We start from the raw sequence: 57,671 nt of genomic DNA on the forward strand, positions 1-57,671 counted from the left end.
CAGCTCAGCGGTCGCCGCCGACCAGACCTGGAACCGGCTGATCAGCGCGATCAGCGCGGCCGGCGGACCCACCTACACCTACCGGCAGATCAATCCGGTGGACGACCAGGACGGCGGGGAGCCGGGCGGCAACATCCGGGTGGGCTTCCTGTTCCGCGCCGACATCGGACTCACCTTCGCCTCCGGTACGCCGGGCGGCTCCACCACCGCCGTGAGCGTGTCCGACAGCGGCAACCCGGCGGACCGGGTCAACCTCAGTTACAACCCCGGCCGTATCGACCCGGCCAACTCCGCCTTCAACTCCAGTCGAAAGCCGCTGGTCGGCAAGTTCTACTTCAACTCCAAGCCGATCTTCGTCATCGCCAACCACTGGAACTCCAAGGGCGGCGACGACCCGCTGTTCGGGCGCTACCAGCCGCTGACGCTGTCCAGTGAGGCACAGCGGAACCAACAGGCCACGGTGGTGCGGAGCTTCGTCGAATCGGTCCTCGCCGTCGATGCCCAGGCAAGGGTCGTGGTGGCCGGCGACCTGAACGACTTCCCGTACTCCCCGCCCGTGCAGACGCTGGTCGGCGCCGGTCTGACGGACCTGCCCGTCACACTGCCGGAGGCCGAGCGCTACACCTACGTGTATGAGGGCAACGCGCAGGTGCTCGACCACATCCTGCTGTCCTCCTCGCTGGCCGGTGCCTCGCACAGCTATGACATCGCGCATGTGAACGCCGAGTTCGCCGCCCAGCAGAGCGATCACGACCCGCAGGTCGCCCGGATCACTCTTCCCTGAACGCAGCGCGGGGAGGGCCGTGGAGCACGACCACGGTCCTCCCCTCGGCGATCGGGGACATTCGGACCATGACGAGCGACGAGCCGCCGGACGTAACCCCGGTGCGAGCAGGGGCGGGTGGCGCCGTGCGGCGCTCACCCGCCGAGGTGCGTTCAGCGCAACCGTCAGTCCTCACACTGGCTACTGCTTGCTGTGATAACGCTCGGCGAGCCTGGCCAGCGCGACTGCGCCGAGGAGCAGTCCGAAGTCGCGCAGCGCAATGTCGTAGTGGCCCGGGATGGTCAGCAGGTTGACGATGATGCCGGCGAGCCATCCGGCCACCAGCCAGCTTCCGAAGCGCGGGGCGAGGGCGACGGCGACGCCTGCCACGATCTCGATGACACCCACCGCGTACATGGAGGCCTGGGCGCTGCCCGGAACGAGGCCGTTGATCCAGGGCGCGAGGTAGCTCGGCCAGTCCACGAGCAGGTTGGTGAACTTGTCCAGGCCGAACAGAACCACCGCCCGCTTCGCGAACCAGGTCAGGCGATACGCCGGGACCAACGCGTTGTCGCGCTGCGGCAGAAACGGAAGCAGTGCGGCCGATCAGGCGGGCGGCGAGTGCGGGTTTCGTGGTGAGGCGCCGCCGCGTCGTCGTGCAGTTGCTCGACGACAAAGCCGCGGAAGTCGTCGCATACCGCGTCGGCGTTCCACTGCGGATGGGGCGGATGGGACGGATGCCCATCGGCACAACTCAGCCGAGAGCTCTTCGAGCTGACTCCGCCTGGGAGGCGCCGGGCGGGCGGGGAGGATCCGACTCGCGGACAGTCGCCGCCTCAAGGCCCTCGCCATCTTCACGGTTGCCGCCGATGAGCGACCACGGCGTACTGGGTACCCTTGCGACGTGACGATGCGCAAGACCGTCGATGTGAGTGTTGACGCGATGATTGAGGACCTCAGGACACTCGTCGAGATCGAGTCTCCATCGCGCGATGTCGACGCCTTGACGGCATCGGCCAAAGCTGTCGCCGCTGTCATCGAGAGCCGCCTTGGCGGGCACGCCGTCCTCGTTGAGAGCGAAGCCGGGCCGCACGTCCATTGGTCAGCCGGTGGCGATCCCAAAGTACTGATCCTCGGTCACCATGACACGGTGTTTCCGCTCGGCACCCTTGAACGCCGCCCGTTCATGGTCGAACACGGGCGTGCAACCGGCCCCGGGGTCTTCGACATGCTTGGCGGCTTGGTACAGGCCGTTCATGGCCTGGCGACGCTCGATGACCGCTCAGGCGTCGAGATTCTGATGACCGCCGACGAAGAGGTCGGCTCCCGCTCCTCTCGAGCTCTCATCGAAGAACGAGCCATTGTCTGCGGCGCTGTACTCGTGCTCGAGGGCGCCGCTGACGGCGGAGCCCTGAAGACCGGCCGCAAAGGCTGCGGCACGTTCCAGGTCTCTGTCGCGGGCCGGGCGTCGCACGCAGGCCTTGAGCCCGCAGCCGGGGTCAACGCCCTGATCGAAGCATCACACCAGGTACTGGACATAGCAGCGCTTGGTCGACCCGACATTGGCACGACCGTTACCCCGACCGTCGCGTCCGCAGGAACCCTGGACAACGTCGTTCCCGCAGAGGCGACCGTCATCGTCGACGTCCGGGTCGAGTCGGCCGGCGAGAAAGAACGAATCGAATCTGCCTTCGCAGCACTGGCTCCGCATCTCGATGAGGCGGAGATCGCGGTTCAGGGCGCTGTCAGCCGACCCCCGATGCCTGAGTCGGCATCGGCCGAGCTCTTCGCGGTGGCAAAGCAGCTGCTTCCTGACCTCGAAGGCAAGAGAGTCGGCGGCGGCAGCGACGGCAACTTCACGGCCGCACTGGGGGTGCCGACACTCGATGGCCTTGGAGCAGTCGGGGGCGGTGCCCACGCCGACCACGAGTACCTGGTGATCGAAGCCATGGCCGAGCGGGCGAACCTTGTTGCTGGACTGGTGAACGCGATTCAGAACACATCGGCGAACGAGGGCATGCACGACGTGTGAGCGATCGCGCGAGGTCGCGATCTGCGATCACCGGGATTCGCGTTCGGTGATCGGGCGCGCTGCCGGCGGTGCGGTCAGCGGCCCGACAAGCCACCGCGTCTTGGCGGGGCGGCGCCCACTCCCGTGCTGGTTCGGTGCCGACTGAGCGCCCACGTCAACGGGCCAACGGGCGCCGGGTACCACCATGCTCAGGACACCAGGGCCGCGCGGTCCCGGGCGGCGCGTACCGCGGCGGAAAGGCTGGCGATGTCGTAGGCGCCGTAGTGGCGGCGTCCGTTGACGAAGAAGGTCGGGGTCCCCGATACGCCACTGAGGTCGGCGGACTCGACGTCCTCGGCGACGTGGGCCGCGCCGACGTGCGCCCGCAGGTCCCGGTGGAAGCGGTCGGTGTCCAGGCCGATGTCCTCGGCGTAGCGGAGCAGGTCGGCGGCATCCAGGGCCCCCTGGTGCTCGAGCAGGAGATCGTGCATCTCCCAGTAGCGGCCCTGTTCGCCCGCGGCCTCGGCCGCCTCTGCTGCGAGTTGGGCGTGTGGGTGGACGTCATTGAGGGGAAGGTGCCGCCACACGTAACGGACGTCGCCGAAGTCGGCGAGCAGCTCGCGGACGACGGGCTCAGCCTGTCCGCAGTACGGGCATTCGAAATCGCCGTACTCGACAACTGTCACCGGGGCGTCGACGGGACCGCGCACATGGTCGCGGTCGAGGTCGACGGGTACCGCCAGGTCGACGATGCTCTCGGCCTTGCCGAGCAGGCCGCGGATCCGAAGGTTCTGGGGAAGAATCCCGATCACCCAGGTGACGGCCCAGGTCACGGCGAAGGAAGCGACCACCGCACTCAGAATGCCAATCTTCGCGTCGGCGAGCTGGTCGCCGTCGAACGCGAGGGTCGCGATCAGCAGGGAAACCGTGAAACCAACGCCGGCGATGGTGCCTCCGGCCGCGATGGCACCCCAGCCGACCGGCGGGCGAAGCCGTCCGCGGCTCAGCCAAGTGGTGAGCAACGAGGCGCCGAGAATGCCGACGGGTTTGCCCAGCAGATAGCCGAACAGGATGCCCAGTGTGATCGGCGAGGTGAAGGCCCGTGCCAGCTCGCTGCCGCTGATCACGATGCCGGCGTTGGCCAGTGCGAACAGTGGCACGATCACATAGCTCGTCACGGGGTGATACATCCGCTGCAGTCTCTCGTTGGGGGAAAGCGCCGAGGCGAGTCCGAGCCGCACGGAGCGCTCGAGTTCTGGAGTCGGCTGCTCACGGAACAGCTGGAACAGGCTGCTCGCACGCTCCAGATCGCTGCGTGTCGCCGGGTACGCGTAGGTCAGCAGCCCCATGGCCAGACCGATGACGATTGGATCGACACTGGATTCCAGCAGCGCCACCCACGCCGCTACCGCGAGCACCGCGTACACCGCGCCGCGGCGCACACCAGCGGCTCGCACGAGCAAGATCACAACAAAGATCCCGCCGGCCGTCACCAGCGCCGCCACAGAGATGTCGCTGCTGTAGGCAACGGCGATGACTCCCAAGGCCACGAAATCGTCGACGACGGTGACTGTGAGGATGAAGGTACGCAGACCCCCGGGTAGGCGGTCCCCGAGCAGGGCGAGCATGCCCAGGGCGAACGCCGTGTCCGTGGACATCGCGACGCCCCAACCGTGTGCCGAGCTCTGTCCGGCGTTGAAGGCGAGATAGATCGCGACAGGGACGAGCATTCCGCTGATGCCGACGAGCAGCGGAAGCGCCACCCGTCTCCGTTCGCGCAGTTCACCCATGTCGAACTCGCGGCGCGCCTCAAGCCCGATCACCAGGAAGAACAGAGTCATGAGCCCGCTGTTCACCCAGTCGCGCAGTTCGAGCGACATGCCATAGGAGCCCAGACGGACCGACAGGTGCATCCGCCAGAACGACTCGTACGACCAGGGTCCGGCATTGGCCCAGATGACTGCTGCCAGCGCCGCAGCCAGCAGCACCGCGGCGCTGCCGGTCTCGGTGCGCAGAAAGTCACGCAGCGGGGTTCGCATGTCAGCGCCGCATGCAGTCTGTCCGGAAAGATTTGGAGTCGCCGGCTGCCCAGTCACCTCTCCATACTCTCGCCGCCGTGAGCAACAGGCCGGTGACGGCGCCGCCTCGCCCCGGGTCAAGTGCGTGCATCGGCGCGCTGACGGGAGGGAGGCGTGCTGACGCCCACGGGGCACGGCCGAGCCCGGGGTCTGTGACGTGGACCGGAGTGGTGGGACGATAGCTGCTCAGACCGTATCGGCGGTCGGTACACGTTCTGGGGGCACTTATGAACATCTGGCTCCCGTTCCGGCTCTTCGCCGCAACGGCCGTGACCGGCCTGATGCTCACCGCCTGTGGGGGTTCCGGCGGGCCCCCGACCGCGTCGGGATCGCCGTCCGCCGCACCAGGAACGTCCTCGCCGTCGCAGTTGCCCGCGACGCCCGTCCCCTCGGCCTCGGCGGCGGCGACCCCGCCGGGCACGCAAGCGCCGACGATGCCCACGCCCGGCGGCAGCGCGCCAGTGCTCGGCTCCGGGCGTTTCCAGCCGTTGTGGCCGTTCGCCACGCTCGCCGAAGCCCAGGCGTGGGAGCGTGACTATCGCTCAGGCGGACACGCGCCCTGGCACCTGGACCCGGACCAGACAGCGCTGTCCTTCACTCAGGGCTACCTGGGCTTCCGGGACATCGGCCGGATCTCCTCCCACACCGTCAGCGGTCCGCACGCCCGCATCGGCGTCGCCCTGAAGGGGCCCGAGGGCGGCACCGCGGCGATTGTCCACCTCGTGCGGTACGGCACCGGGCCGGATGCCCCGTGGGAGGTCGTGGGCACCGACGACACGACGTTCTCCCTGACGAAGCCGGGATACGGGTCGCTGGCGCGTTCCCCCATGGTGGCCGGCGGGCGGATCACCGGCGTGGACGAGGGCATCCGCTTGCAGGTGCGTCAGCCGTCGTCCGGGGCGTTGTTGGGCGCCTCGTGCTGCGGCTCGGCCGGTGGCAACAACCAGCCCTGGAAACAGTCGGTGTCCTTCTCCGGAGCCCGCGACCCGGTACTCACGCTCGTCGCATCCACCGGCGGGCACATCGCCGAGGTCGAACGCTTCACCGTCACGGCGGTGCGCACCCGCTGACCGGCTCACTTGATCACGAAGTGCTGGAGCAGGCACCGCGACAGGCGAGATGGCGCCACGGTATTGGTCAGCGAAGCTGTTCGTTGGGTGAGCGGAGACGCTGAGGGCCTATGAGGGAACGGCGAAGCGGTTTGTGCACCGGCCGATCAGCGTTGGTGACCGTCGTGCCGCTGGTCGGCGGTTGCAGGACGTCCCAGTCCACTGTGTTTGCCGGGGCCGGGGCCGGGGCCGGGGGTGTGGGCACCCGTACCTGGTCCGGGCTGTAAAAGGTCTGCTTCCAGCTCATTGAGTAGTACAGGTAGTTCCGCTCGGTGGTGTCGGTGCCGCGCTGGGCCTGAAAGGCGCGCCAGTACTTGTGGCCCTCGCCGGGGGCGTCGCCGTCCGGGTAGAACATGATGCCCATAACCCCGTACAGCCCGTCCCCACCCTCGGTCGTGTAGATGACGTCGGCGCCCTCCCGGTAGTCGATGACGCCGGCCCAGAACGGCGCGTGCAGGCCGAGCGCCCTGGGCAGTTCCAGGTGGCTTTCGATGAGCTCATGGCCTCCGATCTTCCCGTCGTGGGCGAAGGGCGCCTCGACTGCCAGGTACGGCACGGTAAGCATCTCGCCCTGGCTTTCGGCGCGGAGGAAGTCTGCGGCTTCCAGCAGGGTCAGCATTTCGGGGGACCGCGTCTGGAGAGACTGCGGGGTCTGCAACTCCTTGGGGGCGTACGCGTCGCAGCCAGTCATGGAGAAACACCTCCCAGTTCCGGTGAATCGCACTGTGTCCCCCTGCGCCTACCCTCTGCCGCGATCGACCGCGGAGGACACGCCACCTCCATCTCCCCGCCCAGCGGGCCGTCCACCGAGGGGTCGGGACCGACATGGGTCGCGTACACGCCGATGACCGTCAGGCCGAGGGCCGGATCGTGGCCGGTCAGCCGTCCTGTTGGCGGCGTACGGGAGGGGTGGCATGCCCTGGCCGAGGAGGCCTCAGGCGGCCCGGCAGGTGGTGATACGACATGCGTCATACGCTCAAGGATTGGGGAAGCTGCCAGATACAACCATCCGGCAGATGTCCAAAACGCCCCCGCTGACTGGCTGGCGCAGCCCCGCCGCCCGGCCGGATTCGGTGTCGGGCACCCGTAGGGCGTCCGTCGGCGTGGTACGAATCGGACAGTGGTCCGATGGCGAGTGGAGCACGCGTGATCCGGGTATTGGTGGTCGACGACGAGGCCCTGATCCGTATGGGCTTTCAGCACATCCTCGACACGGCGGACGACATCGAGGTCGTGGCGACGGTTCCGGGCGGCCAGGCGGTCCGGACGGCGCGGGAGGCGCGTCCCGACGTCGTGCTGCTGGACATCCGGATGCCGGACGTGGACGGGCTCACCGTCCTGGCCGGCCTCCGTCGGCTGCCGCACCCTCCGGTGGTGGCCATGCTCACGACGTTCGACATGGACGAGTACGTGGCAACGGCACTCCGCTCGGGCGCCGCCGGCTTCCTGCTCAAGGACACCGACCCCGAGGAACTGCCGTTCCTGGTGCGGACCCTGGCCGACGGCGGCACCGTACTGTCGTCCAAGGTCACCCGGACAGTCGTGGACGGCTACCTCGAGGCCGGCGCGCAGGAACCCGCCCTCCGCATCCTCGACCGGCTGACCGACCGCGAACGCGCCGTACTCGTCCTCATCGCCGAGGGACTGTCCAACTCTGACATCGCCAGCCGGATGCACCTGAGCACGGGCACGGTCAAGGACCATGTGAGCGCCATACTCACCAAGCTGGAGGTGGGCAATCGCGTCCAGGCCGCCCTGCTCGCCGAACGGGCCGGCGTTCTCAAGCCGCCGCGGAACCAGGAGGGGGAATGACCCCCCGTCGCCTGCCGCCCCCGCTGCTGGACGCCGCCCTCGTCGTAGTCGCGCTGCTCGACGTCTGGGTCAATCTCGACACTCACGAGCCGCTACGCCTGGTCTTCGCCCTGGCCGCTGCCTTCTCTCTGTTTCTGCGCCGTCGCCTGCCGCTGCTCACCTTCCTGCTCACTCTCCCCGCCGTGCTGCTCTCGGACGCGATATTCGCCGCGCTGGCGGCGCTGTTCACTCTCGCCTCGCTCACCCGCCGCCGCACGCTGCTGGCCGTCTGCGCCTTGGTGTTCACGATCAGTGACATGACCTCGTGGCCGTCACCGAACTTCGACCTGACGCACACCTCGACCTTGATCACTCTGGGCTACACCGCGGCGACGGCGGCCGCTCCCGTCTTCCTCGGCCAGCTCGTCCAGGCCCGGCGTGATCTGTCGCTGCGGCTCGCCCAGATCTCCGAGGCGCGTGACCACGAGCGGCTGCTGACCGCCCAGACCGTGCTGGCCGTAGAGCGCGCACAGCTCGCCCGGGAGATGCATGACGTGGTTTCTCACCAGGTCAGCCTGATCGCGGTGCGGGCCGGAGCGCTGCAGGTCGACGCCCGGGACGCCGAAGTGAAGGAAGCCGCGGCCACGATCCGGCGGCTGAGCGTACAGACGCTGGACGAACTACGGCACATGGTCAGCGTCCTGCGCGCCTCTGGGGGCCGCCCCACGGAGCTGACCCCGCAGCCGTCCCTGGCCGACCTGCACCGGCTGGTCGAGAGCAGCGGCATCGAGGCCGAGCTGCAGACGGACCTGACCGACGGGCTTCCGCCGACCGTACAGCGTGCCATCTACCGCACTGTCCAGGAGGGGCTGACCAACGTACGCAAGCACGCGCCCGGAGCCACGGCGACGGTTCGCATCCGCCAGGAGGGCGGAGCCGTCCGTGTCACGGTTACCAATACCGCACCGAACCGGCCCGCTCTCCCTCTGCCCAGTGCGCATTACGGCCTGATCGGCCTGCGTCAGCGCGCCGCGCTCCTGGGTGGCACGGTCACATCCGGCCCGATGGCCGACGGCGGCTACGAACTTCGACTGGAGCTGCCGGCCATGGGCACGCCGTGACCTGGTGGCACGAGCCTGAGCAATGACGCAATGCCCGGGACCGGAGGTATTGGAAGGGCCTAGAGGCAAGGCCCCCACCGGCGACCGGTTACGCCCCCGTCGGCGGCCTGCGCGCGGCGTACGTTCCCGCGCCCGCCGCCAGCAGCATCACGCAGCCGGTGAAAATCAGCCCGGCTTGGCGCAGCCCGAGCCATGTGGCCAAGGCGCCGACACCGACCACCGGCACCGAGATCCCGGCGTAGGCGACGACGAAGAACGCCGAAATGGTGCCGCCACGACGCTGTGCCGGGGCAGCGCCGCTGACCAGGGTGAGTGCCGCGCGAAAGGCCAGTCCCTGGCCGATGCCGCCGCACAGGGCTCCCAGGACGAGCAGTGGCATGGATTCGGCGATCAGTGATGACGCCACGAACAGCAGGCCGACGACGAGGATGCCGCACCCCACGGGGAGCGCGAGGCACGCGCCGATCCGTTGTGTCAGCGACTGCCCGACCGTCGAAGCGAGGAAGACGGAGAACACGACCGCGCCCGAAACAGCAAGGTTGCGCACACCCAGCGCCTGCGAAGCAAAGGTCGGCGCGACCGCCGTGAAAAGCCCGAGAAGCGCAAAGCCGGCGAACGCGGCCAGCGACGCGGGGGTGAACACCCCCTTCACCTCCGGGGGCACCGTGACTCCCTGCGGCGTCAGAGGCGGCCATCGCTTCGGCTCCGCCACGGTCTCCGGCAGGAACCAGGTGATTACACCTGCCACAGCCACCAGCCCCAGATGGACCCAGAAGGGCAGCATCAGCGGCCACGGCGCGTACTGCGCGAGCAGCCCGGAAAGCAGTGGCCCGCAGCCCAGACCACCCATGTTCGCCGCAGTGGCGGCGAACCCGGCCCGCGCCTTCTGCCCAGGACCGGCCAGCTCGATGACGGCCGCTGTCGCCGCGCCGCTCAGCAGGCCGGCCGCGAAGCCGGACAGCAGCCGCCCCGCGAAGAGCAGGGGCAGACCGCTCTGCAGGAGAAAGCATCCCGCACTGGCGGCGGACAAGGCCATGGCGCACAGGAGCACAGGTCTGCGGCCGACCTCGTCGGAGTAGTTGCCCGCCACCAGCAGCACGGTGATGACCGCGACGGCATACACGGCGAAGACGACGGTCTCCATCAGCTCGGAGAACCCGATCTGTTCCTGGTAGAGCCCGTACAACGGTGTGGGCAGGGTGGTTCCGGCCATCCCGATGGCGAACACAACGGCCGCGGCCAGATAGCCCGGCCGCCGGCCACTGGCTGTGTTCACTGCGCGCTTGTGAACGATCACGCAGGTCACCCTACGAGCGCCCTCTCACCGAAGCAGCGCCCGGCACGAGGTGGCGCGCTGCCCCGCACGAACGTGAGCGGGCGCGGGCCTCACCCGGCGCGGAACATCCTGGGAACGAGTCGTCAGTCCCAGAGTTTGTACGTCACTTCCCGCTGCGTCTGCGCCGGCCTGCTGTCGGTGTAGATGAGTCGCAGCCGGGTGAAATGCCGCAGCTCAGGATGCTTCTGCCAGGTCTCTGGGCGATCGAGCCGCACGGTGACACGGTAGGAGTGGAACTTGCCTGCGGCGCAGTAGGGCTGACAGTCATTCACTACGTCGAGCCCCCTGCCCACAGCGGACGTCGGTCCCCAACTGGACCATCGGAGTGCGGTGAGGCGATTGTTGCCGTCCCCGCAGGCGAGCAAGAAGTCGCCGGGGCGTGTTTGTGACTTCGAGAAACAGTCGACGGCCACGACGTGAGCGGGCGAGGGTGCCTCCACGGAAGCGGATGCCGGTACTGCTGTTGCCGCTGCGAGCGCTGTGGCAGCGCAGAGCACGACCGCTGTTTTGAACTTGTATCTCTGCATGTCGGCTCCCCAGCTGCCTCTTTTCGAGCCCACGTGGCCCTGCGTGTACACCCGACGCGCGACGCGCTCTGCGGTCTTCGCGTCAGGAACAGTCGTCGGTGGTGGTGGCGCTCTTCTTCCAGGGACTGGACTGTTCCTGAACCGACGCTACGGCCGAGCCCCGGGATGCACCACCCGAATGGGTGATAACCATGCAAATCAGGAAATGTCAACTTGCTCTGGGCGGATCACACCGCGTCTGCCGCACCCAATGCCGGAGGGCAACGGATCACGTCAGCCGGATCGCAGCCGGCCGCCGCTACTCCAGGCCGGAAGCACTGAAGACCAGATCTGTGTCTGTGTGCCCCCGACCCCGAAGACTGGCGCAGACCGGAACCCGGGAGCGGCAGTGGGCGCTGTGGAACCCCGGTGTCGCGCCCGCAGGGCATGCGAATCACGACTGCGCGGGAGGCGCGAAGGGATTCCCGGCAGGCGCCCCACCATCCGCCTCTGCCCACGCCGGCGGGACAGGAGTCCAGTCCGGTCCCCGGTGATCCAGCCACCACTGGCCGATTGTGTGGAACTTTTCCTCGAACCTCCGATCCCGGCTGAGGAACCCGGTTATGGGTGCCGGCAGTTCGGTTCGGCGGCCGTTCGCCTCGTTGAGGACGATCGTCCTGCTCCCCATGAACGACTCGATCCGGATGGCCTGGACGTCGGACCACGGGATGACCCTGCGGCGCAATCTGTGCACGACGGCCGCCGAGGTCGTGAGGGTGATACCCAAGCGCGACGAGCAGACCAGGCCCACAAAAGGCGCGGCAACCCACAGGAGCAGGCCTGCGAAGAAGACCGGGTCGGACGGCCCCCCTTCCGCCCAGAGCAAGATCTGGACGGCCGTGAAGATGACTGCGCCGGGCAAAACGGGCAGCACTCGTTGGAGAAGTGTCAACCGGTAACGGATGTGCTCCCGCGACAAGTCGGCCTGCGATTGGTTCGCCATTCCATACCCCCACGGCACGATGCAGCCGTGGCTGCGCTTGATCGCCGATGCAGCTTGCCTGGCCGGAACCCTGCTGTCCAGATCCCCGACAGGAGCTCGGCGGACCGCGACAACCTCCGCTGGTCGTTCGGCTCTCCGGGCACGCCCCGCGCGGACCCGGCGGGCCCGCTGCCACCTGTCCATGACTCCGGTTACAACCTGGTCGGCCGCCCGTCGTCGCCGTCCCAGGGGTGCGCGACGTGTGGCCCGAGTCAGATGGAGCGCGGTGGTGACACGGTCCCGGCGGCGGCCGGTCGGAATTCGTCGCGGACGAGGTTGACGACCTGGTCGGCGATCGTGTCGAGGATGTCCGCCGCGGCGGTCTCGTCGCCGAGGACGAGGAAGTTCAGGGTCAGTCCGTCGGTCATGGCGGCCAGGTACCGGGCCAGCACGGACACGGGTATGCGGAGTTCGAACTTCATGCTGTGACAGAGCTGTTCGATGAGTTCGGTGTAGGTGTCGGAGTACAGCTCGTACTGCCGTCGTGCCAAATGCTCGAATCCCGGCTGGCGCAGGGCGTACTGCGTGAGTTCGTAAGTGAGCATGTGCTCCCCGGGGTTGGCGGACACATGGTCCCAGTAGGCCTGGAATCCCGCCCGGATGGTCTCCCGAAGGGTGGTCCTCGGCCGGATCGCCTCCTTCACCACCGTGACGTAGTGATCGGTGATCGCCGCGATGACGGACTCGAGCAGCTCCTGCTTGGAGTCGAAGCAGTAGTGGAAGACGCTCAGTGAGACGCCCGCCTCGGCGGCGATGGACCGCGTCGTCGTCCTGGAGACACCGTCTCGGGTCATCGCGCGGATCGCTGCCTCGATCAGCTGTCGGCGCCGCTCGGCCGACGGCATTCGTGCCATGTCGTTTCCTTCGGTCTTGTGCCGTGCCAAGGAAGGCGGCCGGGGCCGGCCGGATCAGGAGAGTTGATCCGGCCGGCCCCGGCCCTTGGCCACTCCAGCGGTGGCGTCAGCTGCTGTAGACGCCGACTTCGTGGAGGGAATAGCCCCAGCCGGTGCCGCGCTGCGTCCCGTGGACGCGTACGTAGCGGGCTGATGTTCCGGTGAACTGCGCCGTGTCCAGGCCGCCGTCGCCGGCGGTCGTGGACCACACGGACTGCCAGTTCGTGCCGTCGGTGGAGACCTCGATGCGGTATGCCTTCCCGTAGGCGCGCTCCCAGTTGAGGGTGACGCGCTTGATCAGGCTCGGGGCCCCGAGGTCGATCCGGAGCCACTGGTCGTCGCTCCAGTCGCTCGCCCAGCGAGTGTCCGCGTTGCCGTCCACGGCCCTGTCGGGTGCGTAGCTCGTGAACAGACTCCACTCCGACGAACTGGCCGAGGTGGACGAGCCTGCGGCAAGGTTCACCCCGGCCTTGTGGCTCTCGGAAGCCTTCCAGGTGTCGAGGTAGGACTCGGCGCCGCGGAAGAGGTCGTCCACAACGCCCTTGCCGCCGACGATCCGTATGTCCTCCAGCCAGTCAGGGACCAGGCCGTAGTGCGCGGCGCCGTCGGTGTTGATGTCCCAAGTGCGCTCGCCGGTGGTCTGCTTGTCGATGACTGCGCTGCCGTCGGCGCTGCGGAAGGGGTAGCGCACCGGGTTCGGGGTGTCCGCGCCGCGGGGGCCCGGCCAGCCGCCCACGCCGTTCATGTCGGTGCCGTAGCCGTAGCCGACGTTGTACTTCTCGCGCAGCGCGTCCGTGCGCTTCGCCTCCTCGCTGAACCCCTCGGCGCCGTGCATGTACTGGGCGATGAAGCCGCCCAGACGGTAGACCCGCTCGGTCCAGTTGAGGTCCATCCAGCTGTGCGAGGAGATCACACCGGGGTACGACTCGGACTCGAAGATGTCGAACGCCCGGCCCGCGGCCTTGACGCCCATATGGTCGATCTCCAGCATCATCTTGCGTTTCATCATGCCGCGCACGGCGTACTCGCCGAGTTCGGTGAGCCCGCGGGTGTTGCACTGCGCGTCGTTGGCGTACGACGGGACCTCAACGCCCGGCGGGAGTCTCTTCTCCGCCTGGGGCGCCGACGCGAGGCCGATGGGGTTGTCGTGCTGCGGGCCTGTGCACTTCTCGGTCTTCCAGAAGGTGCCGGTCGACAGGAACTGGCCGACGTTGATCGCCGTGCCGAGGGTGCCCGAGTCGAATCGGACCCCGCACAGTGCGTTGTCGAACTTGTGGCACAGGAACATGCTGCGTACGCCCAGCTTGTGCAGCTCGTCGAGGCCGCGGTCGATGTCGGCCTTGCTGCACTGGGCGATGTCGAGGATCTGCTTGCAGCCGAACGGCTCGGAGGTCTCGACCCCCAGAACGACGGCCAGCTTGCCCTGCTGGATGACCTCGCGGGCCTGCGCGGAGTCGGTGACGATCCTGAACCAGCCCTTGCCGGGGCCGCCGTACATCTTGTCGATGAAGGCCTGCATGTCGTACGTCTTCTGCGCCTGCAGGCGGATGGAGGTCATCTCGTCGCAGCTGCGGTCCTTGAAGAAGTAGACCGAGCAGATCACGCCGTTGGTGACGAGGTCGTTGACCAGCACCCGCTGACCGCCGCGCCAGGCCCGTTCGACCCAGGCGTAGTAGTTCTGCTGGTGGGTCAACGAGTCATGGGCCGGCCAGTCCTTGAACGTCGGCCATCCGTTGGGGTCGTGCCTGCCGTCGCCACCTTTGGTGATGAAGTCGAAGATCGCGAGCGAGCCGTCGGGGTAGTGCTCGGGGCAGTCCTTGAGCGCGTCGGCGATACCCAGTTCGGAGAACGTCTTGCCGCAGATGAGCCGGCCGCCGAAGGCTTCGTTGGACATCAGGTGGTTGTGTGCGTCGACGAAGCCCCGTACCTGTCCCTGGGAGTCGGTCCCCTTGAAGGGCTCGCCCGTGACATTGATCTGGGAGTCGGGCGCGGGCCGCGCGGGCGGGGTCCACCAGTCGGACTCAGCCGATGAGCTGGGCGCTGGGCCCAGGACCATGGCCACCACGGTGAGGAGCAACGACAGAACCGCGATGGGCCTGCGTTTGCGGTGCGAGTGTCGAGTCATGGGCATCACTCAGCCTTCGGTGAGCGGATGGTGGGGGGTGAGGAGCCGATGCCGCCCGCGGCCACGTCCGTCCCGGCGATGGGTTGTCATGCCCGCGCAAGCAATGCGATGAGAATCGCGACTATCACACTCGGAGTCAATAGTCCGGGACGGCTGACCTGATGACTCGACGGATCCGCCGAACTCGTCGGGTGGGACGCGTCAGAGCCCAAGAAATGCGACCGGCTCCCTGCGGGTTGCCATCGTGAGGCAGCGGTCAGCTGCCGGCGGCAGGGAGGCGTACGGAGGCGGGCGCCGGGGCGTTGTCCTCGATGTAGGTGCCGCCGCGGTGGGCGGTGACGATGTCGTAGACGATGGCGAGGCCGAGTCCGCTGCCGCCAGTGTCTCCGGCGCGGGAGTCGTCCGGGCGGGTGAAGCGGTCAAGGACGCGGCGCCGGTCGGCCTGAGGGATCCCATGTCCGTCGTCGGCGGCGACCGGTTCCGCGATGCCGTCGACGGTCGAGAGGCGGACTTCGATCCGGCTGGTCGCGTGGCGGGCGGCGTTGTCGAGGAGATTGCGTACGGTCCGCGAGAGGGCGTCGGTGCCGCCGTCCACCCGCGCTGCGCCGACCGCACGTTCGTCGATGACGAGGGAGGTTGCCCGGCGCGCGCGGCTGCTCCCCGGGAGGCACGCACCCGGTGCGGGGATCAGTCCCGGGGGCTCTCGCCCTGGGCCACCTCGATGCTCGTACGGAGGTCACTGGCAGCCTCGGCCGGTTGTGACCGCGGTCGCCGGGTCCGCGGCGCCGGCAGGTTGTGACCGCGGTCGCCGGTCCGCAGTCTCGGCCGTTGCGACTGTGGTCGCCGGTCCGTAGCGCCGGCCAGTTGCGACTGGGGTCGCTCGCCGGTCCGCAGCCTCGGCCGGTTGCGACTGCGGTTGCCGGTCCGCGGCGCCGGCCGCTAGCCCGACCGGGTCGGTGGCGAGGAGGAGCCCGCCCAGGAACCGGCGGCCACCTCGTCGGAGTCGAGCACGTCGTCGCCGTAGAGATCCTGCAGCCAGTTGGCCTGGTAAATGGTGTCGAGGTAGCGATCGCCCAGGTCCGGGGCGATGGCTACCGCGGTGAGTTCACGCCCCTCATGCTGGGCCAACCAGTCCATCGCGCCGCTGACCACGGTGCCGGTGGAGCCGCCGAACAGGAATCCGCGCCTGGCCAGCCGGTGGCAGGTACGGATGGTGTCCGCCTCCTCGACGCGTATCACCTCATCCACATACGACTCGTCGAGCAGCGGTGGACGGATGCTCATGCCGAGGCCGGGAATCATCCGGCGGCCGGGCGCACCGCCGAAGGCCACCGAACCGACGCTGTCGATTGCGACAATCCGCACCGGCCGGTGCCAGTCCCGGAAGTAGCGCGCGCAGCCCATCAGGGTCCCGGTGGTGCCGGCTCCGACGAACAGCACGTCCAGTCCCGGAAACAGGCGGGCGATCTCCGGTGCCGTCTTGCGGTAGTGCGCCTTCCAGTTGCCCGGATTGGTGTACTGACTGAGCCATACGTATCGGTCGTCGGACGCGCACAGCGCACGGACGTAGTCGATCCGCGCGCCGAGGAAGCCGCCGTTGGCCTCCTGTCCGGAGATGATGTGCACCTGGCTGCCCAACGCCTCCATCATCAGCCTGGTCGACAGGTTGCAGCGGGAGTCCGTCACGCACAGGAATCGGTAGCCCTTGCTCGCCGCAATCATGCTCAGCGCCACGCCGAGGTTTCCGGACGAGGACTCGACCAGGATCGATTCCGGCGTCAGGTCCCCATCCCGCTCAGCGGTCTCCACCATCTCGGTCGCGGCCTTCAGTTTGATCGAGCCGGCGAAGTTGAAGCCCTCACATTTGAGGAAGAGGGACTGCCCGAAGATAGGCCGGAGGTCGACATAGAGCTCCGCTTCGTTGAAAGAGTATGGAACGGATATGACGGGCACGGTGGCCTCCTCATCTGCAGCAGAGCACTTTCGGAACGTCCATCCGACCGTGGGCCGGCTTCTCGCTTTTTGGGGCGGGAGCCTCGGTCCAGCCAGGGCCGGACGGTCAGCCCTGCGTCAGCGTCCGCGGTGTAGTGCGCCCAGATCTGCGGCGACTTGACCGGTGATCTCTTCTTGGATTAGTCCTGCATAAGCCTCCTGGGCTCTTGGCCGGCGCTCCCGTACCGGCTCAGTTCGTGGAAGAAGTCGTCGATGACGTGCAACTCTCCGGAGCGGGCCACCTCGTCGTAGACCCACTTGCCTACCGCGAGGTCCAGCACGCCGAGGCCGAAGGGCGAGAACACCAGCGGGCGGTCCGCCGGCACCGTCACCCGCCCGGCCATCGCGTCGTCCAACGTGCCGTCCAGGAAGTCCCGGTTGCCCGTGAGCTGCTCGGCCAGATGCGTCGAGGTGTTGGCCTTGAGGCAGTGCTCGACGTCATCGACGATGTTGGTCGAAGCGAGCACGACCTCCGGCGCGAGGTCGCGCAGCGACACGTGCAGCACCAACGGATTGTGTGCGAACCACGACACGTCGCTCACATGCGGCTGACCGGCGACGGTGGCGAAGACCACCAGGTCGCTGAGGCGGATCAACTCCTCGGAGCTGTCGTGCACGGTGATCCGGCCGGGAGTGCCCGACTGCTCCAGGTAACAGCGGAAGCCGGCCGCGCTGTCGGCGGAGACGTCGTGCACGCCGATCTCGTCGAAGGACCAGCCGGTGCCGGTCAGGAACGTGTGGATGTAGCGGGCGATCAGGCCCGTCCCGAAGAACCCGACGCGCTTCGGCCGCGACCGGCCGCGGCTGAGGCATTCGGCCGCCGACGCCGCCAACGCGGCCGTCCTGGTGGCGCTGATGATCGAGCTCTCCAGACAGGCGAACGGGTAGCCGGTGTCATGGTCGTTGAGGATCAGCACTGCTGAGGCTCTTGGGATGCCGGCCGTCACGTTCTCCGGAAAGCTGGAGATCCACTTCAGGCCGTCCACCCGCACCTCCCCGCCGATCGAGGCGGGCAACGCGATGATCCGGGAGGACGGGCGGTCGGGGAAGCGCAGGAAGTAGGACGGCGGGTTCACCGAATGGCCGGCGCTGTGCAGCCGGTAGGTGGCCTCGACCAACTCCACGATCTCCTTCTCGCGTCCATGCAGGACGCGTTGAACCTGGGCACCGGAGACCACCGCGAACGGTGGCACAGTGATCGGCTCGGACATTGCGGACTCCGTAGCGGTGGAAGGGACGGTGGGTCAGCCTGCGGTCACTTCGACGGTCGGCGAGCAGTCGGCCAGGCGCACCGGGTCGCCCATCGCGACGAGCACTTCGCGCGGGCCCTCGAAGGGCTCCCTGCTGTGCGCGGTACGGACGTTGTCGACGAGCAGCAGGTCGCCGGCCTGCCAAGGCTCGCGTGCGGTGTGGTCCACGTAGAGCTTGTTGAGCAGTTGCACGACGTCCTCGCCGATCGGGTCGCCTTCGCCGAAGCGGGTATTGAACGGCAGTCCGTCGGCGCCGTAGACGTCCACCAGGTACTCGCGCACCTCGGGGGCGATCGTCCACTCGTTGAGGAACGCGATCTGGTTGAACCAGCAGCGCCGGCCGGTGACCGGGTGTCGCACCACGGCGCTGCGGCGCTGCCTGGTGCGCAGTCCGCCGTCGGGCTGCCACTCGAACTCGATCGCGTTGGCACGGCAGTAGCTCTCGACGGCGCCCCGGTCCTCGGTCCCGAACGCCTCGGCCAGGGACGCCCCGATCTCGTCGTTGTAGCTACGGGTGAGCAGCCAGCCCTCCCGCTCGAACCGTTCGGCCAACTCGGTGGGCAGCGCGTCGAGCACGGTTGCCGAGTCGGCCACCGCGGTGGCCCCGCCCTCGGCGGGCGCGGTCAGGCACGCGAACAGCATCAGACCGGGGAACTCGAGCCGGTAGCTCAGTTCATGGTGCATGCACATCGGCTGGTTCGGCGGCCACTGCGATGAGGAGTACACGCCTTCGGAGTAGGTCTCACGGGGAGCGAAGGCCTCCATCTCGGTCATCGGGGCGTTGGCAAGCCGCTGAAGGACGGCACCTGTCCCGGCCGCGTCGCGCAGCCCCAGGCCACGGACCAGGACCGAACCGTGCTCGGCGACGACGGCGCGCAGCACGTCCCGCTGCTCGGCCACCCAACTCGCCGCGTCGCCGGTGGCCTCTACCCGCAGCATCGGGGGTTTGCCGGGCCCGGTCTCCACGTCGAGCAGTGATGTCGGAGGGGAGGACGACATCTCGTTTTCCTTTCAGTCGCGGCTCAGGAAGAAGCGGGCCATTCGGCAGCGCGCAGCACTGCCTTGGCCGCTTCGGTCGGTCGGGTGCGGAGGAAGTAGTGGCCGCCGTCGGCGAGCTCGTGCAGGTCGACGTGCTCGGCCAGGAGTTGCCAGTCGCGGAAACGACGTGGGAAATCCGCCGTGTTCGGGTCGTCGGCGGCAACGACCACGGTGACCGGCGCCGTCAGCTTCGCTGTCGGCGGGGCGTCGAGGGCGTCGGCGAAATAGCGGTGTGCGGACACGCAGTCGTGCCGGTAGGCGGCACCGACCTGCTCGGCGTGATGCGCATCCAGCTCACCGAGCTCGGTGTAGCCGCTGTCCGCGCTCAGTCCGGCGGCAATCTCGGCGTTGCTCCGCCCGGTCAGCTCGGTGATGGCCGCGCGCCGGTCGGCGGAGTCGCCGAGCAACTGCGCGCCAAGGAACACCCGCTGGACGTCGACCCCGCGCTCCTGAAGCTGCCTGGCGGTCTCCACGGCCAGCGCGGTGCCCGAGGAGTGGCCCCACAGCAGGACCCTCGTCAGGCCACGCCGGGTGATCTCGGTGGTGATCCGCTCGGCCACCTGTGCCATCGGCGCGAATGGCTCGCTCTGCCCGGCCACGTCGTGACCGGGCAGCTCGACGGCGTAGACCGCCAGGCCGCCGGTCGGCAGCGCCCTGGCCATCGGCTGGAAGTTCACCGCGTTGCCGCCGGCGTAGGGGAAGCACACCAGGGCACCGGCCTGCGCACGGTCCGATTCCGACAGTGACTGCAGCAGACCGGAGCACCGCTCGGACCTTCCGTCGACCAGCTCGGCCAGATCGGCGAGGACGGGGTGGCTGGTGACGTCCTTGAGGGTCACCGCACGGTCCATGGCGATCGCCAGCTTCACCGCCGACAGTGACGTGCCGCCCCGGTCGAAGAAGTGGTCCTGCCGCCCGATCCGGTCCTGCGGAATGCCGAGTACGTGTCCCCATGCGGCCGCCAGCCGCTGTTCGGTGGGGGTACTCGGTGCGCTGTAGTCGTCCTCGACGGAGTCGAGTTCTCCGGCGAGCGCGCTCAGAGTCTTTCTGTCGATCTTGCTATTGGGCGTCAGCGGCAGGCTTTCCCGCCAGTGGAAGGCTGACGGGACCATGTACTCGGGCAGTGACGCACCCAGCCGGTCCAGCAGTACGTCGGGGTCGAGTGGCCGCCGGGCGGAGTAGAAGGCCACAAGGTGCTTGCTCTGGTCGGCCCGCTCGGTGACCACCACGGCACCGTCGCGGACACCGTCCACCCGCAGCAGGGTGTTCTCGATCTCACCGATCTCTATTCGGAAACCACGGATCTTGACCTGGGTGTCCCGGCGGCCGAGGTACTCCAGCTTGCCGTCGGGCTGCCAGCGGCCGTAGTCGCCCCCTCGGTAGAGCCGTCGGCGCTTTCGGTGCGGATCGGCCATGAAGGCCAGCCGGGTGCGCTCGGGGTCGTTGACGTACCCGCGGCCGACACAGACTCCGGAGAAGACGATCGCACCGGGCGCGCCGAGCGGCACCGGTGACAGATGCTCGTCGACGACGTAGACATGCACGTTGTTGACGGGGCGACCGATCGGGACCCGTTCCCCGTCCGGCACCCGGTCCATGACCTCGTGGTTTGTGTCGTCGGAGGTCTCGGTCAGCCCGTAGGCATTGACCAGTTTGATCTTGGGCTCGGCCGCGAACCAGCGTTGCGTGAGCTCCTTCTTCACCGCCTCGCCGGTGACGGACACGTACCGCAGGTCCGGCAACGGGAGGGGGCGCTGTTCCAGAGCGGACAGTACGACTTCGAGGTACGACGGCACGAGTTGGAGCACCGTGACCCCGCGGTCGACGATTCTGTCGAGGAACCGCTGGACGTCCAGGATCACCTCCTGCTCGACCAGCAGGGTCCGCCCACCGACCAGAAGCGCGGAGACCAGTTGCCACAGCGAGATGTCGAAGCACTGAGGTGCGGTCTGGGCGACCACCTGCCCCTCGCCGATCTCCAGATCGTCGATCTTGGCGTAGAGGTGGTTGAGCATGCCCGCGTGCTCGCACATCGCGCCCTTGGGCTCACCTGTGGAGCCGGAGGTGAAGTAGATGTAGGCGAGTTGGTCCGGCGCGACGGCGACGCCGAGATCACCGTCGGCATGGTCCTCCTCGTAGGCCGCATCCACAAAGAGCGTCTGGATTCCGGACAGTGAGTCGAGGGCCTGGCCGAGGGTGGCGGTGCTGCCGGTTTCGGTCAGCACGAGCTCGCACTCGGCGCGGGAGAGCGTGGCTCTGATGCGCTCGGCCGGGAAATGCGGCTCGATGGGCAGGTACACGCCACCGGCCTTGAAGACCGCGAGGACGGCGGCCATCCAGTCCAGGTTGCGCTCGGTCACCACCGCGACGACGCCTTCGCGGCGCAGTCCCCGCGCCAACAGGGCTCGTCCCAGCCGGTTGGCGCGGGCGTTGAGCTCCCGGTAGGTCCACTGCCGCTCCCCGTGCACGGCTGCGACGGCGTCCGGGTGTGCCCTCACCCGCTGCTCGAACAGCTCGTGGAACCCGCTGTCCGGCAGGTCCCGGAGCGGTCCGGCGAGCCCTTCGAGCTGGAATTGGAGCTCCTCGGCGGAGAGCAGGGTCTGCCGCCCGTGCTCGGCATCCGGATCGGCGGCGATCAGTGCGAGTGCGGTGAGGTGATAGCCGGCGATCCTGGCGGCACAGTCCGCGTCGAGTACGTCGGTCCGGTACCGCAGCCGCAGCAGGAATTGGCCGTCGTGGCGGGAGAATCCCACCCACAGCGCTATGCCTTCGCCGAGATCGCCACCGACGCCGGTCGGATCGAACGCGGTCTCGAGCAGCGGTTCCGTGAGGCCCAGCTCTGCCTCGAGGTCACCGACCGGAAAGTCCTTGTGCGACAGCAGTTCCGACTCGACTTGATGGGTGTTCAGCAACAGCGCCCGCCACGAGTCGGGCTCGGTCGTCAGCCGGCAGGGCAACGGCCTGCCACCCGCCGCGGCGACGTAGCCGGTCGCGACCTCGTGCTCGCCGGACAGCGTGGCGAGCACCTTGGCGTGCGCTGCCAGCAGCACCGAGTCGAGCGGCACGGCCATGTCCTGCCCCAGCCGGCACAACGCTTCCACGACGTCGTCCGGAATCGTCGCCTCGTACTCGTCGACGCCCGCGACCGGATTTTGCGTCCACCGCGGGATCGCGGTGGAACCACCGGCGACGAGAACACTGCGCCAGAACTCCTGGTCGGCCTGCACCCGCACTCCCATCGCTTTCCCCTTCACTTACCGTCGCCACGGTGCTGCTCGCCGCCGACCAGGGCGGCGCCGCAGGCGTCGTTGCTATCGCGCAGACCGGCGGGTCCAGCGGTTTGAGCGCGCTGACCGAGATGGTCCCGCTGCCCCTTCCGCATGAGCGCCGCAGGCTGATAGGGGGCATCTCGCTCCTCCGCGGCCGGGTTTCCGCCCCACCGGGCGTGCTCGGGCATTTCCTCGCCTTTCATGAGGAAGGAGTCGGGGGCGAGCACTGCGCCGTCGCCCATCGTCACGCCGTAGTGGACGTGGGCGCCGACACCGATCGTGCAGCCGACACCGATCGTGCTGCCGTCGGACTTGAAGGTTCCGTCCTCCTGCGAGTGGCACTGGATTTTGCTTCCTGCGTTGAGCGTGCAGTCGTTCCCGATGGTGGTGAGCGTCCGCTCCGTCAGATAGCAGCCGTCGTCGAAGACCCTGCTGCCGAGGCGAACCCCCAGAAGTCGCCAGATCACGTTCTTGAAAGGGGTGCCGTTGAATATGTTGAGATACTCGTCAGGCACCTTCCAGAGGCGCTCGTGCCACCAGAAGTACGGGTCGTAGATGGAGCACAACTGCGGCTTCAGCGCGCGGAATGCCGCGATGCCACGCTCCACCAGTACGAAGTAGACAGCTGTGAACCCAAGGGTAAGTGCCAGGGTTGCAGCGATAATCACCTGCCCGAAAACACCGTACAGATCAACGGCAGCGAGACCGAACACGGTGAGCACGAAGAAGTGCAGCCACCGCACCAACAGGAAGAAGCCCATGGTGCGAATGTTGTAGCGGTTCTTCGCGGCGAGGCTGCGGCGTTTCTCGTCCCCGGTCCGCAAATGGTCGAATCGGCTGTCGCGCTCCACCGACCGGGGAATCTCGAAGCACGGCGAGCCGAGCAGACCCACTCCCTCGCGGATCTCGCCGTCCAGCGGGATCATCACCTTTGTCGCGAGGAGACAATTGTCGCCCGTCCTGGCGCCTGAGGGATAGGCGATATTGTTCCCGAGGAAATTGTGCGGTCCGATCGACGCCCGGGAAACGACGAAGGAGGTGCTCGAGAAATCGGCATTGACGATGGAGAGCCCGTCCGCGACCATCGTTCCGCTGCCGACGGAGCTCAAGTACGGCGTCTCGTGCTGCACTTCCGTGCCGAAGTTCGATCCGGTCTGCTCGACATGGGACAAGTCGTATCCGAGGCCGCGCAAATAGTGGACGATGTAGGAGCTGTCGCCGAAGAGCCATGCGAAGAACTTTATGTTGGTCATGCGCGCGATCGCCCGGTGCGTCGAGTAATGGAAGCCGTACAGCGGATAGACCTTGTCCGGCTCGACCATTGCACTCAACAGGCGCGGAACGGTGAACAATACGGCGAGGCCCACGATGGCGAGGCCGAAGAACAGCACGAAGGAAAGGACCAGCGCGCCGATGTAGAGCCTGGGCGACGTGAATCCGACCGTGTCGATGCCGAGCAGGGTGCCGAGCGCCGGAACGATGCTCACCAGCATGTACGTGCCCCCGACGGTCAGCGGCACGTACAGCAGGAACACTTGGAGCAAGGTGACGAGGCCGTAGCCGGCCCGGCGCAGCGTGCCGCAATCCGCGGACGTGATTCTCAGGTAGTCGAGCTCCGTGCGCTGTGCCGGGGAGCCGTGCCAGCGCTGGCCGTCCGGGACCACCTGACCGCTGTGCAGCGCGGACGAGTGGCCGAGCTGCGCACCGTCGCCCATCGACGTGTCGATGTCGAGCACGGTCTTCTCGCCGATGAACACGTCCCTGCCGAGGGTGACCGGGCCGGTCTGGATACGCCCGGCGTGCGCCCGGTAGCAGAGGATGAACGCTTCCTTGCGGATCACCGTACCGGCGCCGATCGTGAGCAGGTCGGTGCAGACCGGAACGGTGCGGGAGAGGATCGTGACGCCCTTGCCGACCCGCGCGCCGAGGGCCCGCAGGTAGAGCACGTACAGCGGATTGCCGACGAAGAAGATCATCGGGTTGGCGTGGATCAGCACCTTGATGGTCCAGAAGCGCAGATAGGTCAGACCCCAGACGGGGAACTCGCGCGGTTTCCAGCGGCCGATGAGAATCCATTTGGCCACGATGGGGAATGTGCAGAGGCCGACAAAGCCGGCGCCGCCGAATACGGCCGACCGCAGATAGATGTCGACCAAATCCGAGTCGGCGGAGACCCACCCGTAGCCTTGGGAAGCGACGACTCCGAAGACGAAGCAATAGACGAGGAAAATCAGGAACTGCAGTGTTCCGCAGAGGACGTACCTCAGCGTGCTGCCCGGGGCTACCACCTCGCTCGGCGCCGGGACCGGCGAATCGGCAGGAGTGGGCGCGGCGTCCGCCAGCGCCGCCGCCAGGCTTCGGATCGTTGGGTACTGGTAGATGTCCTTCATCGACACTGATGGCAGGTCCGCCCGCTTCCTGACTTGCGCGCAGAAATGGGCCATCACCAACGAATTGGCGCCGAGGTCGTCGAAGTAGTGGCTGTCGACCGAAACCCGCTCGACGCGCACGACGTCAGCCAGCACCTCGGCGAGAATAGTCTCGATGCCACTCTTCGGGCCGGTGTACCTGCGCTTGGCGATTGCAGATCCATCCGGCCCGGGCGTCAAGACTTCGACGGATTTCTCCTCCATGCGAGCTCCTTGAGGAAATTTCGATCACCATCGGCAATTGCGGCCGACTCGGTCCTCACGCTCGTCGCCGGCCGGAGCAAGTAAAGAAGTCACAAAGTCGTAGCTCTTGTCCGGCCACAAAACCGCGCCTCTAGTCTCCGCCGTCCACCGTCAGGTTGCCACTCGAACTCGATCGCCTCTTCGCCTGCAGTACCTCCCGACGGTGCCGGGGTCACCGGTGCCGGACGCAGGGAAGACGACCCCGATCTCGTCGGTGTGATGGGCCGTGGTTGCCCGCCGCCGGTGGGCCCGTCGGCGGGCAACCATGGGCAAGAAATTGCCTATCAAGACGGCATGAGAAGCGGCGGTTCTGTATGCCAGGGGAGAAGTGCTTTCTCCAAGTGGCGTCCCGTCACAGCACGCATCCAGAGAAAATGTCACGTGGACACGCGTGTTCCGCCGAACGAGAACCGAGCCGCCTCCCAATTGCTCGCCGGGGTCTCGTACTTCAGGACATGGCACCGAAGCAAGGGGCGATTCGACGGCGCCGGCCCGGTGATTCCGGGCCGCGGTGGGAGTCTCCCCTTCCGACAGCAGCCTTGAGAGGGTGGAGGACCCATGGCCGATCTGCGCGACACTCTGGAGACGCACGTCAGCAAGGGCTCGGTGCCGGGAGCGGTGGGCCTGGTGGCCCGCGGTGACCGGGTCGAAGTGGCGGCCGTGGGATCTGTCGACATCGAGGGCACCGCCCCGATGGCCAGAAATTCGATCTTCCGCATCGCGTCGATCACCAAACCCGTCGTCGCCGCGGCCGTCATGATGCTGGTCGAGGACGGCCGGATCGCGCTGGACGAGCCGGTCGGGCAGTGGCTGCCGGAGCTGGCGTCACCGAGCGTCGTGCGGACGCCGGCGTCGCCCGTGGACGACGTGGTCCCCGCGGTCCGGCCGATCACCGTGTTCCATCTGCTCAGCTCCCGTGCCGGGTACGGTTTCCCGTCCGACTTTTCGCTGCCCGCGCTCGCGCCGCTTTTCAGTGAGCTGAAGCAGGGACCTCCGCAGCCGCAGACCGTCCCGGCCCCGGACGAGTGGATGGCCCTGCTGTCCCGCATTCCGCTGTTGCACCAGCCGGGTGACGGCTGGCTGTACAACATCAGCTCCGACCTCCAGGGGGTGCTGATCGCCAGGGTCACGGGCCGGCCGCTGCCCGAGTTTCTGGCCGAGCGGTTGTTCGAGCCGCTGGGGATGGCCGACACCGCGTTCGCGGTACCGGCCGACAAACTCGACCGGTTCACCGGCTACTACCGGAGCGACCCCGAGGGCGGTCTCGAGCTGGTCGACGCCGCCGACGGGCAGTGGAGCAGCCCGCCGGCGTTCCCGTCCGGCGCCGGCGGGCTGGTCTCGACCGTCGACGACTGGCTCGCCTTCGGGCGGATGATGCTCGCCGAAGGGACGGCCGGCGACAGTCGGCTGCTCACGCCCGAGTCGGTGCGGCAGATGACCGCCAACCACCTGAGCAAGTCCGAGCGTGAGTCCGCCGGGTTGTTCCTGGAGGGGATGGGCTGGGGCTTCGGCGGTGCGGTCGATATCGAGGCCGTCGAACCGTGGAGCGTGCCGGGACGCTACGGCTGGGTCGGTGGCACCGGGACGACAGCGCACATCACACCGTCCACCGGCGCCGTCAGCATCATGCTCAGCCAGCTGCAGATGGGCGGGCCCAGCTCCCCTGAGCTGATGCGGGACTTCTGGCGGTACGCGGCCGGCGTCTGAGGCAGGGCGCGGCGGCCGGCGGGACGCGATGTCGGATCGAAGGGCGACGGGCCGAAGCCGCGGCTGAGGGCCTCGTAACGATCGGCGTCGGAACGCGCGGCGCGTCAGTGCCGACCAGGAGTTCTTCGGCGGGCTCGGCATGCTGCTGCGCGGCCTGGGGGAGTGATACAGGGCGGCCGGCCGCTCTCGACGGTCCATTTCGGACAGTAGCTCCGAGCGCTCCGGCAGCTCCTCGAAACGCACTCGCCGAGTGCCGAAGGGAGGTCCGGGCGTCTGCGGCCCGGATCACCGTTCGCGCGCCGGGGTCAGCGGTCGGCGATGTCCTCGCGGAGGCCGTCGGAGAACTCCCACCACGACAGCGGAAGCCAGTCGCCGTTGATAAAGGCATCGACAGTCGCGCCGCGACCGCGGACAGTGACCGTGGTTCCAGTCGGGTACGTGGTGCCGGACAGGCCAGGTACTGGGACGAGCAGGGTCCCGAGCCGTTGTGCTGCCATTATTCCTTGCCCTCCCTTTCCTCATGTCAGTACGACATCAGGGCGGATATTCCTCCCGACATTACCGGGTTGTGTGTCGGCGCAGGCCGGAGAATCATGAGAGATGGGTCACGCGGTCGCGGAATGTGGGTGGGGCGGAAATTATACGTGCACCGCCGAGCGAAGGTGGCAGCCATGAAAGCAGTCGTGTACCAGGGACCGTTCACCGTTGCAGTCGAAGAGGTTGAAAGGCCAAAGATTCAGCATCCGAACGACGTGATCGTACGGGTCACCTCCACCGCGATCTGCGGCTCCGACCTGCACATGTACGAGGGCCGTACCGCGGCGGAGCCCGGCATAGTCTTCGGCCACGAGAACATGGGAATCATCGAGGAAATCGGCCAGGGCATCACCTCGCTCAAGCAGGGCGACCGCGTGGTCATGCCCTTCAATGTCGCCTGCGGGTTCTGCACGAATTGCGTCGAGGGATTCACCGGATTCTGTCTGACCGTCAATCCCGGCTTCGCGGGCGGCGCTTACGGCTATGTCGCCATGGGGCCCTGGCCGGGCGGCCAGGCAGAATACCTGCGCGTTCCGTACGCCGACTACAACTGCCTGAAACTGCCGCCGGGAAACGAGCACGAGACCGACTTCATATTGCTCGCCGACATCTTCCCCACCGGCTACCACGGCTGTGAACTCGCCCAGGTCCGCCCGGGCGAGAGTGTCGCGGTGTACGGCGGCGGGCCGGTCGGGCTCATGGCCGCCTACTCGGCCATGCTGCGCGGCGCGAAGAAGGTGTTCGTCGTGGACCGGGTCCCCGAGCGGCTGGAGAAGGCCCGGGAGATCGGCGCGCAACCGATCAACTTCGCCGAGGGTGACCCTGTGGAGCAGATCAAGGACCAGACCGAGGGTGTCGGCACGGACAAGGGCGTGGACGCCGTCGGCTACCAGGCGACGGCGCACAGCACGGGACGCGAGGAACCGGCGATCGTCCTGAACTCACTCGTCGGCACGGTCCGGCCCACCGGAGCGCTCGGCGTACCCGGCCTCTACGTTCCGTCCGACCCCGGAGGCCCGGACGAGCAGGCCAAGCACGGCATGCTCCTTGTCTCGATCGGCAAGCTCTTCGAGAAGGGCCTGCGGATGGGCACGGGGCAGTGCAACGTGAAGCGCTACAACCGGCGCCTGCGCGACATGATCATCGAGGGCCGGGCGAGGCCGAGCTTCGTTGTCTCGCATGAACTGCCCCTGGATCAGGCGCCGTCGGCGTACGAGAAGTTCGACAAGCGGGTCGAGGGCTACACGAAGGTCGTGCTGCACCCGTAGCCGCCGCGGCAGTTCGCAGGCCCGCGGTTCGCGGTCCCGAGCTGAGCGGTCCGCCGGCCGGTCAAGACCGGTCGGCGGCGCGCTGCGTCAGACTTCGTCGGCCGCCCGCGGTTCCAGTACTTCTTCCCGTGGGTCCAGTTCCTCTTCGGGACCCGCGCAGTACGGGTTCTCCACGACCATGCCGCTGAGCCAGACCTTCGGGTGTGCCTTGACCAGGGGGATGATCAGGTCTCCGCTGAACAGCTCCAGGTCGTACAGGCACATTCCCACCTGGGGACAGGACATGAACCAGCGCGTCGCCTTCATCTCGTACCGGATCAGATCGTGGATGAAGGCAGGCTGTACGAGAGGCTGCGCCCAGCTCATGTCGGCAGCCAGGCGGGCGAAGGTGCCGTTGCCGGCCGAGAACGTGCTGTCGGACCAGGCGTGCAGCATGTCCAGCATGTGATCGCCGTCAAAAGTCCCGTCCAGCAGATAACTCTCCTTCGGACCCATGATCTGCAGGCCGTCGGAGTCCGGGCCGACCGCGGGGGCGTTCGCGGCCAGCACGTCGCGCAGCGCCCGGCCTTCGCCATCCGCGGCCAGAAGCAGACAGCTGTGTCCCTCGCGCAGGCCGTCCGCGATGAACGGCGTCAACAACTGCTCCCGTTCGGCACGCCCCCGGTACAGGGCGCAGAGATGGTCACCCGGAGCCAGCGGTACCCTGCCCACCGAAGCGACTGCCGAAGCGACTGCCGAAGCGACTGCCGAAGCGACGACCGGCACGGGTGTTCGCGCTCTCCGCTCGTCCATCTCTCCTCATCAGGGTGAGCCGCCCAGGACCTTCCACACCCGGGTGGCGACGTGCAGATTCAGTCGGCTGTCCACGTCCGTGATATCGCTGCCACTGACGTCGCGGATGCGCTGGAGCCGGTAGCGCAGCGTGCTGCGGTGGATTCCCAGGGCGGCGGCCGTCCCGTCGTAGTTGCCGCCGCACTCGAAGTACTGGGAGAGGGTCTGGGCCAGGTCCGAGTGATGTGCGGCGTCGTAGTCCAGGAGCGGGCCGAGCCATTCACGTACGAACTGGTCGACCTCGCGGTAATCGCCCCCCGGCCCGAGGATCCGGTAGAGGCCCAGTTCGTCGAAGGCCGTGGTGCCATTGGGGGAGCGTGAGCGCTGGCGGACCTCCAGTGCCCGTAGCGCTTCCTCGAACGAGCGCGGAATCTCGCCCGGCACGTCGCAGCGGCCGCCCACGCCGATCGAACCGCTGGGTGAGCCCAGTTCTCGGACCATCGCCTGGTGCAGCGCTTCTGGACGCGGCCGTCCCTCGGAGACAAGGACGGCCATTCCCGATCGTCCGGCAAGCAATGACCGCATCCGCAGACCTGCGGCCGCACGGCCGACTGCCTGGACGAATGCGTCGTCGGCCGCCCTGCCCACCCACTGCACAGCGACCAGATAGTGAGGGCCGTGCAGGTCATGGCCGACAGCGGCGGCCCGGGCGTAGGCACTCTCGTCATCGGTGCCGGTGATCAGATCGTCCACCAGCTCACGGCGCAGCCGCAGCTCGACCTCGGCGATGTTGCGCAGATGGGCCAGTTCCAGGGCGAGCGCGGTGCATGCGTGGTCGAGGGTGAATTCCTCCTGCCGGCCGGCGCTTCCCGCGGCGTCGATCAGGACCATGGCACCAAGGACCTCGCCACGATGCTGGGCCAAGGCGATGAGCCGTTCCCCCACCCGTACCGGGAGCGGCCGGCGGGCAGCTTCCTGCAGCAGTTCTTCGTGCTGTGCCGCGTCGGGTTTCGGATACGGATCGGGGCAGTCCGGCCCCGCCCAGGCCCGGAGATTGCCGAAGCGGTCCTCGATGGCGACGGGGTAGCCGGTGAGCCGGTAGACGGCCGTGGCGATGCCCGCCACACTGCCGCCGCCCGCCGCGGCCTGGCTGAGTACCTCGTGCACGGAACGCTGGTACTCCAGCTCGGAGATGGTGTTGGCCAGTCGGACGTTCACGGCCGCCCTGTCGGCGTTGAGCCGCCGCAGCTCCCGCGCATGGTCGCGTTCTCTCCGCCTGGCCGTGGCATTGGCCAGGGCCGCCGCGGTCTGCTGGGCAAGGACATGGATCAAGAAGAACTCGTCGCCCGTGGGCCGCGACGGCGCGCTGACCACCAGGTAGCCGATGCCGCCGCCCCTCGTGTGCAGGGCGAAGGCCCAGCCCCATTCCCGGCCCGGCACCGGGATCGGCCCTTCCCGGCCGCGCAGGTGCTGGAGGTGGTCGTCGATTTCGGAGGTGGCATGCGGCCATCCGGCGGGCGTGGGGACGAGGAGCTCGTCGACGGTGAGGAAGCCCCCCTCGGCCCGGCAGGGGCCGACCGCCGCCACGGAGGTCAGTGCGAGGCGCAGGATGTCACTCTCGTCCCGGCCGTCGTTCATGATCATGGAGAGCACGAACAGGCTGTAGAGATTGGCCACGTGTTCCTGGCCCCAGGTCTTCCGGCGCGAGCGGTCAGACTTGCCCGAAGTCGCGGTCATGGTGAAGATCCGGGCCCTTTCCTGGAGAACCGTCCCTCAAAGCACCCAGGCTACTGACTTATGCGCAGCTTGCCCTGATTTATATGCCTCGAGTGCCTGTACTGACAGGTCGAGAGTCCGTGCGGATTTGGGCCCCGCAGGGCAGGCTGCGCAGCGCCCCCGGTCGGGACGCTGGAAACAGTCATCGTGAACCAGTGGCGCAACCAGTGGCGCTCGGCGCCGTCCGGAGGAGACGGATATGGACGAGCGGAATCGTCGGACCATCGCCACGTACGCCACGTACGCGGAGGCGGAACGCGCGGTCGACTACCTCTCCGATCAGGGGTTTCCCGTCGAACGGGTTGCCGTAATCGGTCGCGACCTGCAACTTGTCGAACAGGTGGTCGGCCGCCTCAACTATGGCAAGGCGGCGCTGAGCGGCGCTGCGTCCGGTGCGCTCCCCGGCGTCCTGATCGGCTGGCTCTTCGGACTGTTCAACTGGCTGAACCCGGTGCTGTCGGCCCTGCTCCTTGCGCTCTATGGGCTGATCTTCGGTGCCGTGGTCGGCGCACTGCTCGGGTTGATCATGTACGCGATGCAGCGTGGGCGTCGCGACTTCACGTCTGTCAGTGCGATGCAGCCCAGCCGCTACGAGGTTGTCGTCGACGTCGAGGTGGCCGATCGCGCCGCCGCGCTGTTCGACCAGCTCGGGAGCAGGGAGGCCGGTAAGACCGCCGCCGATGGGTGAAAACCCTGGACATTCGGCGCTTGAAAGCGTCCGCGGGCTTCGATGAGGGAGTACTTCATGGCTAAGGCAGTCGGAATCGACCTCGGAACCACAAACTCGGTGATCGCCGCCTGGGAGGGCGGGGAGGCGACGGTTCTGCCCAACTCCGAGGGCAGCCGCACGACCCCTTCGGTCGTCGCGTTCACGGACACCGGTGAACGGCTTGTCGGCCAGTTGGCCCGCCGTCAGGCGATTCTCAACCCCAAGGGCACCATTTACTCGGCCAAGCGCTTCATAGGCCGCCGTTACGACGAGATCTCCGACGAGGCAAAGGCCGTCGGCTTCGATGTCGTCCCCGACGAACACGGCAATGCGCGCTTCAAGGTGCGCGACAAGCTGTACGCGCCGGAGGAGATCAGCGCCCTGGTGCTGCGCAAGCTCGCCGACGACGCCGGGAAGCAACTGGGCGAGCGGGTGACGGAGGCGGTCATCACCGTGCCCGCCTACTTCAACGACGCCCAGCGCACGGCGACGAAGGACGCCGGAAAGATCGCGGGCCTGGAAGTGCTGCGCATCATCAACGAGCCGACCGCGGCCGCGCTCGCCTATGGAATGGACAAGAAGGGGCACGAGACCGTGCTCGTGTTCGACCTGGGCGGCGGCACCTTCGACGTGAGCATCCTCGACGTCGGCGACGGCGTGGTCGAGGTACGGTCCACCGCCGGCGACAGCCATCTGGGCGGCGACGATTTGGACCGGCGCCTGGTGGACCACCTCGCGGACAAGTTCCAGCAGGAGAACGGCATCGACCTGCGCAAGGACCCGCAGGCCCTGCAGCGCCTGTTCGAGGCTGCCGAGAAGGCCAAGACCGAACTGAGCTCCGTCACCCAGACACAGGTGAGCCTGCCGTTCATCACTGCCGACGCCGCCGGTCCGAAGCACCTGACCGAGACCGTCATGCGGTCCACGTTCGAGCAGATCACCGCGGACCTGGTCGAGCGGACCATGGAACCGGTCAAGCAGGCGATGGCCGACGCCAAGATCAGTGAGAGCGACATCGACGAGGTCATCCTCGTGGGCGGCTCCACGCGTATCCCCGCCGTCCAGAGCCTGGTCCGCCGGCTGACCGGCGGCAAGGACCCGAACATGAGCGTCAACCCCGACGAGGTCGTGGCCATGGGCGCCGCGATTCAGGCGGGCGTGCTCAAGGGTGAGGTCAAGGACGTCCTGCTGCTCGACGTGATTCCGCTGTCGCTGGGAGTGGAGACCCGCGGCGGTGTCATGACCAAGATCATTGAGCGGAACACCACCATTCCGGTCCGCCGCACGGAGACCTTCTCCACAGCCGAGGACAACCAGGGAGCTGTCGACGTCGTGGTCCTGCAGGGCGAGCGCGAGCGCGCGGCGGACAACCGCGTCCTCGGGCGCTTCCAGCTCAAGGACATCCGGCCCGCGCCCCGCGGCGAGCCGCAGATCGAGGTCACGTTCGACGTCGACGCCAACGGCATCCTGAACGTCACCGCACGCGACAAGGACACCGGTGCCGAGCAGGGCATCACCATCAGCGAGGGATCCAACCTCGACCAGAGCGAGGTCGAGCGGATGATCGAGGAGGCCGAGCGCAACCGCGGCGAGGACAAGGCGCTGCGCGAGGTCGTGGACGCCCGCAATGAGCTGGACGCCGTGGCCTATCAGGTGGAACGCCGGCTGAGCGAGCTGGGCGACAGCGCACCGGCGCATGAGAAGTCACGGGCCGAGATGCTCATCACCGAAGCGCGGGAGGCCGTCAAGGAGGAAGCGCCGCTGGACAAGGTCAGGTCCCTGGCCTCCGAGCTGCAGCAGGTCTACGCCGGGCTTGCTTCGCATCAGGCGCGTGCCGGGGCGACCGAGCAGAACCAGGAGGGTGCGGCAGCGGGTGCGGCGAGCGGATCCGACGAAGACGTGATCGACGCCGAATTCGACAAGAGTTGATGTGGGGTCATGTCCACCGAACAGGAGCCGACGACGCCTCAGGACGAGCTGAGCCAGGTCCCGTCCACGCAGCAGCCGGAGGCGGAGGACCATGCCGCTGCCCTCGACGAACTCCAGGACCGCTGGCGCCGCGCCCTCGCGGATCTTGACAACCTGCGCAAGCGCCACGCCAAGGAGCTGGTACGGGAACAGGCCGCCGAGCGCGCCCGCACGGCGGCGGCCTGGCTGCCCATTCTCGACAATCTGGACCTGGCCCTCGCCCACGCCGGATCAGACCCGTCCGCCGTATTGGAGGGCGTCAAAGCCGTACGTGACCAGGCCATCGATGTGATGCGACGGCTCGGATATCCACGATACGAGGAGACGAGTGTGCCGTTCGACCCGACCAGACACGAGGTCGTCGGCGTCGCCGAAGACCCCGATGCCGAGCCGAACACCGTGGTCCAGGTGGTACGCCCCGGCTACGGCGAAGGCGAGAACCAGCTGCGCCCCGCGGCCGTCGTGGTCAGCAAGCGGCAGGAGTGACGCCTCATGGCACGGGACTTCTACGAAGTGCTCGGGGTGCAGCGCGGCGCGAGCCCTGATGAGATTCAGCAGGCATTCCGCAAGCTGGCCCGCAAATACCACCCCGACATCAGCAAGGACCCGGAGGCCGAGGAGCGCTTCAAGGAGTTGAACGAGGCGTACAGCGTGCTCTCCGACCCCAAGACGCGCCAGCGCTACGACCGCTTCGGTGAAGACTTCCGGCAGATCCCGGAGGACTACGAGGAGCGGATGGCGGGCGCCGGAGTGGGTGCCCGTGGTGGCAGGTCCGGCTGGGGGACCGGCGACGGCGGCAGCCGGGTCCGCTTCGTGTCGGACCACGGCGAGGGTTTCGAAGACGCCGGCATCGACTTCGAGGACCTGTTCGGCGGGCTGTTCGGCCGTGGCGGGGTCAGGAGCGGGCCCCGGGGCCCGATTGCGGGCGCCGATCAGGAGGCCGAGATCCACCTCAGTGTCGAGGAGGCCTACCACGGTGGCAAGCGCAGCATCACCCTGGCCGGGCCCGGCGGGCAGCGGACCTTCGACGTCGACATCCCCCGCGGGGTGGCCGACGGGCAGCGCATCCGGCTGGCCGGGCAGGGCGGGCAGGGCAGCGGCGACGCCCCGCCGGGTGATCTGTACCTGCGCGTGAAGATCAAGCCCGACTCGCGATTCCGCCTGGAGGGGCGGGACATCCATGTCGTCCTGCCGGTGACGCCCTGGGAGGCGGCGCTCGGAGCAACGGTGCCGGTGCCCACTCCCGGTGGCACCGCCAAGGTGACCGTCCCCGGTGGCTCCTCCAGCGGCCGCCGACTGCGGCTGCGGGGCGAGGGCATGCCCAACCCCCGTGGTGCCAACGGAGACCTCTACGCCGAGGTCCGCATCATGGTGCCGCCCAAGCTGACCGACCGGGAGCGTGAGCTCTTCGAGGAGCTGGCCACCGTGTCCACCTTCGACCCGAGGAAGCCAGGATGACCAACGATCCGCGGCGTGCCGCTGCCAACGGGCCGGACACCGGGAACCGCCGGACGATGGCGTCTGCCCGGCAGGCCGGTGTCAACGTCGTCGTCCGCAGCTACGCCATGGTGCCGGTCCACCGGCTCAGTCTGGACGTCGTCGCCCAGCGTTCGGGCCTCCACCCCGATCTCGTCCGGCGGTTCGTCACCCTTGGCCTCATCGACGCCTCCCGCGGCCCGGACGGCCGGCTGTGGTTCGAGCCCACAGCTCCCGCAACTCTCGCCCGCATCCAACGTCTACGTGCCGGACTCCCGCTCAACTACGCCTCCCTCGGTCTTGTGCTCGATCTGCTCGACCGGATCAGCCAGCTGGAGGCCGCCTTGAGGCGCAGTAACGCCGGCTCCAGGAGTGATGAAACGTGGATATGAACCGGTTCACCCAGAAGTCCCAGGAAGCTCTGCAGGAAGCGCAGACGATTGCCGGTCGGCTGGATCAGACCGAGGTCGACGGCGAGCATCTGCTGCTCGCCCTCCTGGAGCAGCCGGAGGGACTCGTTCCGCGCCTGTTCGACCAAGCGGGCGCCGACACACAGGCGTTGCGCTCCGCCCTGTCGGCCGAGTTGGCGCGCAGGCCGAAGGTGACCGGACCCGGCGCCACACCCGGTCAGGTGTACGTGACCCAGCGGCTGGCCAAGCTGCTGGACACGGCCGAGCAGGAGGCCAAACGGCTCAAGGACGAGTACGTGTCCGTCGAGCACCTCGTCCTGGCCCTGGCCGACGAAGGATCCAGGACAGCGGCGGGACGGCTGCTCAAGGAGCACGGCATCACCAAGGAGTCGTTCCTGTCCGCGCTGACCCGGATCCGCGGAAGCCAGCGCGTCACATCGGCGACGCCCGAAGGCGCCTACGAGGCGCTGGAGAAGTACGGCCGTGATCTGGTCCTCGAAGCCCGGAGCGGCAGGATGGACCCGGTGATCGGACGGGACGCGGAGATCCGCCGGGTCATCCAGATCCTCAGCCGTAAGACGAAGAACAACCCTGTACTGATAGGTGATCCCGGCGTCGGCAAGACGGCCATCGTAGAAGGACTGGCCCAGCGGATCGTCCGAGGTGACGTACCCGACGGCCTGCGCGACAAGACGATCTTCTCCCTCGACATGAGCTCGCTGGTGGCGGGCGCCAAGTACCGCGGTGAGTTCGAGGAACGGCTCCAGGCCGTACTGAGCGAGGTCAAGGCCGGCGAGGGGCGCATCCTGCTCTTCGTCGACGAGCTCCACACGGTCGTCGGCGCGGGCGGAGGCGCCGAGGGCGCCATGGACGCCGGGAACATGCTCAAGCCCATGCTCGCCCGCGGCGAGCTGCACATGATCGGCGCCACAACCCTGGAGGAGTACCGCAAGTACGTCGAATCCGACGCCGCCCTCGAACGCCGCTTCCAGCAGGTCCTGGTGGACGAACCGAGCGTCGAGGACACCGTCTCCATCCTGCGCGGGCTGCGTGAACGCCTCGAGGTCTTCCACGGCGTGAAGATCCAGGACACCGCGCTGGTCGCCGCGGCGACCCTCAGCCACCGCTACATCTCCGACCGGTTCCTGCCGGACAAGGCCATCGACCTCGTCGACGAGGCATGCGCACGGCTGAGGACCGAGATCGACTCGATGCCGGCCGAACTCGACGAGATCACCCGCCGGGTGACCCGTCTGGAGATCGAGGAGGCGGCACTCGCGAAGGAGACCGACCCGGTCAGCCAGAAGCGTCTGGAGGAACTGCGCCGCGAACTGTCCGACCTGCGCGCCGAGGCCGACGCCATGCATGCCCAGTGGGAGGCCGAACGCCAGGCCATCCGGCGCGTCCAGGAACTGCGCCAGGAGCTGGAACAGGTCCGGCAGGAAGCGGAGGAGGCCGAACGGAACTACGACCTCAACCGCGCCGCCGAACTGCGGTACGGCAAGCTCACCGAACTCGAGCGCCGACTGGAAGCCGAGGAGGAGGCGCTCGCCGCCAAGCAGGGCGACAACCGCCTGCTGCGCGAGGTCGTCACGGAGGACGAGATCGCCGAGATCGTCTCGGCGTGGACCGGTATCCCCATCACCCGGCTGCAGGAGGGCGAGCGGGAGAAGCTGCTAAAACTGGACGAGATCCTCACCGAACGCGTGATCGGCCAGGACGAGGCGGTCAGACTGGTCAGTGACGCCATCATCCGGGCCCGCTCCGGCATCCGCGACCCGCGCCGTCCCATCGGCTCGTTCGTCTTCCTCGGCCCCACCGGCGTCGGAAAGACCGAGCTGGCCAAGGCGCTGGCAGCCGCGCTGTTCGACACCGAGGAAAACATGGTCCGCCTGGACATGAGCGAGTACCAGGAGCGGCACACCGTGAGCAGGCTGGTCGGCGCGCCTCCGGGCTACGTCGGTTACGAGGAGGGCGGCCAGCTCACCGAGGCGGTGCGCCGCAAGCCGTACTCCGTCGTCCTCTTCGACGAGATCGAGAAAGCGCACGCCGATGTTTTCAACACCTTGCTGCAGGTGCTGGACGACGGCCGCATCACCGACGCACAGGGCCGTACCGTCAACTTCCGCAACACCATCATCATCATGACCTCCAACATCGGATCGGCCCATCTGCTCGACGGCGTGACCGCCGACGGCGAGATCAAGCCCGACGCCCGCGCCCTGGTGATGGGCGAACTGCAGAGCCACTTCCGGCCCGAGTTCCTCAACCGGGTAGACGACATCGTGCTGTTCAAGCCACTGGGCATGAGGCAGATCCAGCACATCGTCGAGCTGCAGTTCAACGACCTGCGCCGGCGCCTGGCCGAGCGGCAGATCACCGTCGAACTCACTGAACAGGCCCGAGAACTCATCGCACAACAGGGCTTCGACCCCGTGTACGGAGCACGGCCGCTGCGGCGGTACATCTCGCACGAGGTCGAGACCCTCGTCGGACGGGCGCTGATCCGCGGCGATGTGGAGGACGGATCGACGATCCGGGTCGACGCCCAGAACGGTGAACTGGTGGTGACGTACGGCGGGCCGTCCCAGTCGGACGTCCGAAAGGCCGCGTGAGACCCGTGGCTGTGAGCACGAGCAAGCCCGTCGCCTGCGACAGGTGCGGCCGCAAGAACCGGGTGCCGGCGTCGGCAGAGGGACGCCCGAAATGCGGCAACTGCGGCGCCCCACTCCCGTGGATCGTCGACGCGGGCGACGACGACTTCGCGGAGATCGCCGAAAAGGCGGCGCCGTTCGTTCTCGTCGACCTGTGGGCCACCTGGTGCGGGCCCTGCCGCATGGTCAGCCCCGCGCTGGAGCAGGTCGCCCACGAGCTCGCCGGACAGGTCAAGTTGGTCAAGGTCGACATCGACCAGGCACCCGCGCTCGCCCAGCGATTCCAGGTACAGGCCGTGCCGACCCTGCTCCTTCTCGACAAAGGAGAGGTGATCGCCCGGCAGGCGGGTGCTGCGCCCGCCCACGTCCTGCGTACATGGGTCGAGGAGACCATCGCCGGTCGCCGGTGACCCGCCCGTCGACACAAGGAGGCCCGCCATGACGGCACCCGACCCGCATCTCTCGCTCGTACGCCCCGTGACCCCGCGTACTCCCCAGGGCTGTGAGGAGTGCCTGCGCCTGGGCTCCCCATGGGTGCACCTCAGGCTCTGCTTGACCTGTGGGCACGTCGGATGCTGTGACTCCTCGCCGCTCAAGCACGCTCGCCAGCACGCCGGCGCCGACGCTCACCCCATCGTGCAGTCCTTCGAACCTGGCGAGGACTGGCGCTGGTGCTTCGTCCACGAGGCCATGGTCTGATGAACCCCGGCACCGCCGACCCGCACGGGACGACGACCCCCGAAACTCCTGACCGGCACGGCGCCTATCCCCGGCTGACGCCGGAGCAGATCGATCTGCTGGCCCAGCACGGTGAGCGCCGTCGCACCAGGCAGGGAGAGGTGCTCTTCCGCGAGGGCGAGCCTTTCGAAGAGTTCCTCGTGATCCTCAGCGGGATGGTCGAGGTCGTCCACGACTACGGCGGCCCCGAGGAACGCACCGTGGCCGTGCACGGCCCCGGCCGCTTTCTGGGTGAACTCGGTCTGCTCGAAGGACAGGCGGCGTTCAACGCCGCGGTCGTCCGCGAGCCCGGAGAGATCCTCGCCGTCCCGGTGGAGCGCCAAAGAGCCCTGGTCGCCGGCGATCCGGTGCTCGGAGACCTGGTGCTGCGCGCCTATTTGGGCCGTCGTTCCCTGCTCATCGGCCTCGGCGCGGGTTTCCGGATTCTGGGCTCGTGCTACTCGCCCGACACCCTGCGACTGCGCGAGTTCGCCGCACGTAACCGACTGCCGCACCGATGGATCGACCTGGAGAGGGACAAAGAAGCCGAGGCGCTGCTGCGCCGGTTCGGCATCAGTCCGGAAGAGACGCCGGTCGTCATCTGGAAAGGCCGGCAGGTACTGCGCAATCCCAGTAACGCGGAGCTCGCCCGCCTCATCGGACTTCCCGCGCCCACGCCCGACGTCACCGAGTGCGATCTGCTGGTGATCGGTGCCGGTCCCGCCGGACTCGCCTCCGCCGTATACGGGGCGTCCGACGGCCTGGTGACAGTCATCGTCGACGCGATGGCCACCGGCGGCCAGGCCGGTACCTCGTCGCGCATCGAGAACTATCTGGGCTTCCCGTCCGGGATCTCGGGCGCCGAACTCATAGAACGCTCGGTTCTCCAGGCACGCAAATTCGGCGCGCGGATCACCGTGCCCGCAGAGGCCACCTCCCTCGAACCACGGGACGGCCACTACGTGGTCACCTTCGCGGACGGCACCCAGACCGAGGCCGGCACAGTCGTCCTGGCTTCCGGCGTGCTCTACCGCAGGCTCGAGGTCCCCGGCATCGACCGGCTGGAAGGCACCAGCGTCTACTACGCCGCCACACTCCATGAAGCCAGCCTCTGCCGTATGGACCCGGTCGCCGTGGTCGGCGCCGGAAACTCCGCCGGGCAGGGGGCGCTTTTCCTCGCAGGCTATTCGCCCAAGGTGTACCTGCTTGTTCGAAGCGGTGACCTCGGCAAGGACATGTCGCGCTACCTGGTGGATCAGGTGGAACGCCACCCGAAGATCGAGGTGCTGACCAACACCGAGGTACGCCAAGTCCTGGGAGTGGGCGTCCTGACGTCGGTGGTCGTGGAGAACAACGTCACCGGCGACAGGCGCGAGGTGGAAGCACGCGCCCTCTTTGTCTTCATCGGAACACGGCCGCACACAGAGTGGCTCAAGGACGTGATCGCTCTGGACCCGCGAGGATTCGTCCTCACCGGCACCGACGCCCAGGCCGCGGCCGACATGGATCTCTGGGCGCCGCTCGGACGCGGACCGCTGATGCTGGAAACCACGCTGCCGGGTGTCTTCGCAGCGGGCGACGTGCGGAGCGGCTCCGTCAAGAGAGTGGCTTCCGCCGCGGGCGAGGGAGCCATCGCGGTTCGACTCGTCCACGAACACCAGGCGCAGGAGGGCAACCTCGTCCGCGCGCCCGGTACGGCAGAGCGTCAGCTGACGCCCGGCCAGTGGGTGTCCTGACTCGACGCGAAGGTGAACACGGCGTCGCGGGCCGCCCCCAGGTGGATGCCGGCCTGCCGGACGTCGCTGCTGACCAGACCGAAAGCGGCGGTTGCGAAGACGAGGGCCCGGGACGGGCCGGTGAACAGCAGCCAGGGCCGGTTGACCCGCACCATCCCGGCCGGCAGACGCAGCCGTCCTCGGGCGCCGGGCAGGACCAAATTCCTCCGTGCGGCTGATGCGAACCGCCGCCGCAATCGCCGTAGGCTCGGCTCTGTGACATGGCTGCGGGCGCTGAGGGAGATTGTGCGTTCCGGGCTGGCGATCGAGCGGACGAGGCTGGAACCTCTGCTCGCCCTGCGCGCGGCGGCCGGAGTGGCGATCGTGATCGGACTCGCGCTGTGGCTCGTCTCACCCGCATACGCCACGTCCGCCGCGTTCGGCGCCTTCTCCTCCGGTACTGCCACGTTCCAGCGGAGCTGGCGTCCGCGCAAGGTGATCGCGCTGGCCGCAGGCGCTGCTCTGGCTCTCAGTACTTTCCTGGGCTACCTCGCAGGGAGCCACACGGTTTCCTTCCTCCTGCTGCTCATCGCATGGTCCTTTCTCGCCGGGATGGCCTGGGCCATCGGCACGACCGCCGGGATCGTCGCGGCGGCGACGGTGGGCATCATGTTGGTGACCGTCACCTTGCCCACCAGCGTCGGCCAGGCACTGGAACACGCCGGGGTCATCGCGCTCGGCGGCGTGGTGCAGGCGATGTTGATCCTGCTGTTCCCGATCCGTAGATGGGGCGCACACCGGGACGCGCTCGCCGACGCCTTCGCCGCCGTGGCGGACTACGCCCGGCGCCTGAGGCACTACCCGATGGCCCCGTTCGAACCACAACCGATGATGACGGCCCGAAACGCCGCCGCCGTCACGCCGTCACAGGCGCGCCGTCGGCCCGCCGCCCTGCACGGCGCACGCGGCCTGGCCGAACGCATCCGCCCCATCGTCGCCTCTCTCGCCGACCCCCGGGTCGGTGCCCCGGCTGAAGGGCCGCAGCGAGACCGGGCGCGGGAATTGCTGGCGGCCGCCGCCGAAGTCCTGGACGCCGCCGCGCGTTCGATCCGTCGCGGTACCCCGGTCCAGGTGCCCTCCCAAGCCATGGAGGTCCTGCGGATCGACGAGGAGGACGAGGTGTTGGAGGGGCCTGCGCGGCAGGCCGCGGTCAAGCTCGCGAACCTGCTCGGCGAGGTACTGGAGACCGCCGAGAGCGGCGGCACCCACGGGGCAGCCACCACGGACGGCGGTGCGCAAGCCCCGCCCCTGCTGCGTCCCACGATGTTCCGGCTGGTGCCGGTCGTCCTGCGCGCGATGCGCCGCGAACTCCACCGTGACTCGCCCGTATTCCGGCACGCAGTACGCCTCGCGGCAGTGGCCTCCCTTGGCCAACTGCTCGGCTCCTGGCTCCCGCTGGGCCACGGTTACTGGGTACCGATCACCTCCGTCCTGGTGATGCGGCCGGACTTCCACCAGACCTACTCCCGTGCCGTGGGCCGTTTCGCCGGCACCCTGGTGGGCGTCGCGCTGGCCACGGGAGTGGTGCAACTGGCGCACCCGGACGCGTACTTGTCCGGTGCGCTGGCCGTGGTCTCCGCCGCGCTGACCTACCTGCTGATGCGCACCGGGTATGTGGCCTCGCAGTCCTTCACGGCGGCGTATGTCGTCTTCCTGCTGGGGATGGGGGGCCAGGAGTGGCACCAGACAGTACGGGACCGGGTGCTGCTCACCCTGCTCGGCGGCGCGCTCGCGATGCTGGCATACCTGATTTTCCCGGCCTGGGAGACACCGCGGCTGCTCGACCGGCTCGCGGACTGGCTCGCCGCGAACGGGCGGTACGCGGCGGCGGTGGTCCGCAGCTATGCCGATCCCGCGGGGCGGCACAGCGCGGACGTACGGCAGGCGCTGCTCGCCAGCCGCGAGGCGGACGCCGCGTGGGACGCGGCCTTCGAGCGGGCCAAGCAGGAGCCCGTACGCCATCGATGGCTGACCCGCAGGGAGGCAGAGGACGCCGAGGAGGCACTCAAGTCCCTCGGCCAGGCGGCGATGCTGTTGGAGACCCACCTGCCGGAACGCGGTGCGCGACCTGTTCCCGAGGCCGAGAGATTCGCCGAGGCGCTGGAGGAGGACACCGCGCAAGCGGCGCAAGACACACGCGAACGGCGGGACCCGGCGTGGGACCGGGTCGAGGAGGCGCTCGAAGACTGGGAAAAGTCGGACAGCGGTCGGGATCCGGTGGTACGGCGCGGGGCCGAACTCCTGGTGCAGGCCCTGCAGGCACTGACGACCGCTGTAGGCAGAACGCCGCTGGAACGGGACATCGAATCGTCACGGCAGGAGTGGCGGGCTCGTGAGGAAGAGGAAGAGGAACCCCGGCGGGAACGCGACACAGGAACGCCCCCGCCGCCGAAGGACACGGAATGAGCGGTCCGGCGCCCAGCGCCGTCGTTCAGTTGCCGTCGGCCGGCCGGTCCCTGCCGGATGCGCCGCAACTGGTGGGGACCGGCCTGCCGTTCGGGTGCTGCCCCCGGCTTCATGGGACGGCGTGTCCCTGAAAGCGGGTGTCATTCCTTCGGTGAGCGATGCCCGCGCTCAGGAGTGCAGGGTCGCCTCGCCCGTGACGTTGATGCCGGTGCGCTGACCGGGGCGTACGGCAACGGGTCCGGCCACTCGGATCTCCACCGGATTCGTCAGCCCGTCGACCTCGACGGTGACCATGGCGTCGTGGCCGTAGAAGCTCACCTCGGTCACGGTGCCCCGGACTGCCGTTGCGGCTTCGGTGAGTTGAAGTTGCTCGGGCCGCAGTAGAACGGTCCCGGTGCGGCTGTCTCCGGCAGGCCGGGCGAGGGGCAGTCGGCCCAGCGCGGTGGTGGCTGTGCCGTTGGCGGCGGTTCCGGGCAGGAGTACGGCGTCGCCGACGAAGCGGGCCACCCAGGGGTCGGCGGGATGCTGGTAGACCTCTTGGGGCGTGCCGCACTGGGCGACCTTCCCGTTTCGCACGACCGCGACGAGGTCGGCCGTGGAGAGGGCTTCCTGTTGGTCGTGGGTGACCAGAACTGCGGTGGCCCCGGTGGCGCGCAGGGCCGCGCGGACATCTGCCCGGACTCCTGCGCGCAGGGAGCTGTCCAGGGCGTTGAACGGCTCGTCGAGCAGGACCAGCGCGGGCTTTGGCGCCAAGGCCCGTGCCAGGGCGACGCGTTGCTGCTGACCGCCCGAGAGCTCGTGCGGCATCCGGTCGCCGTACCCGCCGAGGCCGACGAGTTCGAGCATCTCTTCCGACCGGCTGCTGCGCTTGGCGCGATCGGTGCCGGACAGGCCGAAGGCGACGTTGCGGGCGACGCTCAAGTGCGGGAAGAGCGCGCCTTCCTGCGGGACCATGCCGATGCTGCGGCTTTCCGGTGGCAGGTTCAGTCCGGGGGCGGTCAGGGTGCGTCCCGCGACCGTGATGGTGCCCGAGTCGGCGCGCAGGAAGCCGGCGATGATGCGGAGCAGGGTGGTCTTGCCGCAGCCGGACGGGCCGAGCACGGCCGCGAGCGCGCCGCCGGGAACAGTGAGGTCGAGCCCGTTGAGGACGGTCGAGTCCGGGCCGTAGGCCTTGGACACTCCGGTGATCTGCAGAGCGGTCATGTGCGGTGCCTCCCGAGGAGGTAGGACGGGACGGCCGCCAGCAGGATCAGGGTGGCGGCGTACGGGGCGGCGGCGGCGAACGATCCCGTTCCGGTCTCCGTCCACAGGCGGGTGGCGAGGGTGTCCATGCCGGTGGGGCGCAGCAGCAGGGTGGCGGGCAGTTCTTTCATGCAGACCACGAAGGTCAGTGCGGCCCCGGCGGCGACGCCGGGTGCGGCCAGCGGCACGGTGACCTCACGCAGGACGCGCAGCGGACTGCGGCCGAGTGAGCGTGCGACGTCCTCCAGGACGGGCGGAGCTTGGAGGACGGCCGAGCGGGTGGCGGCCACCGCAACGGGCAGGAAGAGCACGGCGTACGCGCAGACCAGCAACGGGAGTTCCTGGTACAGCGGTTCGGCGTAGCGGACGGCGAAGAAGACCAGGGACAGCGCGACGGTGATGCCCGGCAGGGCGTGGCCCGCGTAGGCGGACTGTTCCAGCAGATGCGCGGTCCGGCCCCGGTGGCGGGCGGCGATCACCCCGACGGGCAGGGCGAGCAGCGTGGTGAGCGCGGCGCCCGCGGCGGCGATGCCGAGCGTCGTGGCGGCGATGTCGAGAAGTCCCGCGGGGTCCCAGGTCGCGGAGTTGCCGACGGCCAGCCAGTATCCGAGCGTACCCAGCGGAATGACCACGGCGACGGCGGTGACCGCCGAGCACCAGGCCAGCGCGGGCACTCGCCACCGGCCCAGTGGTGTGGGGACGGCGGGGCGGGCCGTGCCGGTACCGGTCCTGGCGTGCCCCGCGCGTCCGCGGGTGCGCGCCTCGGCTGCCACCAGTGCCACAGTCATCACCACCAGCACGACGCTCAGTGCGGCGGCCGGTGTGCGGTCGAAACTTGCCCGGTAGGACGTGTAGATGCCGCGGGTGAAGGTGTCGTAGCGCATCAGGGAGACCGCGCCGAAGTCGGACAGTACATAGAGCGCGACGAGCACCGCGCCTCCCGCCGCAGCGGGACGGATCTGGGGCAGCGTGACCCGCAGGAAGGTCCGCAACGGCCCGAGGCCGAGCGAGCGGGACACTTCTTCCTGCGCCGGGTCGGTGCCGCGCAGCGCCGCGGTGACCGGCAGGTAGACGTACGGGAAGCTGACCAGCGTCAGTGCCAGCGCGGCTCCCGGGAAGCCCGCCAGTTCCGGGAAGGCGGAGAGCCAGGCGAAGGCCGCGACATAGCTGGGCACGGCCAGCGGCATGGTCACCAGCACCGACCAGACGCGGGCGCCGGGCAGCGAGGTGCGCACGGTCAGCCAGGCCAGCGAGACACCGAGGAACAGACAGGCCGTCACCACGACTGCGGCGAGACCGAGACTGCGGCCGAGCAGCTGAGCGGTGCGCTCGTCGGCGACGACGCTCCAGGCGAAGCCGGGGCCGCGTTCGAGCGAGCGCACCGCGAGATAGCCGAGCGGCAGCAGTGCGAACACCGCGGCGACGGTGGCCGGAACCACCAGGACGGCCGGCGCCCGGCGCCCGGTACTGAGCCGACCGGCCGACGCGGGGGCGCCGGCCGGACTGGCGGGGGGATCCGTCCGTACGACGGGATCCTTGGTGGGCATGACGGCTCAGACCATCCCGGCGTCCTGCAGCATCTTCAGGGTCTCCTGAAGCGATTCGAGCTTTCCGAGGTCGATCTTGGGGGCGTCGAGGGAGTCCAGCGGCGGCAGGTCCTTGACGGTGCTGGTGACACCGGCGGCCAGCGGGTACTCCTTGGTGTCGTCGGCGAAGTAGGTCTGCGCCTTCTTCGAGAGCAGGAAGTCGACGGCCTTCTGGGCCACGGGTGCCTGGTCACTGCCCTTGAGGATGCCGACTCCGGCCGCGTTCACGAGCGCGCCCGGGTCGCCGCCCGGCAGGAAGTGGATCTTTGCGCCCACCTTGTCCTCGCCCTTCTCGGCGACCTGTTCGTACCAGTAGTAGTGGTTGACCAGACCGAGGGAGACCTCTCCCTCCCCGACCGCGTCCAGCACCTTGAGGTTGTTCTCGTACACCTTCGGGTCGTTGGCCTTCAGGCCCTTGAGCCAGGTGCGGGTGGCTTCGTCGCCCTCCAGGACGCGCATGCCGGTGACGAAGGCCTGGAAGGAGGCGTTGGTCGGGACGTATCCGATCTTGCCCTTCCATTCCGGCTTGATCAGCTCGTGGACGCTGTCCGGCACCTTGGTGACCTTGCCGGGGTTGTACGCGAGGACGCGTACGCGCCCGGAGGTGCCCACCCAGTCGCCCGCGCCGCCGCGGAACGCCGCGTCGACCTGGTCGAGCGACGCCTGCGGCAGCTTCTGCAGGCGGCCCTTCGTGGACAGGGCTCCAAGGGCTCCGGCGTCCTGCGAGAAGAACAGCCCGGCCTTGGTCTTGTCGCCTTCCTCGAGGATCTGGGCAGTCAGCTCGGCGCTGTCGCCGTAGCGGACCGCGACCGTGGTGCCGACAGCCTTCTCCAGCTCGTCCAGCAGTGGTTTGACCAGCTTCTCGTTGCGGCCGGAGTAGATGACGAGCCCGGCGTCGTCTTCGTCGTTGCCGCAGCCCGCGAGTGCGGGCAGCAGCAGGGCCGCCGCGACGAGCGCGGTCAGACGTCGGACCAAGGGGCGTCGCATGACAGAAGCCTTCCTGCGTGGCTCACTTCCGTCGCCGCGCGTCGCGTCGTCAGAGAGCGAGCGGCGTGACGGTGCCGCGGAGGAACCTTTGAACGCCCTATGAATAAGGTAAAGCTAACCTAATCGTCAAGAGTGATGTACACAACATTCCGGCGGTGGTGACGGGGCGGCAGAGCCGACCCTATCCGGGGCCGTTCTATGGATCTTCAGTGGATCGACTGTGACTTCTCTGTGACTGTCCAATAAAGTAAGGCTTTCCTAAGATGCGCTTGTGATAGCCCCTTTCGACCTGCTCCCAGGGACCAAGACCGTCCCGTTCGCCGGCAGCCTCGCGGCCCACGGCGACCGCACGGCGGTCATCACCGCCGACGGTCCGGTGTCCTACCGTGAGCTCGCCGCCCGGGTGGCCGAGACCGCACGCCGCCTCGGCCGGGAACGGCGCCTGGTGCTCCTCGTCGGCGCCAACACCGTCGACGCTCTCGTTGTCCACCTCGCGGCGCTGGCCGCGGGGCACCCCGTCCTGCTGGTGCCGGGCGACCATGCCGAAGCCGTGCAGTCGCTGACCGACGCGTACAACCCGGATGTCGTGGCACGCCCGGACGGCGGCGCATGGGTGCTCGAAGAGCGACGTGCTCGCTCCGCGCACACCCTGCATCCGGACCTCGCAATGCTGCTCAGCACCTCGGGCTCCACGGGCTCACCCAAACTCGTCCGCCTGTCGCACGAGAACCTGCAGGCCAACGCGGAATCCATAGCGGAATACCTGGGTATCCGCGACAGCGACCGCGCCGCAACGACGCTGCCCATGCACTACTGCTACGGCCTCTCCGTCATCCACAGCCATCTGCTGCGCGGCGCCGGCCTGATCCTCACCGACCTCTCGGTCGCCGACGGCTGCTTCTGGGAGCTGTTCCGGACCGGGGGAGGTTCGACGTTCGCCGGGGTCCCCTACACCTTCGACCTGCTCGACCGAGTCGGCTTCGCCTCGATGGAGCTGCCGCACCTGCGTTACGTCACCCAGGCGGGCGGGCGGCTGGCGCCCGACCGGGTCGCGCACTACGCGGCGATGGGCCGGGCCGCCGGCTGGGACCTGTTCGTCATGTACGGCCAGACCGAGGCGACGGCCCGCATGGCGTACCTGCCACCGGACCTCGCCGACACCCGCCCCGGGGCGGCCGGTGTCGCGATACCCGGCGGCTCCTTCCGGTTGCGGCCGCTGCCGGACTGGCCCGGTCAGGACACCGGCGAGCTGGTGTACTCGGGCCCCAACGTCATGCTCGGCTACGCCGAAAGCCCCGACGACCTCCGGCTCGGCCGGTGCGTCGAGGAGCTGCACACCGGTGACATCGCCCGGCGCGCTCCCGACGGGCTGTACGAACTGATCGGGCGGCGAAGCCGGTTCGCGAAGATCCTCGGCCTGCGGATCGATCCGCAACGGGTCGAGTTGACCCTCGCGAAGCACGGCTTCACCTCCTGCTGCACCGGTGACGACGACGAGTTGGTGGTGGCAGTCTCGGGCGATCCGGACGCCGTCGACGCGGCGCGCGTGCGGCGGACGGTGACCGGTGAATGCGGCCTGCCGGCCCGCGCCGTGCGTGTCCATGTCCTGCCCGAACTACCCCGGCTTTCCACGGGGAAGCCCGACTACCGGGCCGTACGTGAACTGACCCGGCCCAAGGTCCTTGCGGGCGGGGCGACATCCCTACCGGCGCAGCGGACGAAGCCGAAGGGACCCGTCGACCTGTGCAGGCTGTACGCCGAGATCCTCGACCGGGACCACGTCACAGAGGACAGCAGCTTCGTCGGCCTGGGCGGGGACTCGCTGAGTTACGTCGAGATGTCACTGAACCTCGAGGAAGCCCTCGGCCGGCTGCCCGACAACTGGCACACGCTCCCGATCCGTGAGCTCAGGAAACCGCCGGGGCAGCGGGCCGAGGACCGGCCCAGCACCCGCCGCCGCAACCTGGAGACCGCAGTCGCCCTGCGCGCCGTCGCCATCGTGCTGATCGTCGGCTCGCACATCCATCTCTTCATGGTCAAGGGCGGTGCCCATGTGCTGCTCGGAGTGGCCGGGTACAACTTCGCCCGCTTCCACCTCACTTCGGCCGGCCGCCCAGAGCGGCTGCGGAACCTCGGGCGGAGCATCACACGGATCGCCGCGCCGAGCGTGGCCTGGCTGGCACTGATGCTGCTGGTCACCGAGGACTATCGGCTCACCGACGTCCTGCTGCTCACCAGCCTGCTCGGACCGCACACCGGCTTCTGGTTCATCGAGGCCCTGGTCTACATACTGACGGCCGTCGCCGCCGTGCTCGCCGTACCACTGGTGGACCGCACCGAGCGACGCTTCCCCTTCGCCGTACCCGTGGGCCTGATGACGCTCGGGCTGATCGGGCGTTACGACCTCCTCGGCCTCGACGCCCGCGGCCACATTCCGCTGGCGGTCACGGTCTTCTGGCTCTTCGCCATGGGGTGGGCTGCCGCGAAGGCGGCCACTGTGCGCCAGCGGCTCCTGGTGACGGCCGTAGCGCTGGCGACGGTTCCGGGCTTCTTCGGGCAGCCCGCCCGCGAGGCGGTCATCATCGCCGGGCTCACACTCCTGGTGTGGGTGCGGAATCTGCCGAGTCTGGCCTCCGTCAACCGTGTGGCAGGCGTACTGGCCGGCAGCTCGCTCTACATCTACGTGACGCACTGGCAGGTCTTCCCGCGCCTGGACGACCAGTTCGCGGTGGTGGCGCTGATCGCCTCGCTCGTGGTCGGTATCGCATACGCCGCCGTGGCAACCCGGGTGATGCGGTGGCGGCCGTTGCGCGCATGGCGGACGTCCTTCGGGGGGCGACGACCAGGTGCCTCGGGCTGGTCAGTCCTGTTCCGCCAGGACGCTGTGGGCCACCGCGAAGGCCGTGTTCGCGGCCGGGACACCGCAGTAGAGCGCCGTCCGAAGTAGCGCGGCGCCGATTTTCCTCGGGTGTGAGCCCGTTGTGAAGCGCGGCTCGTCCGACCTCGTCGGAGCTCTATGCGACAACGCCCCTGACCATGTACACCGGCGAGCACCGGATCGCCTTGCGTGGGTAGGAGTCGGCCGTGCTGCTGAGACAACTCGAGTATTTGACCGCGCTGGCGCGGGAACGCCACTTCGCGCGGGCCGCCGAGGCCTGCTACGTGTCCCAGCCCTCGCTCTCCGCGGGCATCCGGACGCTGGAGCGCGAACTCAAGGTCATGATCGTGCGACGGGGCCGGCGCTTCGAGGGCTTCACCCCCGAGGGCGAGCGGGTGGTGATGTGGGCCCGCAGGATTCTGGCGGAGCGCGACGCCCTGTGCGACGACCTCGCGGCGATGGACGGCGGGCTGACCGGCGTGCTGCGGGTGGGAGCGATCCCGACGGCGCTGACCGCCGCCCAGCTGCTGACCACGCCGTTCTTCGACCAGCACCGCCAGGTCAGGCTCTCGCTGGAATCGGTGTCGTCGAGGGAAATGGTGCACCGGCTGGCCGAGTTCGACCTCGATGTGGGGATGAGTTATGTGGACGGGGAGCCGCTCGGCAACGTACGCACGGTTCCGCTGTACCGCGAGCGCTATCTGCTGCTGACACCGCAGGACGGCGAACTGGCCGACCGGGAGCGGGTCGGCTGGGCCGAGGTGGCCGGCGTCCCGTTGTGCCTGCTCTCCCCGGTGATGCAGAACCGCCGGATCCTGGACCGTAACTTCGCCGACGCCGGAGTGAGCGTCAGCCCTTACGTGGAGACGGACACCGTGTCGGCCCTGTACTCCCACCTCGGGACACAGCGGTGGTCCAGCGTCATCGCCCACGCCTGGCTCGGCCTGTTCGGTGTGCCCGAGGGAATGCGGCTGGTGCCCATCGAGCGGCCCGCCCGCAACCACCACGTCGGCCTGGTGCTGGCCGACCGTGATCCGGGGCTCAGCCTGGTGCGGGCGCTGGTGGACGTGGCCCACCGGGTGGACATGGGCGCGGCGCTGGACGACATCCTGCGCAAGTATCTGCACCGCCTGTAGCACCGTTGATAGGCGGCGCCTAACAGCCCATAGCCAAGAACGCTTGGACTCGCCCGGAAATCCGCAGGACAGTGCCCCTACACCTGTCGCGCGATCGAAGGGGCTGGTCATGGCGCCGTTGCCGGAGGAGTCGTTGGAGCATCGGGTGCGCTCGATCGTCGCGGACCACCGCGGTGACCGCGGTGCGCTGTTGCCCATCCTCCACACCGTCAGGGAAGAACTGGGGTACGTCGATCCGGCGGTGATCCCGGTCCTGGCCGCCGAACTCAACCTGTCGAGAGCCGACGTGTACGGCGTCGTCACCTTCTACGAGGACTTCCGTCAGACCCCGCCGGGCCGCAGGACCGTACGGATCTGCCGCGCCGAGGCCTGCCAGGCGGTGGGCGCGGTGACGGTGGCCGACCGCGCCCGCGAACGGCTCGGGATCACCTTCGGCGAGACCACCCCCGACGGGGAGGTCACCCTGGAGCAGGTCTTCTGCTTCGGCAACTGCGCCACCGGCCCCGCGGTCGAGATCGACGGGCGGCTGTACGGCCGGGTCGGCCCGGAGCGCCTGGACACCCTGCTGGAGGCGGACGCATGAGCAACCCTGTGACGGTCTACGTGCCCCGCGACTCCGCCGCCCGCTCGGTGGGCGCCGACGAGGTCGCCGGGCGGATCGCCGAAGCTGCCGCAGCGGCAGGCCGCACGGTGCGTCTGATCCGTAACGGATCCCGCGGGATGCTGTGGCTGGAGCCGCTGGTGGAAGTGGCGACCCCGGCCGGCCGGATCGCGTACGGACCCGTGACTCCCGAGGACGTCGACGGCCTGATCGCCGCCGGCATGCTCGAAGGAGCCGGGCATGCACTGTGCCACGGCCCCACCGAGGACATCGACTGGCTCCGCGACCAGACCCGGGTCACCTTCGCCCGGGTCGGCGTGGTGGATCCGCTCTCCGCGGAGGACTTCATCGCGCACGGCGGGCTGGAAGGAGTGCGGCGCGCCCTGAAGCTCACTCCGGAGGAGACCGTCGCCGAGGTCACCGAGTCCGGGCTGCGCGGGCGCGGCGGAGCCGGCTTCCCGGCCGGCATCAAGTGGAAGACGGTCCAACAGGCGGAGTCGGAACTGAAGTTCGTCTGCTGCAACGCCGATGAGGGCGACAGCGGCACGTTCGCCGACCGCATGCTGATGGAGGGCGACCCGTTCACCCTCATCGAGGGAATGACCATCGCCGCCCTGGCGGTCGGCGCCAGTGAGGGCTACATCTACGTGCGCTCGGAGTACCCGGACGCGGTGGCCACCCTGCGGGCGGCGATCGCGACGGCGTACGAGCGCGGTTGGCTCGGCAGCGACATCCTCGGCTCGGATCTCCGCTTCGACCTTTTCGTACGGGTCGGCGCCGGGGCGTACATCTGCGGCGAGGAGACCTCCATGCTGGAGAGCCTGGAGGGCAAGCGCGGCATGGTCCGCGCCAAACCGCCGATCCCGGCGCTGGAAGGCCTGTTCGGCAAGCCGACCGTGGTCAACAACGTCCTGACTCTCGGCTCCGTACCGATGATCCTGGCCGACGGCGCGAAAGCCTTCGCGGACCTCGGCACCGGCCGCTCCCGGGGCACGCAGGTCTTCCAGCTCGGCGGGAACATCGCCCGGGGCGGCATCGTCGAGACGGCTTTCGGCGTCACGCTCGGCGAGTTGGTCGAGGGGTACGGCGGCGGGACCCGGTCCGGCCGGCCGGTACGGGCGGTCCAGGTCGGCGGGCCGCTCGGGGCGTACCTGCCCACCTCGCGGTTCGAACTTCCCATGGACTACGAGGCGTTCGCGGCAGCGGGCGCGATGGTCGGACACGGCGGTGTAGTGGTCTTCGACGAGACCGTGGACATGGCCGGACAGGCCCGGTTCGCCATGGAGTTCTGCGCCGCCGAGTCGTGCGGCAAGTGCACCCCCTGCCGGGTCGGCGCGACCCGCGGCGTCGAGGTCATCGACAAGATCGTCGCCGGTGAGAACCGGTCGGCCAACCTCGTACTCCTGAACGACCTGTGCGACCTGATGACCGAAGGCTCGCTGTGCGCGATGGGCGGGCTGACCCCGATGCCGGTGAAGAGCGCCCTGGAGCACTTCCCCACGGACTTCGCGACGACGACGGAGGCAAGGCGATGAGCCTGATCAAGGAACAGGATTACGGCACTCCGGCGCGGCCCGGCGAGGCGGCCGTGGCCGTCGAGATCGACGGCAAGGAGGTGCTGGTCCCGGAGGGCACCTCGGTGATGCGTGCCGCCTCCGAGGCCGGTATCGACATACCCAAACTCTGCGCCACCGACAGCCTCGAACCCTTCGGTTCCTGCCGCCTGTGCCTGGTGGACATCGACGGCCGCAAAGGCACCCCGGCTTCGTGCACCACGCCGGTCGCAGCGGGCATGAAGGTACGCACCCAGACGCCGAAGCTGGCCGAACTGCGCCGGGGCGTCATGGAGCTGTACATCTCCGACCACCCGCTGGACTGCCTCACCTGCCCCGCCAACGGCGACTGCGAACTGCAGGACATGGCCGGGGTCGTCGGTCTGCGCGAGGTCCGCTACGGCTTCGACGGCGAGAACCACCTCGACGAGCCCACCGACAGCTCCAACCCGTACTTCGACTTCGACGCGAGCAAGTGCATCTCCTGCTCCCGCTGCGTACGGGCCTGCGACGAGGTGCAGGGCACCTTCGCCCTGACCATCGAGGGCCGGGGTTTCGCCTCCAAGGTCGCGGCGGGCGCGGGCGGCAGCTTCATGGAGTCGGACTGCGTGTCCTGCGGCGCCTGTGTGCAGGCCTGCCCGACCTCCACGCTCCAGGAGAAGTCGGTGGTCGAGCTGGGCATGCCGACCCGCAGCGTGATCACCACCTGCGCGTACTGCGGTGTGGGCTGCTCCTTCAAGGCCGAGCTGCGCGGCGACGAGGTCGTACGGATGGTCCCGCACAAGGACGGCGGGGCCAACGAGGGCCACTCGTGCGTCAAGGGCAGGTTCGCCTTCGGCTACGCCTCCCACCCCGACCGCAGGCTGAAGCCGATGGTGCGCGAGCGGATCACCGACCCCTGGCAGGAGGTGGAGTGGGAGGAGGCCATCGGCCATGTGGCCCGGCGCATGCTCGACATCCAGGCCCGGCACGGCGCGAGCGCGATCGGCGGCATCACGTCCTCCCGGTGCACCAACGAGGAGGTGTACGCCGTCCAGAAGATGGTCCGCGCCGCCTTCGGCAACAACAACGTGGACACCTGCGCCCGGGTCTGCCACTCGCCGACCGGCTACGGCCTCAAGCAGACCTACGGCACCTCGGCCGGCACCCAGGACTTCAAGTCGGTTGCCAAGGCTGACGTCATCCTGGTCATCGGCGCCAACCCGACCGACGGGCACCCGGTGTTCGCCTCGCGCATGAAGCGCAGGCTGCGGCAGGGCGCCCGGCTCATCGTCGCCGACCCGCGCCGGATCGACCTGGTGCGCTCCCCGCACATCGAGGCCGCGCACCACCTGCAGTTGGCGCCCGGCACCAATGTGGCGCTGGTCAACGCCCTCGCGCACGTCGTGGTCACCGAGGGCCTGGTGGACCGCGAGTTCGTCGCGGAGCGCTGCGAGGACTTCGAGGCATGGGAGCGGTTCATCGCGCGCCCCGAGCACAGCCCCGAGGCGGTCGCCGACATCACCGGTGTCCCGGCCGACGAGCTGCGATCCGCGGCCCGGCTGTACGCCGCCGCCCCCAACGCGGCGATCTACTACGGACTCGGGGTCACCGAGCACAGCCAGGGCTCGACGATGGTGATGGGCATGGCCAACCTCGCCATGGCCACCGGCAACATCGGCCGCGACGGCGTCGGAGTGAACCCGCTGCGCGGGCAGAACAACGTGCAGGGCTCCTGCGACATGGGCTCCTTTCCGCACGAACTGCCGGGCTACCGGCACGTGTCGGACGACGCGGTGCGTACGGTCTTCGAGACGCTGTGGGGCCGGACCCTGCAGTCGGAGCCGGGCCTGCGCATCCCCAACATGTTCGACTCGGCGATCGACGGCTCCTTCCGGGCGCTGTTCGTGCACGGCGAGGACATCGCCCAGTCGGATCCGAACACCCAGCACGTCACGGCCGCGCTGACAGCACTGGAACTGGTGGTCGTGCAGGACCTGTTCCTCAATGAGACCTCGAAGTTCGCCCATGTCTTCCTGCCGGGCACCTCCTTCCTGGAGAAGGACGGCACGTTCACCAACGCCGAACGCCGGATCAACCGGGTGCGGCCGGTGATGGCGCCGAAGACCGGCAAGCACGAGTGGCAGATCGTCTGCGAGATCGCGCAGGCGATGGGCTACCCGATGAAGTACGACAACGCCGCGCAGATCATGGACGAGATCGCGATGACCACGCCGACCTTCGCCGGCGTGTCATTCGACAAGCTGGACCGCGTCGGCAGTGTGCAGTGGCCGTGCAACGACGCGGCGCCCGAGGGCACGCCGATCATGCACGTGGACGGATTCGTCCGTGGCAGGGGCAGGTTCGTGGACACCGTCTATGTGCCGACCGAGGAGCGCAGCACCCGCAAGTACCCGCTGATCCTCACCACCGGCCGCATCCTGTCGCAGTACAACGTCGGTGCGCAGACCCGGCGTACCGGAAATGTGGTCTGGCACCCGGAGGACGTACTGGAGCTGCACCCGCACGACGCCGAGGTGCGCGGAATCCGGGACGGGGACATGGTGGCGCTGGCCAGCCGGGTCGGGGAGACCAGCCTGCGGGCGAGGATCGACGACCGGATGCCGGTCGGGGTCGTCTACACGACCTTCCACCACCCCACGACCGGGGCCAATGTGGTGACGACCGAGCTCTCGGACTGGGCGACGAACTGCCCGGAGTACAAGGTGACGGCGGTTCAGGTGGCGCTGAAGCAGACCGCCTCGGCGCCTTCCGTGTCCGTTCCCGTCCCTGTCGTTGTGGAGTGAGACATGACCGATTCACCGATGTCCGCGCATGTACGGCTGGCCAACGAAATCGCCCTGCACTTCCGGCACCGCGACCCGGCCACGGCGGCCGAGGAGATCGCCGCGCACATCCGGGCCTTCTGGGAGCCGCGGATGCGCGCCCGGCTGATCGCCGACGCCGAGGCAGGCAACGGTGATCTGGATCCCCTGATCGTGTCGGTCGCCGCCCTCTTGCCGCCACCCGTCGCCGGCTGACCGACACCGGTCGAGAAGTCCCGGTCCGACTTGCTCACCGGACCGGGGCTTTTCGTCGGCCGCGACTGGGTATTCCGGTCGCGGCCGGCCCGGACGGCGACCCGTGAGAACCCCACGCGACACCCCGTCGTCGTCGATGGCATATCGGTTGAACATCGATACGACCTCTGGTCTGTCACACCCCCTGGGCGGGTACCACTAATCGATCATTGAAACAACCTCTCCATTTCTGGACGTGGCTGGTTATGATCTGCATCCCTCACGTCCCACCGAAGCCGGACCGGCCGCCCTCCAGTCCCCCTCCCCGGGCTTGCGCCGGGCCCGCCTGCCCGCCACCTGCCCCCGCTCTCCCCGCCCCCGAGGACTTATGTCTCCCATAGAACCCGTAGGCCCACGAGGCCCATCGAGAAGTCGTCGGCGGCGTAACCTGCGACTGCGTACCTTGCTCATCTGGATGGCGCTGGTCCCCACCGTGGCGATGGCTGCCCAAGTCGTCGTGACCGCCGACCGGTTGCTCGAGCAGTCGGAGCACCTGCGCGCCGATGTCGCGTCCGGTGAGCGGATCGGCGTACCCCTGTACAGGCTCATGGTCGAGATGCAGGCCGAGCGGACGATGACAGCCGCGCGGTGGGCGGGCACTGCCGTGTCCGAGGGGGACCTGCGGAACCGGCGTGCGGCCACGGACCGGGCCGCGGCCGAGTTCCGCCGCTCGTCGGCCACCGCTGCGGCGGGATCCGAGCAGGCGGACCGTCGCCTCCTCGCGGTGGCGCAAGGACTCGACGACCTCGGCGCCTATCGCGAGCGCGCGGACGCCCGCAGCGGTAACCCCGACAGCACGGTCGCCTACTACACCAGCGTGATCACCCAGATGATCCGCTTCTACCAGGACGAGTTCAGCCACATCGAAGACGGCGAGCTCGACCAGGAGAGCCGCGTGGTCGTCGCCATGTTCTCGGCGTCGGAGATCCTGGCGCAGGAGGACACGATCCTCGCGCAGGCCGGACCGTCCAGGGAGCTGACCCCCTCCAGGTTCGCCGACTTTGTCAACGCCGTCGGAGCTCACAGCTACCTGTACGACATATCGATCGTGCCGTATCTGTCCGGCGAGGGGAGCGAGCCCTACGCGCAGATCAACGGCTCGGACGCGTGGCAGACCAAGAGCCGCATCGAGCACGCGGTCGTGTCCGAGCACGAGGACATCGGCCTCCGTGTGAAGCTGCCCAGGGAGGTCAGCGGCTGGCAGGCCGCGCACAAGGAGTGGGCGGCTCAGTGGGGCGCGCTGAACGCCGACCGGGCGCGGGGGCTGCTCGCACACGCCGACGCCAAGGCGGCAGAGCTCGAGGCGGAGGTCGCCTGGCTGGTCGCGGGAAGCGGCGGAGCGCTGCTGGTCGTCGCAGGCGTCGTCGTGTTCATCACGCGCACGGTGGTCCGCCGCCTGCGCGGACTGCACGAGCGCACAGTGACCATCGCCGAGAAGACGCTGCCGGATGTCGTGGCC

General features: G+C 68.5%; 43 protein-coding genes and 2 pseudogenes (2 of these 45 only partly in view). 24 read left to right on the plus strand and 21 right to left on the minus strand.

Features of this window, described 5'->3' with window-relative positions:
- On the plus strand, positions 1-784 hold the 3' portion of the coding sequence (locus J7E87_RS04780) for a lamin tail domain-containing protein (protein WP_215090204.1). It extends 1,622 nt beyond the left edge of the window; the window shows 784 of its 2,406 coding nt (coding positions 1,623-2,406); its start codon lies beyond the left edge, outside the window; it ends in the stop codon at positions 782-784.
- Between the two features lie 180 nt (positions 785-964).
- Here the strand turns inward: J7E87_RS04780 and J7E87_RS04785 are convergent, their stop codons facing one another.
- Positions 965-1,309 (minus strand): hypothetical protein, encoded by a 345-nt coding sequence (locus J7E87_RS04785; RefSeq protein WP_215090464.1) that lies wholly within the window; start codon positions 1,307-1,309, stop codon positions 965-967.
- Positions 1,310-1,673: 364 nt separating this feature from the next.
- Between J7E87_RS04785 and J7E87_RS04790 the strand changes: the two genes are divergently transcribed.
- Positions 1,674-2,795, plus strand: coding sequence for a M20 family metallopeptidase (locus J7E87_RS04790; protein ID WP_215090466.1), 1,122 nt, complete (start codon positions 1,674-1,676; stop codon positions 2,793-2,795).
- A 188-nt stretch (positions 2,796-2,983) separates the two neighbouring features.
- Here the strand turns inward: J7E87_RS04790 and nhaA are convergent, their stop codons facing one another.
- The gene (gene nhaA / locus J7E87_RS04795; protein WP_215090205.1) at positions 2,984-4,813 is read right to left on the minus strand and encodes a Na+/H+ antiporter NhaA; all 1,830 of its coding nucleotides are present in this window, start codon (positions 4,811-4,813) and stop codon (positions 2,984-2,986) included.
- A 266-nt stretch (positions 4,814-5,079) separates the two neighbouring features.
- On the opposite strand from nhaA, the gene J7E87_RS04800 reads away from it, so the two are divergent.
- Positions 5,080-5,922 (plus strand): hypothetical protein, encoded by an 843-nt coding sequence (locus tag J7E87_RS04800; RefSeq protein WP_215090206.1) that lies wholly within the window; start codon positions 5,080-5,082, stop codon positions 5,920-5,922.
- Positions 5,923-5,989: 67 nt separating this feature from the next.
- Here J7E87_RS04800 and J7E87_RS04805 read toward each other — a convergent pair whose 3' ends face one another.
- A complete protein-coding gene (locus J7E87_RS04805) occupies positions 5,990-6,652 on the minus strand; it encodes a hypothetical protein (protein WP_215090207.1) in 663 nt (220 codons plus the stop codon).
- Positions 6,653-7,107: 455 nt separating this feature from the next.
- Here J7E87_RS04805 and J7E87_RS04810 point away from each other — a divergent pair, with 455 nt between their 5' ends.
- Together J7E87_RS04810 and J7E87_RS04815 are read left to right on the plus strand one after the other, a co-directional pair.
- Positions 7,108-7,773, plus strand: coding sequence for a response regulator transcription factor (locus J7E87_RS04810; RefSeq protein ID WP_215090208.1), 666 nt, complete (start codon positions 7,108-7,110; stop codon positions 7,771-7,773).
- Positions 7,770-8,873: a sensor histidine kinase gene (locus tag J7E87_RS04815; RefSeq protein WP_215090210.1), complete on the plus strand. Its 1,104-nt coding sequence runs from the start codon at positions 7,770-7,772 to the stop codon at positions 8,871-8,873. Before J7E87_RS04810 ends, J7E87_RS04815 begins: the two co-directional genes overlap by 4 nt.
- A gap of 88 nt (positions 8,874-8,961) precedes the next feature.
- On the opposite strand, the gene J7E87_RS04820 is transcribed toward J7E87_RS04815, so the two are convergent.
- The 10 genes from J7E87_RS04820 to J7E87_RS04865 all read right to left on the minus strand — a co-directional run bounded on the left by J7E87_RS04820 (position 8,962) and on the right by J7E87_RS04865 (position 24,957).
- Positions 8,962-10,167, minus strand: a complete 1,206-nt coding sequence (locus J7E87_RS04820) for an MFS transporter (protein ID WP_308312859.1) — start codon at positions 10,165-10,167, stop codon at positions 8,962-8,964.
- 125 nt (positions 10,168-10,292) lie between these two features.
- Positions 10,293-10,424 (minus strand): hypothetical protein, encoded by a 132-nt coding sequence (locus J7E87_RS36075; RefSeq protein ID WP_308312855.1) that lies wholly within the window; start codon positions 10,422-10,424, stop codon positions 10,293-10,295.
- 1,545 nt (positions 10,425-11,969) lie between these two features.
- On the minus strand, positions 11,970-12,611 hold the full coding sequence (locus tag J7E87_RS04830; protein WP_215090214.1) for a TetR/AcrR family transcriptional regulator: 642 nt from the start codon (positions 12,609-12,611) through the stop codon (positions 11,970-11,972).
- A gap of 106 nt (positions 12,612-12,717) precedes the next feature.
- Positions 12,718-14,775 (minus strand): discoidin domain-containing protein, encoded by a 2,058-nt coding sequence (locus J7E87_RS04835; protein WP_215090216.1) that lies wholly within the window; start codon positions 14,773-14,775, stop codon positions 12,718-12,720.
- Positions 14,776-15,031: 256 nt separating this feature from the next.
- Complete coding sequence (locus tag J7E87_RS04840; protein WP_215090218.1) at positions 15,032-15,370, minus strand: ATP-binding protein; 339 nt, start codon at positions 15,368-15,370, stop codon at positions 15,032-15,034.
- A 344-nt stretch (positions 15,371-15,714) separates the two neighbouring features.
- Positions 15,715-16,728 (minus strand): 2,3-diaminopropionate biosynthesis protein SbnA, encoded by a 1,014-nt coding sequence (sbnA, locus tag J7E87_RS04845; RefSeq protein ID WP_215090219.1) that lies wholly within the window; start codon positions 16,726-16,728, stop codon positions 15,715-15,717.
- A gap of 179 nt (positions 16,729-16,907) precedes the next feature.
- Complete coding sequence (sbnB, locus tag J7E87_RS04850) at positions 16,908-17,978, minus strand: 2,3-diaminopropionate biosynthesis protein SbnB (protein ID WP_215090221.1); 1,071 nt, start codon at positions 17,976-17,978, stop codon at positions 16,908-16,910.
- Positions 17,979-18,011: 33 nt separating this feature from the next.
- On the minus strand, positions 18,012-19,016 hold the full coding sequence (locus J7E87_RS04855) for a TauD/TfdA family dioxygenase (RefSeq protein ID WP_215090223.1): 1,005 nt from the start codon (positions 19,014-19,016) through the stop codon (positions 18,012-18,014).
- Between the two features lie 23 nt (positions 19,017-19,039).
- The gene (locus J7E87_RS04860; protein WP_215090225.1) at positions 19,040-22,294 is read right to left on the minus strand and encodes an amino acid adenylation domain-containing protein; all 3,255 of its coding nucleotides are present in this window, start codon (positions 22,292-22,294) and stop codon (positions 19,040-19,042) included.
- Between the two features lie 11 nt (positions 22,295-22,305).
- Positions 22,306-24,957, minus strand: a complete 2,652-nt coding sequence (locus J7E87_RS04865; protein ID WP_215090227.1) for a Pls/PosA family non-ribosomal peptide synthetase — start codon at positions 24,955-24,957, stop codon at positions 22,306-22,308.
- A gap of 597 nt (positions 24,958-25,554) precedes the next feature.
- Between J7E87_RS04865 and J7E87_RS04870 the strand changes: the two genes are divergently transcribed.
- The gene (locus J7E87_RS04870) at positions 25,555-26,703 is read left to right on the plus strand and encodes a serine hydrolase (protein WP_215090229.1); all 1,149 of its coding nucleotides are present in this window, start codon (positions 25,555-25,557) and stop codon (positions 26,701-26,703) included.
- Between the two features lie 305 nt (positions 26,704-27,008).
- Here J7E87_RS04870 and J7E87_RS04875 read toward each other — a convergent pair whose 3' ends face one another.
- Entirely contained in the window at positions 27,009-27,200 is a 192-nt protein-coding gene (locus J7E87_RS04875) for a hypothetical protein (protein WP_215090230.1), read from the minus strand.
- Between the two features lie 174 nt (positions 27,201-27,374).
- Here J7E87_RS04875 and J7E87_RS04880 point away from each other — a divergent pair, with 174 nt between their 5' ends.
- Positions 27,375-28,508 (plus strand): glutathione-independent formaldehyde dehydrogenase, encoded by a 1,134-nt coding sequence (locus J7E87_RS04880; protein ID WP_215090232.1) that lies wholly within the window; start codon positions 27,375-27,377, stop codon positions 28,506-28,508.
- 87 nt (positions 28,509-28,595) lie between these two features.
- Here J7E87_RS04880 and J7E87_RS04885 read toward each other — a convergent pair whose 3' ends face one another.
- Both J7E87_RS04885 and J7E87_RS04890 read right to left on the minus strand, forming a co-directional pair.
- The gene (locus tag J7E87_RS04885; RefSeq protein ID WP_215090234.1) at positions 28,596-29,300 is read right to left on the minus strand and encodes an MEDS domain-containing protein; all 705 of its coding nucleotides are present in this window, start codon (positions 29,298-29,300) and stop codon (positions 28,596-28,598) included.
- Positions 29,301-29,309: 9 nt separating this feature from the next.
- Positions 29,310-31,016, minus strand: coding sequence for a CdaR family transcriptional regulator (locus tag J7E87_RS04890; protein WP_215090236.1), 1,707 nt, complete (start codon positions 31,014-31,016; stop codon positions 29,310-29,312).
- A gap of 238 nt (positions 31,017-31,254) precedes the next feature.
- On the opposite strand from J7E87_RS04890, the gene J7E87_RS04895 reads away from it, so the two are divergent.
- Genes J7E87_RS04895 through J7E87_RS04935 form a run of 9 tightly spaced genes read left to right on the plus strand, consistent with a single transcriptional unit; the run spans position 31,255 to position 40,725 of the window.
- On the plus strand, positions 31,255-31,743 hold the full coding sequence (locus J7E87_RS04895) for a general stress protein (protein WP_215090238.1): 489 nt from the start codon (positions 31,255-31,257) through the stop codon (positions 31,741-31,743).
- A gap of 57 nt (positions 31,744-31,800) precedes the next feature.
- Positions 31,801-33,693: a molecular chaperone DnaK gene (gene dnaK, locus J7E87_RS04900; RefSeq protein ID WP_215090240.1), complete on the plus strand. Its 1,893-nt coding sequence runs from the start codon at positions 31,801-31,803 to the stop codon at positions 33,691-33,693.
- Between the two features lie 9 nt (positions 33,694-33,702).
- The gene (locus J7E87_RS04905) at positions 33,703-34,218 is read left to right on the plus strand and encodes a nucleotide exchange factor GrpE (RefSeq protein ID WP_215090242.1); all 516 of its coding nucleotides are present in this window, start codon (positions 33,703-33,705) and stop codon (positions 34,216-34,218) included.
- 6 nt (positions 34,219-34,224) lie between these two features.
- Entirely contained in the window at positions 34,225-35,190 is a 966-nt protein-coding gene (locus J7E87_RS04910) for a DnaJ C-terminal domain-containing protein (protein ID WP_215090246.1), read from the plus strand.
- Positions 35,187-35,600, plus strand: a complete 414-nt coding sequence (locus J7E87_RS04915; RefSeq protein ID WP_374195139.1) for a chaperone modulator CbpM — start codon at positions 35,187-35,189, stop codon at positions 35,598-35,600. Before J7E87_RS04910 ends, J7E87_RS04915 begins: the two co-directional genes overlap by 4 nt.
- Positions 35,591-38,233, plus strand: a complete 2,643-nt coding sequence (gene clpB / locus J7E87_RS04920; protein ID WP_215090248.1) for an ATP-dependent chaperone ClpB — start codon at positions 35,591-35,593, stop codon at positions 38,231-38,233. The genes J7E87_RS04915 and clpB overlap by 10 nt, the downstream gene beginning before the upstream one ends.
- Before the next feature lie 5 nt (positions 38,234-38,238).
- Complete coding sequence (gene trxA, locus J7E87_RS04925; RefSeq protein WP_215090250.1) at positions 38,239-38,682, plus strand: thioredoxin; 444 nt, start codon at positions 38,239-38,241, stop codon at positions 38,680-38,682.
- Positions 38,683-38,710: 28 nt separating this feature from the next.
- A complete protein-coding gene (locus J7E87_RS04930) occupies positions 38,711-38,971 on the plus strand; it encodes a UBP-type zinc finger domain-containing protein (protein WP_215090252.1) in 261 nt (86 codons plus the stop codon).
- Positions 38,971-40,725, plus strand: coding sequence for a cyclic nucleotide-binding domain-containing thioredoxin-disulfide reductase (locus J7E87_RS04935; RefSeq protein ID WP_215090254.1), 1,755 nt, complete (start codon positions 38,971-38,973; stop codon positions 40,723-40,725). Before J7E87_RS04930 ends, J7E87_RS04935 begins: the two co-directional genes overlap by 1 nt.
- Here J7E87_RS04935 and J7E87_RS04940 read toward each other — a convergent pair.
- Complete coding sequence (locus tag J7E87_RS04940; RefSeq protein ID WP_215090256.1) at positions 40,695-40,925, minus strand: hypothetical protein; 231 nt, start codon at positions 40,923-40,925, stop codon at positions 40,695-40,697. The two genes, J7E87_RS04935 and J7E87_RS04940, sit on opposite strands and share 31 nt — an antisense overlap.
- A gap of 55 nt (positions 40,926-40,980) precedes the next feature.
- Between J7E87_RS04940 and J7E87_RS04945 the strand changes: the two genes are divergently transcribed.
- Positions 40,981-43,170, plus strand: coding sequence for an FUSC family protein (locus J7E87_RS04945; RefSeq protein WP_215090258.1), 2,190 nt, complete (start codon positions 40,981-40,983; stop codon positions 43,168-43,170).
- 168 nt (positions 43,171-43,338) lie between these two features.
- Here J7E87_RS04945 and J7E87_RS04950 read toward each other — a convergent pair whose 3' ends face one another.
- Genes J7E87_RS04950 through J7E87_RS04960 form a run of 3 tightly spaced genes read right to left on the minus strand, consistent with a single transcriptional unit; the run spans position 43,339 to position 46,985 of the window.
- Positions 43,339-44,373, minus strand: a complete 1,035-nt coding sequence (locus J7E87_RS04950; RefSeq protein WP_215090260.1) for an ABC transporter ATP-binding protein — start codon at positions 44,371-44,373, stop codon at positions 43,339-43,341.
- Positions 44,370-45,959, minus strand: coding sequence for an iron ABC transporter permease (locus tag J7E87_RS04955; protein WP_215090262.1), 1,590 nt, complete (start codon positions 45,957-45,959; stop codon positions 44,370-44,372). Before J7E87_RS04955 ends, J7E87_RS04950 begins: the two co-directional genes overlap by 4 nt.
- 6 nt (positions 45,960-45,965) lie before the next feature.
- Positions 45,966-46,985 (minus strand): iron ABC transporter substrate-binding protein, encoded by a 1,020-nt coding sequence (locus J7E87_RS04960; protein ID WP_215090264.1) that lies wholly within the window; start codon positions 46,983-46,985, stop codon positions 45,966-45,968.
- Positions 46,986-47,256: 271 nt separating this feature from the next.
- Here J7E87_RS04960 and J7E87_RS34805 point away from each other — a divergent pair.
- Positions 47,257-48,840 (plus strand): annotated as a pseudogene (locus tag J7E87_RS34805) (AMP-binding protein); the annotation flags it as partial.
- Positions 48,841-49,845: 1,005 nt separating this feature from the next.
- On the opposite strand, the pseudogene J7E87_RS34810 reads toward J7E87_RS34805, so the two are convergent.
- A pseudogene (locus tag J7E87_RS34810) lies at positions 49,846-49,981 on the minus strand (carboxymuconolactone decarboxylase family protein); the annotation flags it as partial.
- A gap of 88 nt (positions 49,982-50,069) precedes the next feature.
- Here J7E87_RS34810 and J7E87_RS04970 point away from each other — a divergent pair.
- From J7E87_RS04970 to J7E87_RS04995, 6 genes are all read left to right on the plus strand, one after another.
- The gene (locus J7E87_RS04970; RefSeq protein WP_215090268.1) at positions 50,070-50,999 is read left to right on the plus strand and encodes a LysR family transcriptional regulator; all 930 of its coding nucleotides are present in this window, start codon (positions 50,070-50,072) and stop codon (positions 50,997-50,999) included.
- Positions 51,000-51,108: 109 nt separating this feature from the next.
- Positions 51,109-51,582 carry a formate dehydrogenase subunit gamma gene (locus tag J7E87_RS04975; protein WP_215090270.1) on the plus strand — a complete coding sequence of 158 codons (474 nt, stop codon included), beginning with the start codon at positions 51,109-51,111 and terminating at the stop codon, positions 51,580-51,582.
- The gene (locus tag J7E87_RS04980; protein WP_215090272.1) at positions 51,579-53,135 is read left to right on the plus strand and encodes an NADH-quinone oxidoreductase subunit NuoF; all 1,557 of its coding nucleotides are present in this window, start codon (positions 51,579-51,581) and stop codon (positions 53,133-53,135) included. The genes J7E87_RS04975 and J7E87_RS04980 overlap by 4 nt, the downstream gene beginning before the upstream one ends.
- Positions 53,132-55,939 carry a formate dehydrogenase subunit alpha gene (gene fdhF, locus J7E87_RS04985; RefSeq protein ID WP_215090274.1) on the plus strand — a complete coding sequence of 936 codons (2,808 nt, stop codon included), beginning with the start codon at positions 53,132-53,134 and terminating at the stop codon, positions 55,937-55,939. The genes J7E87_RS04980 and fdhF overlap by 4 nt, the downstream gene beginning before the upstream one ends.
- Before the next feature lie 3 nt (positions 55,940-55,942).
- Positions 55,943-56,173: a formate dehydrogenase subunit delta gene (locus J7E87_RS04990; protein WP_251016963.1), complete on the plus strand. Its 231-nt coding sequence runs from the start codon at positions 55,943-55,945 to the stop codon at positions 56,171-56,173.
- Between the two features lie 442 nt (positions 56,174-56,615).
- Positions 56,616-57,671, plus strand: the 5' end (the start) of a protein-coding gene (locus J7E87_RS04995; RefSeq protein WP_251016964.1) for a nitrate- and nitrite sensing domain-containing protein. Its footprint extends 1,182 nt past the window's final position; 1,056 of the gene's 2,238 nt are visible here — the first part of the coding sequence; its start codon is at positions 56,616-56,618; its stop codon lies beyond the right edge, outside the window.

The organism is Streptomyces sp. ISL-1 (genome assembly GCF_018614585.1).
In the GTDB taxonomy this organism is placed as follows: Bacteria; Actinomycetota; Actinomycetes; order Streptomycetales; family Streptomycetaceae; genus Streptomyces; species Streptomyces maoxianensis.

What these genes read in the sequence shown, in the direction of transcription:
- J7E87_RS04790 (WP_215090466.1), top strand. Translation starts at nt 1,674, where the DNA reads ATGCGCAAGACCGTCGATGTGAGTGTTGACGCGATGATTGAGGACCTC.
- nhaA (WP_215090205.1), bottom strand. Translation starts at nt 4,813, where the DNA reads ATGCGAACCCCGCTGCGTGACTTTCTGCGCACCGAGACCGGCAGCGCC.
- J7E87_RS04800 (WP_215090206.1), top strand. Translation starts at nt 5,080, where the DNA reads ATGAACATCTGGCTCCCGTTCCGGCTCTTCGCCGCAACGGCCGTGACC.
- J7E87_RS04805 (WP_215090207.1), bottom strand. Translation starts at nt 6,652, where the DNA reads ATGACTGGCTGCGACGCGTACGCCCCCAAGGAGTTGCAGACCCCGCAG.
- J7E87_RS04815 (WP_215090210.1), top strand. Translation starts at nt 7,770, where the DNA reads ATGACCCCCCGTCGCCTGCCGCCCCCGCTGCTGGACGCCGCCCTCGTC.
- J7E87_RS04830 (WP_215090214.1), bottom strand. Translation starts at nt 12,611, where the DNA reads ATGGCACGAATGCCGTCGGCCGAGCGGCGCCGACAGCTGATCGAGGCA.
- J7E87_RS04835 (WP_215090216.1), bottom strand. Translation starts at nt 14,775, where the DNA reads ATGACTCGACACTCGCACCGCAAACGCAGGCCCATCGCGGTTCTGTCG.
- sbnB (WP_215090221.1), bottom strand. Translation starts at nt 17,978, where the DNA reads ATGTCCGAGCCGATCACTGTGCCACCGTTCGCGGTGGTCTCCGGTGCC.
- J7E87_RS04855 (WP_215090223.1), bottom strand. Translation starts at nt 19,016, where the DNA reads ATGTCGTCCTCCCCTCCGACATCACTGCTCGACGTGGAGACCGGGCCC.
- J7E87_RS04860 (WP_215090225.1), bottom strand. Translation starts at nt 22,294, where the DNA reads ATGGGAGTGCGGGTGCAGGCCGACCAGGAGTTCTGGCGCAGTGTTCTC.
- J7E87_RS04865 (WP_215090227.1), bottom strand. Translation starts at nt 24,957, where the DNA reads ATGGAGGAGAAATCCGTCGAAGTCTTGACGCCCGGGCCGGATGGATCT.
- J7E87_RS04870 (WP_215090229.1), top strand. Translation starts at nt 25,555, where the DNA reads ATGGCCGATCTGCGCGACACTCTGGAGACGCACGTCAGCAAGGGCTCG.
- J7E87_RS04875 (WP_215090230.1), bottom strand. Translation starts at nt 27,200, where the DNA reads ATGGCAGCACAACGGCTCGGGACCCTGCTCGTCCCAGTACCTGGCCTG.
- J7E87_RS04880 (WP_215090232.1), top strand. Translation starts at nt 27,375, where the DNA reads ATGAAAGCAGTCGTGTACCAGGGACCGTTCACCGTTGCAGTCGAAGAG.
- J7E87_RS04885 (WP_215090234.1), bottom strand. Translation starts at nt 29,300, where the DNA reads ATGGACGAGCGGAGAGCGCGAACACCCGTGCCGGTCGTCGCTTCGGCA.
- J7E87_RS04890 (WP_215090236.1), bottom strand. Translation starts at nt 31,016, where the DNA reads ATGACCGCGACTTCGGGCAAGTCTGACCGCTCGCGCCGGAAGACCTGG.
- J7E87_RS04895 (WP_215090238.1), top strand. Translation starts at nt 31,255, where the DNA reads ATGGACGAGCGGAATCGTCGGACCATCGCCACGTACGCCACGTACGCG.
- dnaK (WP_215090240.1), top strand. Translation starts at nt 31,801, where the DNA reads ATGGCTAAGGCAGTCGGAATCGACCTCGGAACCACAAACTCGGTGATC.
- J7E87_RS04905 (WP_215090242.1), top strand. Translation starts at nt 33,703, where the DNA reads ATGTCCACCGAACAGGAGCCGACGACGCCTCAGGACGAGCTGAGCCAG.
- J7E87_RS04910 (WP_215090246.1), top strand. Translation starts at nt 34,225, where the DNA reads ATGGCACGGGACTTCTACGAAGTGCTCGGGGTGCAGCGCGGCGCGAGC.
- J7E87_RS04915 (WP_374195139.1), top strand. Translation starts at nt 35,187, where the DNA reads ATGACCAACGATCCGCGGCGTGCCGCTGCCAACGGGCCGGACACCGGG.
- J7E87_RS04930 (WP_215090252.1), top strand. Translation starts at nt 38,711, where the DNA reads ATGACGGCACCCGACCCGCATCTCTCGCTCGTACGCCCCGTGACCCCG.
- J7E87_RS04935 (WP_215090254.1), top strand. Translation starts at nt 38,971, where the DNA reads ATGAACCCCGGCACCGCCGACCCGCACGGGACGACGACCCCCGAAACT.
- J7E87_RS04950 (WP_215090260.1), bottom strand. Translation starts at nt 44,373, where the DNA reads ATGACCGCTCTGCAGATCACCGGAGTGTCCAAGGCCTACGGCCCGGAC.
- J7E87_RS04955 (WP_215090262.1), bottom strand. Translation starts at nt 45,959, where the DNA reads ATGCCCACCAAGGATCCCGTCGTACGGACGGATCCCCCCGCCAGTCCG.
- J7E87_RS04960 (WP_215090264.1), bottom strand. Translation starts at nt 46,985, where the DNA reads ATGCGACGCCCCTTGGTCCGACGTCTGACCGCGCTCGTCGCGGCGGCC.
- J7E87_RS04975 (WP_215090270.1), top strand. Translation starts at nt 51,109, where the DNA reads ATGGCGCCGTTGCCGGAGGAGTCGTTGGAGCATCGGGTGCGCTCGATC.
- J7E87_RS04980 (WP_215090272.1), top strand. Translation starts at nt 51,579, where the DNA reads ATGAGCAACCCTGTGACGGTCTACGTGCCCCGCGACTCCGCCGCCCGC.
- fdhF (WP_215090274.1), top strand. Translation starts at nt 53,132, where the DNA reads ATGAGCCTGATCAAGGAACAGGATTACGGCACTCCGGCGCGGCCCGGC.
- J7E87_RS04990 (WP_251016963.1), top strand. Translation starts at nt 55,943, where the DNA reads ATGACCGATTCACCGATGTCCGCGCATGTACGGCTGGCCAACGAAATC.